The 56,443-nt window shown below is 72.1% G+C and carries 50 protein-coding genes (2 of these 50 cut by a window edge); 34 read left to right on the forward strand and 16 right to left on the reverse strand.

Annotated elements, in window-relative coordinates; all coding sequences use genetic code 11:
- Positions 1-483 carry the 5' portion of a hypothetical protein gene (locus CNQ36_RS09765; RefSeq protein ID WP_004932063.1) on the reverse strand. Its footprint begins 267 nt before the window's first position, so only the first 483 of its 750 coding nucleotides appear in the window; it begins with the start codon at positions 481-483; its stop codon lies off the left edge, out of view.
- Between the two features lie 60 nt (positions 484-543).
- Between CNQ36_RS09765 and CNQ36_RS09770 the strand changes: the two genes are divergently transcribed.
- A complete protein-coding gene (locus CNQ36_RS09770) occupies positions 544-1,344 on the forward strand; it encodes an adenosylcobinamide-GDP ribazoletransferase (protein WP_121545688.1) in 801 nt (266 codons plus the stop codon).
- 83 nt (positions 1,345-1,427) lie between these two features.
- Positions 1,428-2,033, forward strand: coding sequence for an RDD family protein (locus CNQ36_RS09775; protein WP_121545689.1), 606 nt, complete (start codon positions 1,428-1,430; stop codon positions 2,031-2,033).
- On the opposite strand, the gene CNQ36_RS09780 is transcribed toward CNQ36_RS09775, so the two are convergent.
- Positions 1,993-2,802 carry an endo alpha-1,4 polygalactosaminidase gene (locus tag CNQ36_RS09780; RefSeq protein ID WP_121545690.1) on the reverse strand — a complete coding sequence of 270 codons (810 nt, stop codon included), beginning with the start codon at positions 2,800-2,802 and terminating at the stop codon, positions 1,993-1,995. The two genes, CNQ36_RS09775 and CNQ36_RS09780, sit on opposite strands and share 41 nt — an antisense overlap.
- Positions 2,803-3,114: 312 nt before the next feature.
- Here CNQ36_RS09780 and CNQ36_RS09785 point away from each other — a divergent pair, with 312 nt between their 5' ends.
- From CNQ36_RS09785 to CNQ36_RS09815, 7 genes are all read left to right on the forward strand, one after another.
- Positions 3,115-4,656, forward strand: a complete 1,542-nt coding sequence (locus CNQ36_RS09785; RefSeq protein ID WP_121545691.1) for a leucyl aminopeptidase — start codon at positions 3,115-3,117, stop codon at positions 4,654-4,656.
- Between the two features lie 510 nt (positions 4,657-5,166).
- Entirely contained in the window at positions 5,167-6,555 is a 1,389-nt protein-coding gene (lpdA, locus tag CNQ36_RS09790; RefSeq protein ID WP_040907396.1) for a dihydrolipoyl dehydrogenase, read from the forward strand.
- Between the two features lie 83 nt (positions 6,556-6,638).
- The gene (gene sucB / locus CNQ36_RS09795) at positions 6,639-8,435 is read left to right on the forward strand and encodes a 2-oxoglutarate dehydrogenase, E2 component, dihydrolipoamide succinyltransferase (RefSeq protein ID WP_121545692.1); all 1,797 of its coding nucleotides are present in this window, start codon (positions 6,639-6,641) and stop codon (positions 8,433-8,435) included.
- A gap of 223 nt (positions 8,436-8,658) precedes the next feature.
- Complete coding sequence (locus CNQ36_RS09800) at positions 8,659-9,282, forward strand: GntR family transcriptional regulator (protein WP_004932052.1); 624 nt, start codon at positions 8,659-8,661, stop codon at positions 9,280-9,282.
- A gap of 369 nt (positions 9,283-9,651) precedes the next feature.
- The gene (gene aceE, locus CNQ36_RS09805) at positions 9,652-12,354 is read left to right on the forward strand and encodes a pyruvate dehydrogenase (acetyl-transferring), homodimeric type (RefSeq protein WP_121545693.1); all 2,703 of its coding nucleotides are present in this window, start codon (positions 9,652-9,654) and stop codon (positions 12,352-12,354) included.
- Positions 12,355-12,411: 57 nt separating this feature from the next.
- Complete coding sequence (locus CNQ36_RS09810; RefSeq protein WP_121545694.1) at positions 12,412-13,407, forward strand: helix-turn-helix transcriptional regulator; 996 nt, start codon at positions 12,412-12,414, stop codon at positions 13,405-13,407.
- Between the two features lie 219 nt (positions 13,408-13,626).
- Positions 13,627-14,145 carry a DUF4240 domain-containing protein gene (locus CNQ36_RS09815; protein WP_040907394.1) on the forward strand — a complete coding sequence of 173 codons (519 nt, stop codon included), beginning with the start codon at positions 13,627-13,629 and terminating at the stop codon, positions 14,143-14,145.
- Between the two features lie 19 nt (positions 14,146-14,164).
- Here the strand turns inward: CNQ36_RS09815 and CNQ36_RS34635 are convergent, their stop codons facing one another.
- On the reverse strand, positions 14,165-14,341 hold the full coding sequence (locus CNQ36_RS34635; protein WP_163013226.1) for a hypothetical protein: 177 nt from the start codon (positions 14,339-14,341) through the stop codon (positions 14,165-14,167).
- Positions 14,338-15,240 carry a peptidoglycan recognition protein family protein gene (locus tag CNQ36_RS09820; RefSeq protein ID WP_410177117.1) on the reverse strand — a complete coding sequence of 301 codons (903 nt, stop codon included), beginning with the start codon at positions 15,238-15,240 and terminating at the stop codon, positions 14,338-14,340. The genes CNQ36_RS34635 and CNQ36_RS09820 overlap by 4 nt, the downstream gene beginning before the upstream one ends.
- 199 nt (positions 15,241-15,439) lie before the next feature.
- Here CNQ36_RS09820 and CNQ36_RS09825 point away from each other — a divergent pair, with 199 nt between their 5' ends.
- Positions 15,440-16,624, forward strand: a complete 1,185-nt coding sequence (locus CNQ36_RS09825) for a MarP family serine protease (RefSeq protein ID WP_121545696.1) — start codon at positions 15,440-15,442, stop codon at positions 16,622-16,624.
- Positions 16,625-16,631: 7 nt separating this feature from the next.
- Here CNQ36_RS09825 and CNQ36_RS09830 read toward each other — a convergent pair whose 3' ends face one another.
- The gene (locus tag CNQ36_RS09830; protein ID WP_121548410.1) at positions 16,632-17,123 is read right to left on the reverse strand and encodes a GNAT family N-acetyltransferase; all 492 of its coding nucleotides are present in this window, start codon (positions 17,121-17,123) and stop codon (positions 16,632-16,634) included.
- A 72-nt stretch (positions 17,124-17,195) separates the two neighbouring features.
- Here CNQ36_RS09830 and CNQ36_RS09835 point away from each other — a divergent pair, with 72 nt between their 5' ends.
- Positions 17,196-18,095 (forward strand): TIGR01777 family oxidoreductase, encoded by a 900-nt coding sequence (locus tag CNQ36_RS09835; protein WP_040907388.1) that lies wholly within the window; start codon positions 17,196-17,198, stop codon positions 18,093-18,095.
- Positions 18,096-18,298: 203 nt separating this feature from the next.
- Entirely contained in the window at positions 18,299-19,702 is a 1,404-nt protein-coding gene (locus CNQ36_RS09840; protein ID WP_121545697.1) for an NAD(P)/FAD-dependent oxidoreductase, read from the forward strand.
- Between the two features lie 467 nt (positions 19,703-20,169).
- On the opposite strand, the gene CNQ36_RS09845 is transcribed toward CNQ36_RS09840, so the two are convergent.
- On the reverse strand, positions 20,170-21,660 hold the full coding sequence (locus CNQ36_RS09845) for an NsdA family TPR-like regulatory protein (RefSeq protein ID WP_121545698.1): 1,491 nt from the start codon (positions 21,658-21,660) through the stop codon (positions 20,170-20,172).
- Between the two features lie 324 nt (positions 21,661-21,984).
- On the opposite strand from CNQ36_RS09845, the gene lipB reads away from it, so the two are divergent.
- The 4 genes from lipB (at position 21,985) to CNQ36_RS09865 (ending at position 25,117) form a co-directional block, all read left to right on the forward strand.
- A complete protein-coding gene (gene lipB / locus CNQ36_RS09850) occupies positions 21,985-22,782 on the forward strand; it encodes a lipoyl(octanoyl) transferase LipB (RefSeq protein WP_121545699.1) in 798 nt (265 codons plus the stop codon).
- Between the two features lie 90 nt (positions 22,783-22,872).
- Positions 22,873-23,838, forward strand: a complete 966-nt coding sequence (lipA, locus tag CNQ36_RS09855; protein ID WP_121545700.1) for a lipoyl synthase — start codon at positions 22,873-22,875, stop codon at positions 23,836-23,838.
- A gap of 267 nt (positions 23,839-24,105) precedes the next feature.
- Positions 24,106-24,321: an SCO2195 family GlnR-regulated protein gene (locus tag CNQ36_RS09860; RefSeq protein WP_121545701.1), complete on the forward strand. Its 216-nt coding sequence runs from the start codon at positions 24,106-24,108 to the stop codon at positions 24,319-24,321.
- A 91-nt stretch (positions 24,322-24,412) separates the two neighbouring features.
- Positions 24,413-25,117, forward strand: coding sequence for a DUF4191 domain-containing protein (locus CNQ36_RS09865; RefSeq protein ID WP_004932040.1), 705 nt, complete (start codon positions 24,413-24,415; stop codon positions 25,115-25,117).
- A 99-nt stretch (positions 25,118-25,216) separates the two neighbouring features.
- Here CNQ36_RS09865 and CNQ36_RS09870 read toward each other — a convergent pair whose 3' ends face one another.
- Complete coding sequence (locus tag CNQ36_RS09870) at positions 25,217-25,687, reverse strand: RDD family protein (RefSeq protein ID WP_121545702.1); 471 nt, start codon at positions 25,685-25,687, stop codon at positions 25,217-25,219.
- A 211-nt stretch (positions 25,688-25,898) separates the two neighbouring features.
- Between CNQ36_RS09870 and glnA the strand changes: the two genes are divergently transcribed.
- The 4 genes from glnA (at position 25,899) to pspAB (ending at position 29,292) form a co-directional block, all read left to right on the forward strand.
- Positions 25,899-27,308 carry a type I glutamate--ammonia ligase gene (gene glnA, locus CNQ36_RS09875; protein WP_004932038.1) on the forward strand — a complete coding sequence of 470 codons (1,410 nt, stop codon included), beginning with the start codon at positions 25,899-25,901 and terminating at the stop codon, positions 27,306-27,308.
- A 130-nt stretch (positions 27,309-27,438) separates the two neighbouring features.
- A complete protein-coding gene (locus tag CNQ36_RS09880; RefSeq protein WP_121545703.1) occupies positions 27,439-27,723 on the forward strand; it encodes an SCO2583/SCO2584 N-terminal domain-containing protein in 285 nt (94 codons plus the stop codon).
- A 66-nt stretch (positions 27,724-27,789) separates the two neighbouring features.
- Positions 27,790-28,707 (forward strand): zinc metalloprotease HtpX, encoded by a 918-nt coding sequence (htpX, locus tag CNQ36_RS09885; protein ID WP_004932036.1) that lies wholly within the window; start codon positions 27,790-27,792, stop codon positions 28,705-28,707.
- A gap of 6 nt (positions 28,708-28,713) precedes the next feature.
- On the forward strand, positions 28,714-29,292 hold the full coding sequence (pspAB, locus tag CNQ36_RS09890; RefSeq protein WP_121545704.1) for a PspA-associated protein PspAB: 579 nt from the start codon (positions 28,714-28,716) through the stop codon (positions 29,290-29,292).
- A gap of 96 nt (positions 29,293-29,388) precedes the next feature.
- Here pspAB and CNQ36_RS09895 read toward each other — a convergent pair whose 3' ends face one another.
- The gene (locus CNQ36_RS09895) at positions 29,389-29,703 is read right to left on the reverse strand and encodes a hypothetical protein (RefSeq protein WP_004932034.1); all 315 of its coding nucleotides are present in this window, start codon (positions 29,701-29,703) and stop codon (positions 29,389-29,391) included.
- Between the two features lie 230 nt (positions 29,704-29,933).
- Here CNQ36_RS09895 and CNQ36_RS09900 point away from each other — a divergent pair, with 230 nt between their 5' ends.
- The 9 genes from CNQ36_RS09900 (at position 29,934) to CNQ36_RS09940 (ending at position 38,072) form a co-directional block, all read left to right on the forward strand.
- Positions 29,934-30,293 carry an arsenate reductase family protein gene (locus CNQ36_RS09900; protein ID WP_040907382.1) on the forward strand — a complete coding sequence of 120 codons (360 nt, stop codon included), beginning with the start codon at positions 29,934-29,936 and terminating at the stop codon, positions 30,291-30,293.
- 111 nt (positions 30,294-30,404) lie between these two features.
- The gene (locus CNQ36_RS09905) at positions 30,405-31,067 is read left to right on the forward strand and encodes an RlpA-like double-psi beta-barrel domain-containing protein (RefSeq protein ID WP_121545705.1); all 663 of its coding nucleotides are present in this window, start codon (positions 30,405-30,407) and stop codon (positions 31,065-31,067) included.
- 276 nt (positions 31,068-31,343) lie between these two features.
- The gene (gene glnII, locus CNQ36_RS09910) at positions 31,344-32,372 is read left to right on the forward strand and encodes a glutamine synthetase (protein WP_121545706.1); all 1,029 of its coding nucleotides are present in this window, start codon (positions 31,344-31,346) and stop codon (positions 32,370-32,372) included.
- 40 nt (positions 32,373-32,412) lie between these two features.
- Entirely contained in the window at positions 32,413-32,610 is a 198-nt protein-coding gene (locus tag CNQ36_RS35830; protein WP_004932030.1) for a hypothetical protein, read from the forward strand.
- 83 nt (positions 32,611-32,693) lie between these two features.
- Positions 32,694-33,269 carry a winged helix-turn-helix domain-containing protein gene (locus CNQ36_RS09920; protein ID WP_121545707.1) on the forward strand — a complete coding sequence of 192 codons (576 nt, stop codon included), beginning with the start codon at positions 32,694-32,696 and terminating at the stop codon, positions 33,267-33,269.
- A gap of 75 nt (positions 33,270-33,344) precedes the next feature.
- Positions 33,345-34,355, forward strand: coding sequence for an NAD-dependent epimerase/dehydratase family protein (locus tag CNQ36_RS09925; RefSeq protein ID WP_121545708.1), 1,011 nt, complete (start codon positions 33,345-33,347; stop codon positions 34,353-34,355).
- Between the two features lie 68 nt (positions 34,356-34,423).
- Positions 34,424-35,689: a sensor histidine kinase gene (locus CNQ36_RS09930; protein ID WP_121545709.1), complete on the forward strand. Its 1,266-nt coding sequence runs from the start codon at positions 34,424-34,426 to the stop codon at positions 35,687-35,689.
- Entirely contained in the window at positions 35,674-36,327 is a 654-nt protein-coding gene (locus CNQ36_RS09935; protein WP_121545710.1) for a LuxR C-terminal-related transcriptional regulator, read from the forward strand. The genes CNQ36_RS09930 and CNQ36_RS09935 overlap by 16 nt, the downstream gene beginning before the upstream one ends.
- 218 nt (positions 36,328-36,545) lie before the next feature.
- The gene (locus CNQ36_RS09940) at positions 36,546-38,072 is read left to right on the forward strand and encodes a DUF1996 domain-containing protein (protein WP_121545711.1); all 1,527 of its coding nucleotides are present in this window, start codon (positions 36,546-36,548) and stop codon (positions 38,070-38,072) included.
- Between the two features lie 77 nt (positions 38,073-38,149).
- Here the strand turns inward: CNQ36_RS09940 and CNQ36_RS09945 are convergent, their stop codons facing one another.
- On the reverse strand, positions 38,150-38,581 hold the full coding sequence (locus tag CNQ36_RS09945; protein WP_121545712.1) for a hypothetical protein: 432 nt from the start codon (positions 38,579-38,581) through the stop codon (positions 38,150-38,152).
- A 148-nt stretch (positions 38,582-38,729) separates the two neighbouring features.
- On the opposite strand from CNQ36_RS09945, the gene CNQ36_RS09950 reads away from it, so the two are divergent.
- The 4 genes from CNQ36_RS09950 (at position 38,730) to CNQ36_RS09965 (ending at position 42,415) form a co-directional block, all read left to right on the forward strand.
- Positions 38,730-39,242: a tetratricopeptide repeat protein gene (locus tag CNQ36_RS09950; protein ID WP_121545713.1), complete on the forward strand. Its 513-nt coding sequence runs from the start codon at positions 38,730-38,732 to the stop codon at positions 39,240-39,242.
- 53 nt (positions 39,243-39,295) lie between these two features.
- Positions 39,296-41,206, forward strand: a complete 1,911-nt coding sequence (locus CNQ36_RS09955) for a hypothetical protein (protein WP_121545714.1) — start codon at positions 39,296-39,298, stop codon at positions 41,204-41,206.
- A gap of 64 nt (positions 41,207-41,270) precedes the next feature.
- Positions 41,271-41,966 (forward strand): TetR/AcrR family transcriptional regulator, encoded by a 696-nt coding sequence (locus CNQ36_RS09960; protein ID WP_004932021.1) that lies wholly within the window; start codon positions 41,271-41,273, stop codon positions 41,964-41,966.
- Positions 41,963-42,415 carry a hypothetical protein gene (locus CNQ36_RS09965; protein WP_121545715.1) on the forward strand — a complete coding sequence of 151 codons (453 nt, stop codon included), beginning with the start codon at positions 41,963-41,965 and terminating at the stop codon, positions 42,413-42,415. Before CNQ36_RS09960 ends, CNQ36_RS09965 begins: the two co-directional genes overlap by 4 nt.
- 27 nt (positions 42,416-42,442) lie before the next feature.
- On the opposite strand, the gene CNQ36_RS09970 is transcribed toward CNQ36_RS09965, so the two are convergent.
- The 7 genes from CNQ36_RS09970 to CNQ36_RS10000 all read right to left on the reverse strand — a co-directional run bounded on the left by CNQ36_RS09970 (position 42,443) and on the right by CNQ36_RS10000 (position 55,159).
- Positions 42,443-42,802 carry a 5-carboxymethyl-2-hydroxymuconate Delta-isomerase gene (locus CNQ36_RS09970; protein ID WP_121545716.1) on the reverse strand — a complete coding sequence of 120 codons (360 nt, stop codon included), beginning with the start codon at positions 42,800-42,802 and terminating at the stop codon, positions 42,443-42,445.
- Between the two features lie 55 nt (positions 42,803-42,857).
- Entirely contained in the window at positions 42,858-48,269 is a 5,412-nt protein-coding gene (gene pulA / locus CNQ36_RS09975; RefSeq protein WP_121545717.1) for a pullulanase-type alpha-1,6-glucosidase, read from the reverse strand.
- Positions 48,270-48,474: 205 nt separating this feature from the next.
- Positions 48,475-49,848, reverse strand: a complete 1,374-nt coding sequence (locus tag CNQ36_RS09980; protein WP_121545718.1) for an alpha-amylase — start codon at positions 49,846-49,848, stop codon at positions 48,475-48,477.
- Between the two features lie 168 nt (positions 49,849-50,016).
- Positions 50,017-51,711, reverse strand: a complete 1,695-nt coding sequence (locus CNQ36_RS09985; protein WP_121545719.1) for a glycoside hydrolase family 13 protein — start codon at positions 51,709-51,711, stop codon at positions 50,017-50,019.
- A gap of 149 nt (positions 51,712-51,860) precedes the next feature.
- Positions 51,861-52,772, reverse strand: coding sequence for a sugar ABC transporter permease (locus CNQ36_RS09990; protein WP_121545720.1), 912 nt, complete (start codon positions 52,770-52,772; stop codon positions 51,861-51,863).
- A 13-nt stretch (positions 52,773-52,785) separates the two neighbouring features.
- The gene (locus CNQ36_RS09995) at positions 52,786-53,790 is read right to left on the reverse strand and encodes a carbohydrate ABC transporter permease (protein ID WP_004932015.1); all 1,005 of its coding nucleotides are present in this window, start codon (positions 53,788-53,790) and stop codon (positions 52,786-52,788) included.
- Positions 53,791-53,887: 97 nt separating this feature from the next.
- Positions 53,888-55,159: an extracellular solute-binding protein gene (locus tag CNQ36_RS10000; protein WP_004932013.1), complete on the reverse strand. Its 1,272-nt coding sequence runs from the start codon at positions 55,157-55,159 to the stop codon at positions 53,888-53,890.
- 418 nt (positions 55,160-55,577) lie between these two features.
- Here CNQ36_RS10000 and CNQ36_RS10005 point away from each other — a divergent pair, with 418 nt between their 5' ends.
- Positions 55,578-56,443 carry the 5' portion of a LacI family DNA-binding transcriptional regulator gene (locus CNQ36_RS10005; protein WP_004932011.1) on the forward strand. The gene runs 169 nt beyond the window's last position, so only the first 866 of its 1,035 coding nucleotides appear in the window; the start codon lies at positions 55,578-55,580; the stop codon falls past the right edge of the window.

A 56,443-nucleotide genomic window follows, 5' to 3' on the forward strand; every position in this document is an offset into this window, starting at 1 on the left:
CGCGCCGATGCTCGCCGCGGCGCCCGCTCGGTTCTGCAGCTCGTCCTGCGAGAGGTCGTTGACGCCGAACGGCGCGAACCCGGCGAGCAGCAGGCCGACCAGCGCCGCGGTGAGGACGACCGCCTCGACGCTCTTGCGGCCGGCCTCGGTCCAGTACACGTCGTCGAGGTGCAGGACGAGCGCGAACTCGTCCAGCACCAGCCCCGCGCCCACGCCGAACACCACCGCGGCGATGGCCGGCCACGCCCCTTCCTCGCCGCTCGCCACCGCGCCGAAGCCGCCGACGACCGTGAGGACGACGCCGGGCACCACGTGGTGGATGTGCAGTTCGCCCGACGTGACGTTGCCGAAGGGTCCCTTGCCGGCCCGGATCAGACGGGTGATGGCCCGGGTGACCAGGAAGGTGAGGACGAAGGCGGCGAGCGCGAGGAGCAGCGGCAGTTTGCCCGGCTCGATGATGTTCCGGTCCAGCCAATGTCCCATATGCGCACTTTATCCACGGTGGCCGCGGGCGCCCCGGTGACCGCCGGGTAATCTGCGCCGGTGCCCGCACCCTCCCCCGGCTCCGCCGCCTCCCCCTCCGACGGCCTCCGCTTCGCCTTCGGCACGCTCACCGCGCTCCCGGTCCGGGTCGCCCGCTGGGACCGTCCGGCCGCGCGCGCGGGGATGCTGTGCGCCCCGGTGGCCGGGCTGGCGGTCGGCGCCCTGGCCGCCGCCGTGGGCCTCCTGCTGCTGCTCCTCGGCGCGGGCGCGCTCCTCGCCGCCGTCGCCACGGTCGCCGTGCCGGCCGCGCTGACCCGGGGGCTGCATCTCGACGGGCTCGCCGACACCGCGGACGGGCTCGGCAGCGCCAAGCCCGCCGGGGACGCGCTGCGGATCATGAAGCAGTCGGACATCGGGCCCTTCGGGGTGCTCACGCTCGTCCTGGTGCTGCTCGCCCAGACCGCCGCGCTGGCACAGGCGTACGGCGGCTCCTGGGCCAGGGGCGCGCTCGCCGCCGTCGTGGCGGCGGTCGTGGCGCGGCTGGCGCTCACCCTGGCCGCCCGCGCCGGTGTGCCGCCCGCCCGCCCTGAGGGGCTGGGCGCGGCGGTCGCGGGAGTGGTGCCGGCGGCGGGCGCGACGGTCGCCGCGCTCGTGGTCGCCGGGCTCGCGGCGGCCGGGGCCGCGCCCCTGGGGGCGTACGACGCCGTGCGTGCCGTCGTCGCGGTGGCGCTGGCCCTGGCCGTCGCCGAACTGCTGCTGCGGCACTGTGTCCGCCGCTTCGGCGGGGTCACCGGCGACGTGTTCGGCGGGCTCGCGGAGACGGCGGCGACGACCGCGCTCGTCGTCATGTCACTGAGCTGAAACGATCACCGGGCGGCCCTGCGGCCGCACCGCCCCCACCGCTAGCCTGAGGCGCCGAACGGACGACACAACGGGGGACGTTGATGCAGGCTTTCCGTCGGGCCACGGCCTGGTTCATCGATTTCGCACTGGTGCTGGCGCTCGCCTCGGCGCTCGCGGTGCTCACCTTCAACCGGATATCCGCACTCGTCACGGACGTGCCCGAACTCGCCACCCGCGGCGGCTTCGACCTGCTGACCTCGCGCGGTGACGTGCTCGGGGCCTCCGGGGACTTCGGCACGTCGCTCTGGAACAAGTCGGTGCTCTACGTCGAGCAGGCCTTCGTGCTGCTGGTCGTCGTCACCTTCCTCTACCAGTGGGCGTGCCTGACCCTGCTCGGGCGGACCATCGGCAAGGGACTGACCGGCCTGCGGATCACCCCGCGCGGGCCCGGCGCGGCGGCGCGCCGGGCGGCGGTCACCACGGCCGCGGACGTCGCCGTCTACGCCGTGGCCTGCGTCCTGCTGGTGGAGGGGGAGTTCGCGCTGTCCGTGCTGGTGTGGGCGGCGGCGGTGACCCTGTTCCTGGTCAACGCGCTGCCCGTGCTGGGGCCCCGCCGCCGGTCCCTCGCCGACCGGCTCTCGGGTACCGCGGTGACCGGTCTGGGCCTCAGCACGCCCGACGCCACGCGTCCAGCTCGTACTTCTTGAGCAGCGAACTCAGCTCCAGCCGCCGGGAGTCGGCGCAGAAGCGGTCGGTGGACAGCTCGTACTCGACGTGGAAGACGGCCTTGTCCGCCTCGACGAACGGCGTCAGCTCCGCGCACTCGCCGTACTGGGCGCACTGTTCGTTGACCGCGAAGTCGAAGTCGTCGACCAGTTCCGGGATCTGGTCGAGGTCGTTCTTCAGTCCGACGGACATGCCGCGCTCGTGGGCGAGCCGGGCGACCAGCCGGTTGTAGCGCAGCTGGTCGTCGGCGGTGAGCGGGAACCCGGTGCGGTTGCGGTAGCCGTCCATGTTGTCCGGCTCGACCGCGTCGAAGCCCTTGTCCCGGCACATGTCGAGGCGCTCGGCCATCAGCGGTTCCAGTACGTCGGTGCGGCGGATGTCGAGCCAGCGCTCGCCCTCCCAGCCGTTGCCGCGGCCGATCACCGACTTCGGGAAGTCGTCCGCGTCCGGGCGGAAGTCCTCCCAGGCGCCGGTGGACAGATAGCAGATGACCTTCCGGCCGTCCCGGTGCAGCTTCGCGACCGTCTCCTTCGAGTGGTCGAAGCCGTCGATGTCGTACACGGGAACGTCGACCGAGGTGTCCAGCCGGCCGCTGAGCTGCCACTGCCAGTCCGTGCCCGGCCGGGGCCGCCAGCGGTCGCCGGACGGCGTTCTCGCGTCGTCCGCGCCGGAGTCGGGGGCGGCCGTGCAGGCCGTCAGCAGGACGGCGAACAGGGCGGTCAGCAGGACGGGCAGGGACGGTCTTCTCACCGGGCGGTCTCCAGAACGGGGGGCGGTGCGGTCGGCACCGCCTGCGGAACACAGGAACCTCAAGGATGATCGTCGCCGCCGCGGGGCCCGGGAGCGGGGTCGGGAAGAAGACGGGGACGTCACCGGGAGATGAACACCCGCGGGAATGAGCGAACGCTCACACGCGCGTAGTCTCGTGCCGAGTGTTCGCCGCACCGGAGAAGGCCCCGACGGGACCGCACCCTCATGTCGCAATTAGGGTCGGCTCCGGGCCCGGTCGACCCACACCCTTCGGCCACAGCAACTTCACATCGGAAGCGAGATTTCACCACCGTGACTGCTCTCACTCTCAGCACCGCCGCGGTCCCCGGCCTGCGGGCCGACGCGATCGTGATCGGTGTCGCCAAGGGCACTGCGTCAAAGGCCGGGGGTCCGGTCGTCGCGCCGGGCGCCGAGGCCGTGGACCAGGCGTACGACGGCGGGCTCGCCGGGGTCCTGGAGACCCTCGGCGCGTCCGGCGCCGAGGGCGAGGTGACGAAGCTCCCCGCGCCGTCCGGCTTCAAGGCGCCGCTCGTGGTGGCGGTGGGCCTCGGCGCCCGGCCCGGCAAGGACTCCGGCTACGACGGCGAGGCACTGCGCCGCGCCGCCGGTGTCGCCGCCCGCACCCTCGCCGGCTCCAAGAAGGCCGTCTTCGCCCTCCCCGTGACGGACGCCGCCGGCGCCGGCGCGGTCGCCGAGGGCGTGCTGCTCGGCGCGTACTCCTTCGACGCCTACAAGGACAACGGCAAGAACTCCGGGAACGGCAGGAACGGCAAGGCGCCGCTCGCCGAGGGCGTGCTGCTCGGCGGCAAGCCCCGCGACAAGGCGTTCAAGGCCGCCGTGGAGCGGGCCACCGCCGTCGCCGAGGAGCTCAACCGCGCCCGCGACCTGATCAACACCCCGCCGAACGACCTCGACCCCGAGGCGTTCGCGGCCGTCGCCCAGGCGGCGGCCAAGGAGCACGGCATCAAGGTGCAGGTGCTCGACGAGAAGGCCCTCACCAAGGGCGGCTACGGCGGCATCCTCGGCGTCGGCGCCGGGTCGGCGGCGGGACCGCGCCTGGTGAAGCTGTCCTACACCTCGTCGAAGGCGAAGAAGCACCTCGCGCTGGTCGGCAAGGGCATCACCTACGACTCGGGCGGCATCTCGCTGAAGCCGGCCGGGCACAACGAGACGATGAAGTGCGACATGAGCGGCGCCGCCGCCGTGTTCGCCGCGGTGGTCGCCGCCGCGCGTCTCGGCCTGGAGGTCAACGTCACCGGCTGGCTGGCGCTGGCCGAGAACATGCCGTCCGGCTCCGCGACCCGCCCGGGTGACGTGCTGCGCATGTACAGCGGCAAGACCGTGGAGGTGCTCAACACCGACGCCGAGGGCCGGCTGGTCCTCGCGGACGCGCTGTGGGCGGCCTCCGCGGAGAAGCCGGACGCGATCGTGGACGTCGCCACGCTGACCGGGGCGATGGTGCTCGCGCTGGGCAACCGCACGTTCGGGATCATGGCGAACGACGACGCGTTCCGCTCCGCGGTGCACGAGGCGGCCGAGGAGGTCGGCGAGCCGGCGTGGCAGATGCCGCTGCCGGAGCACCTGCGCAAGGGCATGGACTCGGCGACCGCCGACATCGCCAACATGGGCGAGCGGATGGGCGGCGGGCTGGTCGCCGGGCTGTTCCTGCGCGAGTTCGTGGGCGAGGGGATCACCTGGGCGCACCTCGACATCGCCGGGCCGGCGTTCAACGAGGGCGGGCCGTTCGGGTACACGCCCAAGGGCGGGACGGGGTCCGCGGTGCGGACGCTGGTCCGGATCGCCGAGCTGGCGGCCGCGGGGGAGATCGGCTGAGGCGCCTTGGCTGAGGGCGCCTGAGGTTTGGGGGCGCGGGGAGGTGTGCGGCCGCGGGTTGGTTGTGGCTGGTCGCGCAGTTCCCCGCGCCCCTTTGGGTTGGCTGACGCCGCGCCTGCTTGTAGGTGCGGCGGGCTTCGGGGCGTGTGCGGCCGCGGGTTGGTTGTGGCTGGTCGCGCAGTTCCCCGCGCCCCTTTGGGTCGGATGGCGCCGCGCCTGCTTGTAGGTGCGGCGGGCTTCGGGGCGTGTGCGGCCGCGGGTTGGTTGTGGCTGGTCGCGCAGTTCCCCGCGCCCCTTTGGGTTGGCTGACGCCGCGCTTGCTTATAGGTGCGGGTGGGGACGTGGGGTGTCTCACACCACGGCCCGGCGTCTCGTTCGGGTCCTACAAGTGCGAAGATGGGGCACGGCAGGACAGGGCCCCACCAAGGGCCGAGAACATAGAGCGGCCGGACACCAGCCGCCGACCGGTCACTGGAGACCGGCGTGGCGCACATGCATGGAGGACGTGACGTGGCGAACGACGCCAGCACCGTTTTCGACCTAGTGATCCTCGGCGGTGGCAGTGGCGGTTACGCCGCGGCCCTGCGCGGGGCGCAGCTGGGCCTGGACGTCGCCCTGATCGAGAAGGACAAGGTCGGCGGTACCTGCCTGCACCGGGGATGCATCCCCACCAAAGCCCTGCTGCACGCGGGCGAGGTCGCCGACCAGGCCCGCGAGAGCGCGGCGGTCGGCGTCAAGGCGACCTTCGAGGGCATCGACATCGCGGGTGTCCACAAGTACAAGGACGGGGTCATCTCCGGCCTGTACAAGGGCCTCCAGGGCCTCGTGGCCTCCCGCAAGGTGACCTACATCGAGGGTGAGGGCCGGCTGTCCTCCCCCACCTCCGTCGACGTGAACGGCCAGCGGATCCAGGGCCGGCACATCCTGCTGGCGACGGGCTCCGTGCCGAAGTCGCTGCCCGGCCTGAACATCGACGGCGACCGGATCATCTCCTCCGACCACGCCCTCGTCCTGGACCGCGTGCCGAAGTCCGCGGTCATCCTGGGCGGCGGCGTCATCGGCGTCGAGTTCGCCTCCGCGTGGAAGTCCTTCGGCACCGAGGTGACCGTCGTCGAGGGTCTGAAGCACCTCGTCCCGGTCGAGGACGAGAACTCCTCCAAGCTGCTGGAGCGCGCCTTCCGCAAGCGCGGCATCAAGTTCAACCTGGGCACCTTCTTCGAGAAGGCCGAGTACACCCAGGACGGCGTCAAGGTCACCCTCGCCGACGGCAAGGAGTTCGAGGCCGAGATCCTGCTCGTCGCCATCGGCCGCGGCCCGGTCTCCCAGGGCCTGGGCTACGAGGAGGCCGGGGTCGCCATGGACCGCGGCTACGTGCTCGTCGACGAGTACATGCGCACCAACGTTCCGACGATCTCCGCCGTCGGTGACCTGGTCCCGACCCTCCAGCTGGCGCACGTCGGCTTCGCCGAGGGCATCCTCGTGGCGGAGCGGCTGGCCGGTCTGAAGACCGTCCCGATCGACTACGACGGCGTGCCGCGGGTGACGTACTGCCACCCCGAGGTCGCCTCCGTCGGCATCACCGAGGCCAAGGCCAAGGAGATCTACGGTGCGGACAAGGTCGTCGCCCTGAAGTACAACCTTGCGGGCAACGGCCGGAGCAAGATCCTCCAGACCGCGGGCGAGATCAAGCTCGTCCAGGTCAAGGACGGTGCGGTGGTCGGCGTCCACATGGTCGGCGACCGCATGGGCGAGCAGGTCGGCGAGGCCCAGCTGATCTACAACTGGGAGGCGCTGCCCGCCGAGGTGGCCCAGCTGATCCACGCCCACCCGACCCAGAGCGAGGCGCTCGGCGAGGCCCACCTGGCCCTGGCCGGCAAGCCCCTGCACGCGCACGACTGACCCTCGGTCGGGCACTTCGACGAGTCCCGTACGACTCGCGACGACACAGACTTCCGCACTTTCCGTAAGGAGCAACCGAAACCATGGCGGTTTCCGTAACCCTTCCGGCGCTCGGCGAGAGCGTCACCGAGGGCACTGTCACCCGCTGGCTGAAGGCCGAGGGTGAGCGCGTCGAGGCCGACGAGCCGCTGCTCGAGGTCTCCACCGACAAGGTCGACACCGAGATCCCCGCGCCCGCCTCCGGCGTGCTGTCCTCCATCAAGGTCGCCGAGGACGAGACGGTCGAGGTCGGCGCCGAGCTGGCGCTGATCGACGACGGCAGCGGCACCCCCGCGGCCGAGCAGGCACCCGCCGCCGAGCAGGCCGCCCCGCCGGCTCCCGCCCCGGAGCCGCAGGCCCAGCCGTCCGCCGAGCAGCCCGCCCCAGCCCCGGCGCCCACCGCCGAGGCCGCCGCCGGCGGCGGCGGCTCCGCGCAGGGCACGGACGTGGTCCTGCCCGCGCTGGGCGAGTCCGTCACCGAGGGCACCGTCACCCGCTGGCTGAAGTCGGTCGGTGACAGCGTCGAGGCCGACGAGCCGCTGCTGGAGGTGTCGACGGACAAGGTCGACACCGAGATCCCCGCGCCCGCCTCCGGCACCCTGCTGGAGATCGTGGTCGGCGAGGACGAGACGGCCGAGGTCGGCGCCAAGCTCGCCGTCATCGGCGAGGCGGGTGCCGCTCCGGCGGCCGCCCCCGCCCCGGCCGCCCCCGAGGCCCCGGCGCAGCCCGAGCCCACCCCGGCCCCGGCCGCCCCGGCTGCGGCCCCGGCTCCGGCTCCGCAGCAGGCCGCTCCGGCGCCCGCTCCGGCCGCTCCGGCTCCGGCCCCGCAGGCGCCCGCCGCCCCGGCCCCGGCCGCCGCCCCGGCTCCCGCTGCCGCTCCGGCCGCCCCCGCCGCCGCGCAGGCCACGGACGACGGCGCCTACGTGACCCCGCTGGTGCGCAAGCTCGCCGCCGAGAACGGCGTCGACCTGTCCACCGTCAAGGGCACCGGCGTCGGCGGCCGTATCCGCAAGCAGGACGTCACCGCCGCCGCCGAGGCCGCGAAGGCCGCGGCTCCGGCTCCGGCGCCCGCCGCCGCAGCGCCCGCCGCGAAGAAGGCCCCCGCCCTGGAGGCCTCCCCGCTGCGCGGCCAGACCGTGAAGATGCCGCGGATCCGCAAGGTCATCGGCGACAACATGGTCAAGGCGCTGCACGAGCAGGCCCAGCTGTCCTCGGTCGTCGAGGTCGACGTCACCCGCCTGATGAAGCTGCGCGCCCGCGCCAAGGACGCGTTCGCGGCCCGTGAGGGCGTCAAGCTCTCCCCGATGCCGTTCTTCGTCAAGGCCGCGGCCCAGGCGCTGAAGGCCCACGCGCCGATCAACGCCAAGATCAACGAGGCCGAGGGGACCATCACCTACTTCGACTCCGAGAACATCGGTATCGCGGTGGACTCCGAGAAGGGCCTGATGACCCCGGTCATCAAGAACGCCGGCGACCTCAACATCGCCGGCATCGCCAAGGCCACGGCGGAGCTGGCGGGCAAGGTCCGCGGCAACAAGATCACCCCGGACGAGCTGTCCGGCGCGACCTTCACCATCAGCAACACCGGTTCGCGCGGCGCGCTGTTCGACACGATCATCGTGCCCCCGGGCCAGGTCGCGATCCTCGGCATCGGCGCCACGGTCAAGCGTCCGGCCGTCATCGAGACCGAGGAGGGTACGGTCATCGGCGTCCGCGACATGACCTACCTGACGCTCTCCTACGACCACCGCCTGGTGGACGGCGCCGACGCGGCCCGTTACCTGACGGCGGTCAAGGCGATCCTCGAGGCCGGCGAGTTCGAGGTCGAGCTCGGCCTGTGACCGCGTGATCGCGTGATCCGCGGCCGCCGACACGGTCGTACCGGTGCCCCCGTCCGGAAGCTTTCCACTGCTTCCGGGCGGGGGCACCGGCGTATGGGACGTGTAAGTCTCGTCTCACCTGGGCGAAAGCGACCCCGTGCGCCCTTCCGGGGTGGGTGTACAGCCGTATTGTCTAAGCGTCAAAGCCCCCCGGGGGCCCGCGGGCCCCGCTAAGGAGCCCCTCATGACCGCGCCCGTCGTCCACTCGCTGCGCGAACAGATCCGCGAGCACATCCTGGAAGGGATCATCAGCGGACGCTGGCAGCCGGGCGAGCGGATCGTGGAGCGGCGGATCGCGACGGAACTCGAGGTCAGCCAGACCCCCGTGCGGGAGGCGCTGCGTGAGCTGGAGTCGCTGCGGCTGATCGAGTCGGCGCCCAACAAGGGCGTGCGGGTCCGGAACCTGACGGCGGCCGACCTGGAGGAGAGCTACCCGGTCCGGGCGGGGCTGGAGGCGATCGCGGCGGAGCTGGCCGCCGGGCGGCTGGCGGAGGACTGCTCGGCGCTGGAGCCGCACGTGGCCGCGCTGTACGAGGCGGACCGGCTGTCCGACGGGACGGGGCAGGTGCGGCACACCGTGGCGTTCCACCGGGAGCTGGTGCGGGCCGCGGGGAACTCGGTGCTGCTGCACACCTGGGAGGGGCTGGGGATCGAGGTGTTCACGGCGCTGTCGATACGGTGGCTGGGCACCGTGCAGCAGTCGTACGCGGAGGAGCACGAGGAGCTGGTCGCCGCGTTCCGGCGGCGGGATCCGCTGATCGCCGAGCTGGTCAAGGCGCATGTGCTGGGGTGTGCGCCGCGGGCGTAGTCGCCGCGGGGGTTTCTTCGCCCCCGCCGCCCCTTCCCGTCCCGTCCCCGGGGGCTTCGCCCCCGGACCCCCTCGCGCCCACGCGGCGGAGCCGCATGACGACACAGCCCCGCGCCCCTGGGAGGGGCGTGAGCTCTTTTGCGTCCAGTGCCTCTCACCTGCGCAAACAGCCTCATACAGCAGTCACCGGGTGCCTTCGCCGGTGGCACGCGGTGCCTACTTTCTTGAGATCGAGAGATTTTGCCGTTCAGCCTTTGATCGATCATCGATCAGGGGGTTACAGTCGCCTGCGGGCTTGCACCCGAGCCCTCCGCCCTGTCCTGCCAAAGACACAAAGGGCACCCCCCTTCGACTGAGGAAGGCGGCGACATGACCGACCCCAACGCCATCCAGCCGAGCGAGCTCGATCAGCTCCCGGACCGCGACCCCGAGGAGACCGCCGAGTGGCAGGCCTCCCTGGACGCCGTCACCGAGGCGGCCGGGCCGCACCGTGCCGCGTACCTGATGCGCCGCACGCTGGAGCGTGCCGAGGGCGCCGGCCTCGCGCTGCCCAAGCTGCTCGAGACCGACTACGTCAACACCATCCCCACCGCCGCCGAGCCCGCCGTGGACGGCGACGAGGCGATGGAGCAGCGGATCACCGCGTGGAACCGCTGGAACGCGGCGGCGATGGTGACCCGCGGCAGCAAGTACGGCGTCGGCGGCCACATCGCCACCTTCGCCTCCGCGGCCTGGCTCTACGAGACCGGCTTCAACCACTTCTTCCGCGGCAAGGAAGGCGACGGCTCGGGCGACCAGCTCTACATCCAGGGCCACGCCTCCCCCGGCATCTACGCCCGCGCCTTCCTCGACGGCCGGATCGACGAGGCGCAGCTCGACAACTTCCGCCGCGAGGCCGGGGGCAACGGACTGCCGTCGTACCCGCACCCGCGGCGTCTGCCCTGGCTGTGGGAGTTCCCCACCGTGTCGATGGGCCTCGGCCCGATCTCCGCGATCTACCAGGCGCGGTTCAACCGCTATCTGACCAGCCGCGGCATCAAGGACGTCTCCGACTCGCACGTCTGGGCGTTCCTCGGCGACGGCGAGATGGACGAGCCCGAGTCGACGACCGCGCTCACCCTCGCCTCCCGCGAGCAGCTGGACAACCTCACCTTCGTCATCAACTGCAACCTGCAGCGCCTCGACGGACCGGTCCGCGCCAACTTCAAGATCGTGCAGGAGCTGGAGGCCCAGTTCCGCGGCGCCGGCTGGAACGTCATCAAGACCCTGTGGGGCACGGCCTGGGACGAGCTGTTCCGGCTCGACACCACCGGCGCCCTGGTACGCCGGCTCCGCGAGGTGCCCGACGCGCAGGTGCAGACGTACCAGACGCGCGACGCCGCCTACATCCGCCAGGACTTCTTCGGCAAGGACCCGGCGCTCGCCGAGATGGCGAAGCTGCTCAGCGACGACAAGATCCTCGAGTGCTTCCACCTCTCCCGCGGCGGCCACGAGTCCCGCAAGGTGTACGCCGCCTACAAGGCCGCGCTCGCCCACAAGGGCGCGCCGACCGTGATCCTCGCGCAGACCGTCAAGGGCCACACCCTCGGTGAGGGCTTCGCCTCCAAGAACGCCAACCACCAGATGAAGAAGCTGACGGTGGACGAGTTCAAGGCGATGCGCGACCGGCTGGAACTGCCGGTCTCCGACGCGCAGTTCGTCGACGGCGTGGTGCCCTACGTGCACCCGGGCGCCGACTCCCCCGAGGTCCGCTACCTCCAGGAGCGCCGCGCCGCCCTCGGCGGTCCGGCCCCGGCCCGCCGCGTGCACCCGGTCGCGCCGCTGCCGCAGCCCGCCGACAAGGCGTTCGCCGCCTTCGACAAGGGCTCCGGCTCGCAGAACGTCGCCACCACCATGGCCTTCGTCCGCCTGGTCAAGGACCTCGTCCGCGACAAGGAGACCGGCAAGCGCTGGGTGCCGATCGTCCCCGACGAGGCGCGCACCTTCGGCATGGAGAGCCTCTTCCCGTCCCTCGGCATCTACTCGCCGATGGGCCAGACGTACGAGCCGGTCGACCGCGACCAGCTGATGTACTACAAGGAAGCCAAGAACGGCCAGATCTTCAACGAGGGCATCACCGAAGCCGGTGCCATGGCCGAGTTCGTCGCCGCCTCCACGTCGTACTCGACGCACGGCGAGACGATGATCCCGTTCTACATCTACTACTCGATGTTCGGCTGGCAGCGCACCGGCGACCAGATGTGGCAGCTCGGCGACCAGCTCGGCCGCGGCTTCCTGGTCGGCGCCACCGCCGGCCGCACCACGCTGACGGGCGAGGGCCTGCAGCACGCCGACGGCCACTCCCCGGTCATCGCGGCGACCAACCCGGCGGCACTGACGTACGACCCGGCGTTCGCGTACGAGATCGGCGTCATCGTCAAGGAGGGTCTGCGCCGGATGTTCGGCGAGGCCGGGCCGGACGAGGACCAGAACGTCTTCTACTACCTGACGGTCTACAACGAGCCGCTGCCGCAGCCCGCCAAGCCGTCGGCGGCCGGCATCGACGAGGGCATCGTCAAGGGCCTGTACCGCTTCAACACGGCGGAGTCCGCGGGCGTCTCCCCGGCCGCGAACGCGCCGCGGATCCAGCTGCTGGGCTCCGGCACGGCGATCCACTGGGCCCTGAAGGCGCAGCGGCTGCTCGCCGAGGAGTGGGGCGTGGCCGCCGACGTGTGGTCCGCCACCTCGTGGACCGAGCTGCGCCGCGACGCCATGGAGGCCGACGAGGCGCTGCTGCGGGGCGAGGAGCGGGTGCCGTTCGTCCAGCAGGCGCTGCAGGGCGCCGAGGGCCCGGTGCTGGCGGTCTCGGACTACATGCGCCAGGTCCCGGACCAGATCGCGCAGTGGGTCGAGCAGGACTACTCGTCGCTGGGCGCCGACGGCTTCGGTCTGTCGGACACCCGTGACGCCGCCCGCCGCCACTTCGGCGTGGACGCCGAGTCCATCGTCGTCGCGGCCCTGGCCCAGCTCGCCCGGCGCGGCGAGGTGCAGGCGGCGGCCGTGAAGGAAGCCCGCGAGAAGTACGGCCTGTAAGGCTTGATCACGACAGGAGGCCCCCGCCACGGCGGGGGCTTCTTGCATGATGGGCGCATGCGTGCCGCCCGGTTGATCAAGATGGTGCTGCTGCTGCAGTCCCGGCCCTCCATGACCGCCGCCGAGCTGGCGAGTGAGCTGGAGGTGTCGGAGCGTACGGTCACCCGGGACGCTCAAGCGCTGTCGGAGGCCGGGGTGCCGGTGTACGCGGACCGGGGACGGATCGGCGGCTACCGGCTGATCGGCGGCTACCGGACCCGGCTCACGGGGCTGGCGCGCGGCGAGGCGGAGGCGCTTTTCCTGTCCGGGGTGCCGGGGGCGCTGCGCGAGATGGGGCTGGAGGACGCCGCGTCGGCGGCCCGGCTGAAGGTGTCGGCGGCGCTGCTGCCGTCCCTGCGCGACGCGTCGCGCACGGCGGCCCAACGCTTCCACCTGGACGCCCCGAACTGGTTCCGCGAGCCGACGACGCCGGAGCTGCTGCCGGCCGTCGCGGAGGCGGTGTGGGACGACCGGCGGATCACCGCCCGCTACCGGCGCGGCGAGGACCTCGTGGAGCGGGAGCTGGAGCCGTACGGGCTGGTGCTCAAGGCGGGGGTCTGGTACCTGTGCGCGCGGGTTTCCGGGCAGGGGGCCTTCCGGGTGTACCGGATCGACCGGTTCGCGGCGGTGGGGGCGGGCGGGGAGCGCTTCGAGCGCTCGGCGGACTTCGATCTGCCGGCGTTCTGGGGGGAGCGGGCGGAGGAGTTCGCGCGGTCGCTGCTGCGGGCGGAGGTCGTGGTGCGGTTGTCGGAGGAGGGGGTGCGGCGGCTTCCGCATGTCGTGGATCCGCGGGCCGCGCGGGAGGCGCTGGCGCGGGCGGGGGTGCTGGAAGGTGCGGGTGCGGGTGCGGGTGCGGGTGAGTGGGTGAGGGTGACTCTGCCGGTGGAGTCGGAGGAGGTCGCCCACGAGCAGCTTTCGGCGCTGGGGGCGGAGGTGGAGGTGCTGGCGCCTGCGTCCCTGCGGGAGCGGTTCGCGGTGGGGGCCGCTCGGCTGGCGGGGTTGTACGGGGTGTGAACCGGGGTGTGGTCGTTGGGTTTTTCGCCCCCGCCGCCCCTTCCCGTCCCGTCCCCGGGGGCTTCGCCCCCGGACCCCCTTCGCGCAGTTCCCCGCGCCCCTGACGGGCGCAATTCCCGGCGCCCCTGACGGACGCGGTTCCGCGGCCCTGTCGCGCATCGTTCCCCGCGTCTCTATCGGGTGCGGCTTTGCGGTGCAGGGTTGATGCTGGAGGGCGTGATGGACGAGGTGGAGTTCTGGGAGCTGGTCGACGCCGCGCGTGAGGATGCCGAGGGGGATCCGGAGGAGCAGGCCGATCTGCTGGTGGAGCGGCTGGTACGGCTGGACCCGGAGGCGGTCCTGGACTTCGCCCGTCACTTCGAGTCCCGCTACCACCGCGCCTACCACTGGGATCTGTGGGGCGCCGCCTGGGTGCTGCTGGACGGGGCGAGCGACGACGCCTTCGACTTCTTCCGCTGCTGGCTGATCGGCCAGGGCCGGGAGGTGTTCGAGGGCGCCGTGCACGACCCGGACGCCCTGGCCGAGCTGCTGGACGACTTCGACGAGGAGATCGACGGCGACGCCGAGGACCTCGGCTACGCGGCGGACGAGGCGTACGAGCAGCTCACCGGCACGGTGGCGCCCGACCTCGACCTGCCCCCGGCCCCGGCGGAGCCGGAGGGCACGCCGATCGACTTCGAGAACGAGGCGCTGCTCGCGGACCGCTATCCGCGGCTCTGGTCGCGGTTCCGGATCTGAGCCCGCGCGCCCGGCCCGTTCACAGACGCCGGTGGGGGTTCGGCGTCTGGCGCAGCGGCGCGGCGTTGGCCTGCATGAGGGCGGCGGCGGTGTGGGCCGCCGGGCCCAGGACCACGGCCGCGGCGGCGCACAGGGCCGTCCAGGGACGACGCAGGGCGTCCGCCCAGCCGGTACTTCGCTCGGGTGTGTCGTTCATGGTTCCTGCTCTTCGTTCCGTGTGTCGTCGTTCCGTACTGCGGTCTGGGTGGCGTCGGGCACGGTGTCCCCGGTGGCGCGTCCCTGGAGGCGGGCCGCCTCGGCCCTGATCTGGGGGAGGCGGGCCTTGAGGGCGGCGCCTGGGCAGTCGGTCATGTAGCCGTCGCTGTGGCCCGCGATCGCGGGGAAGGTGGCGGCGCTGCCGGCCGCGTAGCGGCTGCCGCCGTTGCTGGAGACCAGCCGTACGTCGGCGAGCGGGTCGGTGCCCGACGTGCCGAGCTTCCAGGCGGCGACGGCGGCGATCGCGTGCAGCATCCTCGGCGGCACCTCCGTCCCCTCGGTGAAGGTGCCGAGGGCGGCGATCCCGGTGGTGCGGTGGTTGAAGCCCTGGGTGTGGGCGCCGGTGACGGGCTGGTCGGTGCCGCCCGCGCGGCCCTCGTAGACGGTGCCGCAGCGGTCGACGACGAAGTTGTAGCCGAGGTCGTCCCAGTCGCGGCCGTCGGTCTGGCCCTCGTACAGGGACCGGATGATGGCGGGCGCGTCCGCGCAGTCGTAGCCGTTGGGCGAGTCGGTGTGGTGGACGAAGACGGCGACGACCTCGTCGTCGTAACGCGGGGGCGGCTGGTCGCGGGCGGCGTCGCCGATCCAGGCGGAGCGGGGCACGACGGCCGGCCGGGGCGCCTGGTGGGCGGGGGTGGCCCGCGCGGCGGAGCCGGTGTCGTTCTCCGCGGCGTGCTCGACGCCGTAGGCGCACAGCACCAGGGCGACGGCGGCGGCCACGCCCGGCACACAGCCCAGCGGCACCGTGACGGCCCGTGGCAGGCGCGGGACGCCCGGCCCCCCGGGTATCCGGGGGGAGCGGCGTCTCCACGCTCCGCGCGGTCTCCAGAGGGCACGCATGAACTCACTGTGGGGCCCTCGCGCCCGGTCCGCGATATGTGGTGTGCCACCCGGTGGAACCATCGTCCCGGTCCGGGGCGTTTTCCCGAGTGCACGCGCGTATGGTCGCTTCCCGGCGGCCGTCCGCGCGTGCGGCTGATCACCGGGCCCCTCCCCCACGTACTGATGGGCCGGTGATCCCGAGAGAAAGGCGGCGTGCGTGGACCTGCTCGACATCCTGCTGTTGCTGGTCGTCCTGGCCTACGCGGCCTCCGGTTACCGGCGCGGGCTGCTGGCCGGCTGTGTCTCGCTGGCCGGTTTCGTGGGGGGCGCGGTGGTCGGCGTGTGGATCCTGCCGTGGGTGATGGACCTGGTGACGCCGGGGTCCACCCGGGCGACGGTGGCGGCCGTGTTCACGGTGCTGCTGCCGGCCGTGGCGGGCCACGAGCTGGCGGGGCGGCTGGCGCTGCGGCTGCGGCGGGAGCTGGACCGGGGCCCGCTGCGGGTGGCGGACGGGATCGGCGGTGCGGTGGCCAACTCGGTGGCCGTGCTGATCGTGGCCTGGGTGGCGGCGAGCGTGCTGGGCGCGTCCTCCTCGCCGCTGGTGACGTCGGCGATCCGCGACTCGCGGCTGCTGGGCGCGGTGCAGGACGCGATGCCGGACACCACTCCCAGCTGGTTCTCCCGGGCCACGTCGGCGCTGACCGAGGCGGGTTTCCCGCAGGTCTTCAACCCGTTCGAGAACGAATCGACCGCCGAGGTCGCCGCGCCCACCGGCGACAGCGTCACTGCGGCCGCCACCCGCGCCGCCCAGCGCAGCACGGTGAAGGTGGAGGGCGTCGCGGGCACCCAGGGCCGCGAGGGCAGCGGCTTCGTGTACGCGGCGGAGCACGTGATGACCAACGCCCATGTGGTGGCCGGCATCGACGAGCCGACGGTGCGCGTCGGCGGGGTCGGGCGGACGTACGAGGCGCGGGTGGTGCTCTTCGACCCGCGGAAGGACGTGGCCGTGCTGTACGTGCCGGATCTCCGGGCGCCCGTCCTGGACTTCGACGACGACGCGGACCGCGGCGACTCGGCGGTCGTGGCCGGCTATCCGCAGGACGGCGACCTGAACCTGCAGGCGGCGACGGTGGCCAACCGGGTGCAGGCCCGGGGCCAGAACATCTACAACGACACGATCGTCACCCGCGAGATCTACTCGATCCGCTCCACCGTCCGCCCCGGCAACTCCGGCGGCCCGCTGCTGACCACCGACGGCCGGGTGTACGGCGTGGTGTTCGCGCGCTCCACCTCGGACGCCGAGACCGGGTACGTGCTGACGGCGGACGAGGTGGCGGAGGACGCCGAACGCGCGGCGGGGGCGACGGCGCCGGTGGACACGGGCGAGCCGGTGACCTCGTAGGGCGGCGTCAGCGCAGCGACCGCCCCATCAGCACGTCGTCGACGTACGCGCCCCCGACGAAGAACTCCTCCGGCTGGACGCCCTCCACCACGAAGCCCTCGGACTCGTACAGCTTGCGGGCGGCGGTGTTGTGGCCGAGGACGCGCAGCGTGATCCGGCGGGCGCCGCGCTCCCGCGCCTCCGCGACGGCGGCCCGCACCAGGGCCCGGCCCACGCCCAGCCCGCGCGCCCCCTCGGCGACGGCGAGGCCGCGGATCTGCCGTACGTGCGTGTTGGAGGCGAGCTCGGTGGGGAAGCCGAGGCGGACGTACCCCACGATCCGGCCCCCGTGCTCGGCGACCCGGTGGTCCCGGGGCCCGGAGCGCTCGCTGAAGAAGGAGTCGTACGGCGGGCGCGGCGGCGGGGTGACGGCGTGCAGGGTGGACCAGGTCTCGCGGTCGAGGAGGGCCAGCTCCCCCTCGTCGTCGGGACGGGCGACGCGTATGGACGGCTCGGGCATGTGGGCCACTGTACGGCGGGGCCGGGACGCGGCGGCCGTGAATTTCCGGCCGCCGGGGGCAGGATGGTCGCCATGGAACGATCCCGAATCGCGGTGGCCGGTGCGTCCGGGCTGATCGGCGGCGCGCTCGCGCGGTCCCTGACGTCCGACGGGCACGAGGTGGTCCGGCTGGTCCGGCGTGCGCCCCGGGCCGGGGAGGTGCGGTGGGACCCGGAGCGGCGGTCCGTGGACGCGGCGGGGCTGGCCGGCTGCGACGCGGTGGTCAATCTGGCGGGGGCCGGGGTCGGCAGCCGGCGCTGGACGGACGAGTACAAGGCCCGCATCCGGTCCAGCCGGGTCGACGGCACGGCCGCGCTCGCCGAGGCCCTGGCCGGGCTGCCCGAGGACGTACGGCCCCGGGTGTTCGTCAACGGCAGCGCGATCGGCTACTACGGCGAGACCGGCGACCGGTCCGTGGACGAGAGCGCGCCGCCCGGCGAGGGCTTCCTGCCGGAGGTGTGCGTCGCATGGGAGGCGGCCGCCGACCCGGCGCGCGAGGCGGGCGTACGGACGGTGTTCGCGCGCACCGGGCTGGTGGTGGCGCGCGGGGGCGGGGCGTGGGGAAGGCTCTTCCCGCTGTTCCGCGCCGGTCTCGGCGGGCGGATGGGCGACGGGCGCCAGTACTGGTCTTTCGTCGCCCTGCACGACGAGGTGGCCGCGCTGCGCCATCTCCTCGACACCGACGGCCTTTCCGGACCCTTCAACCTGACCGCCCCCCACCCGGTGACCAACCGGGAGGTCACCGAGGCCATGTCACGCGTACTGCGCCGTCCGGCCGTGTTCCCGGTACCGGCGCCGGTGCTGCGCACGGTCCTCGGCGAAATGGCCGGCGACGTGCTCGGCAGCGCCCGGGTACTGCCCGCCCGGCTCCAGGAGTCCGGCTTCCGCTTCGCCTTCCCCCGGATCGAGGGAGCGATCAGGGCGGCCCTGTGACCGGGCACCGCCCCCTCTGATCCCCCTCCGACCACATCGTGCCCATCCGATGTGCGTATGCGACCGTCGTGCGCCCGTGCTCTGTCCATGCGCGACTGACCCGGCGACCGGACACGGCCCTAACCTCGACCCGAACTCGGGAATCCCTGGGGCCTGTTGAGGGCATGACGTTTCCAGCGCCGCGCAACCTCGAGGAGGGGCACGTGCTTGAGCCCACGTACCAGGCGGACGTCGTCGTCGTGGGAGCCGGGGTCGCCGGTCTCTCCGCGGCACGACGGCTGACCAGCGCAGGAGTCACCACCCTGGTCCTGGAGGCCGCCCATGAGGTGGGCGGCCGGATGACGACGGAGAAGGTCGACGGCTTCCGGCTCGACCGGATCGGACAGCTGCTGTCCACCGCGTACCCCGAACTGCGGGCCGGCACGGGCCTCGAGGGGCCGGTGCTGCGGCCCTTCGCGCCCGGTGTCCTGCTGCACAGCGACGGACGGCACCATCGTGCGGGCGTGCAGCCCGGCGCGAGAGGAGCACGGAGCGCGAGGGGCGCACTCCATGCGGTGCGCGCCCTGGCGAGCGCCCCACGGCCCGGTGGCGGCCCCAGGAGGCCGGTGGCGGTACCCGGACGGCAGGTGTCCGCGCCCCGCAGCCGTACGGGCGCCCCGCTGGGCACGGCGGTCGACCAGGCCCGGCTGGGCGCCGCGTTCAGCAAGCTCGCGGGCACGCCGGTGGAACGGCTGCTGGCGCGGCCCGAGACGACGGCGGCCGAGGCGCTGGTGGCCCGGGGCCTGCCGGCCCGGACCATCGACGGCTTTCTGCGCCCCCTCCTCTCCGCGCTGCTGTGCGACCCGGAGCTCACCACCTCCAGCCGGTGCGCGGATCTGGCGCTGCGGGCGTTCGCGCGGGGGCGGCTGTGCCTGCCGGAGGGCGGCGCCGAGGCGCTGCCGCGGCAGCTGGCGCGGGCGCTGCCGCCGGGCACGGTGCACACGGGTGTGCGGGTCACGTCCGTGTCGACGACCTCGGTGACCACCGTGGAGCACGGCGTGTTCCGGTGCGGCGCGGTGCTGGTCGCGACGGGCGCGCGGGCCGCGGCCGAGTTGCTGCCCGGGCTGCGGGTGCCAGACTTCCACCCGGTGACGGTGGTGCACCACACGACCGACGAGGCCCCGGCGACGGGTGCGTCGCTGCTGCTCGACGCCGACCGGGGCGGGCCGGTGGCGCACACGGCGGTCGTCAGCCGGGTCGACCCGTCGCGGGCCCCGGCGGGGCGCACGCTGGTCAGCTCGACGGTGCTGGGGCCGCCCGGGCCGGACGTCGACACCGCGGTGCGGATGCACCTGGGGCGGCTGTACGGCGTGCCGACGGAGCGCTGGGAGACGCTGGGGGTGCGTCACACTGCCGAGGCGGTGCCGGCGATGCGGCCGCCGCACGATCTGCGGCGGGCGGTGCGGCTGCTGGCGGGGCTGTATGTGTGCGGGGATCACCGGGACAGTGGGTCCGTGCAGGGGGCGTTGCACTCGGGGCGGCGGGCTGCGGCGGCGATACTCGCGGATCTGGGGGTGGATCGGTCGCTGCATTCGGCGGAGCCGGTGCCTACGGCGCGGGCCGCTTGAGCGGGGCGGGTCGCGGCACCGGGGTGGTGTGACCCGGCCCCGGCGCCGCCGCACCGTACCCGGCGTGGGTGTGGGCCGGGGGTGGCTTGCGCAGCCCGGCGCTTGCATAGTGCCCCTCGCGGGTGCGGGCCGGGGCGGGGTGTGCGCAGCCCGGCGCCAACGGGGTGCCGTCGCGCCCACCCGTGCCGCCCTGCGGCACGACTGCCCGCGGAGAGCGCGGGGGCGGCACGACTGCCCGCGGAGAGCGCGGGGGCGGCACGACTGCCCGCGGAGAGCGCGGGGGCGGCACGACTGCCCGCGGAGTGCGCGGGGGCGGCGGGTGGTCGCCTACGGCGGGGAGGGGGCGGGGCGGGGGTGGTCGCCCGCAGTGGCTGGCGCGTCCGCGCCGGGCCACCTCTTCCAGCCGGGGCAGTCGCGCCAGTCCGAGGACGGCCACCCCCGACCCGGCCCCGCCCCACCCACCGGCGTCAGGCGAAGGCCGCGACCCTGTCGCGGTAGGTGCGAACAGGCCCCGCGTCCCGGTAAGGCTCCAGCTTCCGCTCGAAGTCCCGCACGTACTCCACCGCCCGCACGGACCGCATCTCCGCCGCCTGCCCAGCCGCCTCCGCGGCGTGCTGGCACGCCTGGTCCAGCTCCCCCAGCCCCAGCCGCGCGGTCGCCAGCACCATCCGGGAGAACAGCCGGCTCCGCGCATACCCCGGCGCACGCAACCGCAGCGACCGCTCCGCGTGCTGCGCCGCGGCCCGGAACTGCTGAAGATCCCGGTGACAGTGCCCGAACTCGTCCGCCAGCTGCGCCTCGTCGAAGGACCGCGCCCAGTACGGCACCTCGTCCCCCGCCCGGCCACCTCCACCGCCACCGCCACCCGCACCGCCACCGCTCCCCTCCAGCGCCCGCTCCGCGCGCACCAGCGCCGCCGTACAGGCCCGCACCTCCCCCAGCACCCCGTGCCCGCGCGCCTCCGCCGCGTGCAGCAGCGCCTGCACCACCGGCGGAGCGGACCCGCCCGCCCCCTGCTGCGCGACCCGCGCGAGCTGCACCGCCTCCCGCCCGTGCCCGAGATAGACGGCCTGCCGGCTCATGGTGACCAGGACGTACGCCCCGTACGGCCGGTCCCCCGCCGCCTGCGCGAGCCGCAGCGCCTGCACGAAGTACCGCTGGGCCAGCCCGTGCGCGCCGATGTCGTACGACGTCCACCCCGCCAGCCGGGTCAGGTCCGCGGCGGCCGCGAACAGCCGCCGCCCCGTCTGCTCGCCGTACGTGCCGCGCAGCATCGGCTCGCACTCGTGCTCCAGGTACCGCACCAGCGCCTGCCGCGCGTGCCCGCCGCCGTACGCGTCGTCGAGCGTGCGGAACAGCTCGCCGACCGACCGCAGCGCCGCGATGTCCCCGCTGCCCACCCGGTGGGCCGGGCCGCGCTCGGCGGCACCGCGCCGCCGAGCGAGCAGCTCCGCGGGCCGGACCGACAGCCGTCCCTGCGCCGGCACCCGCACCGGCGCCTCCGCCCGGGCCACCTTGTCGTCGGCCCGCCCGATCAGCCAGTCCCGGCTCGGCACCACCAGCCCCGCCGAGGTGAAGGCGATCTTCCGCAGCTCGGCATGGCTGCCGGAGTCCTTGCGCCACAGCCCGCTGACGATGTCGACGGCCTCCTCCGGGGTGCCGGCGTACTCCAGCCCCGCGTAGACCGGGGCGCAGGCGTCCAGCCCCAGGTCCTGCGCGGTGAGCCTGCGGCCCAGGCGCCGGGTGAAGACCTCGGCGATCAGTGCCGGTGTGGTGCCCCTCGGCTGCTGTCCGCGCAGCCAGCGGGTGACGGACGTCTTGTCGTATCTCAGGTCGAGCCCGTGTTCGAGACCGAGCTGGTCCACGCGACGGGCGAGCCCCGCGTTGGAGAATCCCGCTTCTGCGATGAGCGCGGCGAGCTGTCGGTTGGGCGTGCGCTGCGCGGGTCGTTCCGTCATCTGCGGTGCGGTCTCCTGCCTTCCGGCTGAGCAAGGTGCGCGGATTGCCTGTGAGCAGCCCTTACGTCTTCTTGGACGGCGCGAATGTAGCGGAGAGTAAGCAACCGATCGCACACTTCCAGGGCCATTCATCCGATCGTGTGAGGATTGCCCGAAAAGCTGACGCCCCCCGCACCCACCCCCAGCCCCCTCCCAGCTCCCTCCCAGCTCCCGTACGACCCCCGCACACCCCCCGCTCGAACGGTCGTACAGTGGCGTGGGCGCGTTTCATGCCTGACGGCGTACCGGACGACGTGCCCGACAACCTTGAGGGAGGCGCTTGCCGTGAGTGAGCTGCGGTTCGTGCGGATGGGCTTCGGAGCCGAGGCGGTCGACTACCAACTGGCCTGGGACGAACAGCGCCGGGTGCACGCGGCACGGTTCACCGACGAGGTGCCGGACACCGTGATCCTCCTGGAGCACCCCCCGGTCTACACGGCGGGCCGGCGCACCGAGGCGAGCGAGCGCCCCCTCGACGGCACCCCCGTCATCGACGTGGACCGCGGCGGCAAGATCACCTGGCACGGCCCCGGCCAGCTGGTGGGCTACCCCATCCAGAAGCTGCCCCGCCCGGTGGACGTGGTCGCGCACGTCCGGCGCCTGGAGGAGGCCCTGATCCGCACCTGCGCGGAGTTCGGTCTGGAGACCACCCGGGTCGAGGGCCGCAGCGGGGTGTGGGTGCTGGGCGACCCGGTGGAGCAGCGCCCCGGGCTCGGCGGGCTCTCCCTGGACTTCGACCCCCGGATCGGCGACGACGAGTTCGACCCCCGCCTCAACGGCCCGGAGTACGCGCCCTCCAACGCCGGCCAGCGCCGCGAGGACCGCAAGATCGCCGCGATCGGCATCCGCGTGGCCAAGGGCGTCACGATGCACGGCTTCGCGCTGAACGTGAACCCCGACAACAAGTGGTTCGACAAGATCATCCCGTGCGGCATCCGCGACGCCGGCGTCGCCTCCCTGGCGAACGAACTGGGCCGTGACGTCACGATCGCCGAGGTGCTCCCCGTCGTGGAACGCCATCTGCGGGACGTCCTGGAGAACGCGGAGCTCAGGCCCCGGGCCGTCGAGAACGCACCGGCATAGGCCTCCACCAGGTCCGACACCCACGCCGGGTTTCAAATCAACGGGCGTACCCTAGAGGACGCCGAAGAATCAATCGCTAGGGAGCCGGTCGTGTCCGCAGTCGCACCCGACGGACGCAAGATGCTGCGCCTGGAGGTCCGCAACAGCCAGACCCCCATCGAGCGCAAGCCCGAGTGGATCAAGACCCGGGCGAAAATGGGCCCCGAGTACTCCAAGATGCAGAACCTCGTGAAGAGCGAGGGGCTGCACACGGTCTGCCAGGAAGCCGGCTGTCCGAACATCTACGAGTGCTGGGAGGACCGCGAGGCGACCTTCCTCATCGGCGGCGACCAGTGCACGCGGCGCTGCGACTTCTGCCAGATCGACACCGGCAAGCCCGAGGCCCTCGACCGTGACGAGCCGCGCCGCGTCGGCGAGTCGGTCGTCACCATGGACCTGAACTACGCCACCATCACCGGCGTCGCCCGCGACGACCTGGAGGACGGCGGCGCCTGGCTGTACGCGGAGACCGTGCGCCAGATCCACGCGCAGACGGCCGAGCGCGCCGAGGGCCGCACCAAGGTCGAGCTGCTGGCCCCCGACTTCAACGCGGTGCCCGAGCAGCTGGCGGAGGTCTTCTCCTCCCGCCCCGAGGTCTTCGCGCACAACGTCGAGACGGTCCCGCGGATCTTCAAGCGGATCCGCCCCGGCTTCCGCTACGACCGCTCCCTGAAGGTCATCACCGACGCCCGCGACTACGGCCTGGTCACCAAGTCGAACCTGATCCTCGGCATGGGCGAGACCCGCGAGGAGGTCAGCGAGGCGCTTCGGCAGCTGCACGACGCCGGCTGCGAGCTGGTCACCATCACGCAGTACCTGCGCCCCTCCGTGCGCCACCACCCCGTGGAGCGCTGGGTGAAGCCGCACGAGTTCGTGGAGCTGAAGGAGGAGGCCGAGCAGATCGGCTTCTCCGGAGTGATGTCCGGCCCGCTGGTCCGCTCCTCGTACCGCGCCGGCCGGCTGTACCAAATGGCGATCGAGAAGCGCGGAGCGTACGGGGCGTCCCAGGCCGTCTGACCGGCTCCACGTCACCCCCTCGGGCTTCACCCGAGAACGTGTGAATTCACGCACAAGGCTCTACCGGCCGGTAACGGCTGGGGGAACGCGGTCCCGGCCGTCCTCGCAGATGAGGGCACACGCCGGGACCGCGTCGGCGTTCCAGGACTCTCCCACCAGGTTTCATGCCTGTTTGACCGGTCGGTCACGTCCTGGTAACACCAGTCAGTGAGCCTGGAATCGCAGCACGTACCTTCCCACCCGCCGGCACCGAGGGAGACCTCCACCATGCAGGCCGCGCCCGTCCGCGCCACCGCCATCCCGTCCTTCACCACCGCTCTGCGCGCCGTCGAGTCGCTGCTGATGAGCAGCGGCCAGCGCACCGCCCGGCGCAACGCCTGGACCTCGGTGCTGGAGGACCGCCGTCGCGCCAAGGACCGGGTCGAGGCACAGCGTGTCCTCGACCAGACCCCGACCCTCCCGTCCCTGACCACCCGTCCCTGACGACCCGTCCCTGAACGTCCGCACCCTTCCCGGTTCCCGGCCACCCGCCCCTGGCCGTCGGCCCCCCGCGGGGGCACGTAGACTTCATGGCATGGCGAGGAAGGAAACCGCAGCGGACGCTGCGAACCCCGGGCGACTGAAGCAGATCGCCCTGACCTACAAGATGACCCGCAGGGCCGACAAGAAGATCGGTCTTGTACTCGCGGCAGTCGGAATCGTCACCTTCGGTGTCTTCCTCGCGATCGGTTTCTTGATCGGTCACCCCATCTATCTCGGCATCCTGGGCCTCCTGCTCGCCTTCCTCGCGACGGCGATCGTGTTCGGGCGCCGGGCCGAGCGGGCCGCCTTCGGGCAGATGGAGGGACAGCCGGGCGCCGCCGCGGCCGTGCTCGACAACATCGGCCGGGGCTGGACGACCACCCCCGCGGTGGCGATGAACCGCAGCCAGGACGTGGTGCACCGCGCGGTCGGCAAGGCCGGCATCGTGCTGGTCGCCGAGGGCAACCCGAACCGGGTGAAGAGCCTGCTGGCCGCCGAGAAGAAGAAGATGAACCGCATCGTCGCGGACGTCCCGGTGCACGACCTGATCGTGGGCACCGGCGAGGGCCAGGTCGAGCTGAAGAAGGTGCGCACGACCATGCTCAAGCTGCCGCGCGTGCTCAGCGGTCCGCAGGTCACCGCGACCAACGACCGGCTGCGCGCCCTGGGCGACCTGATGAGCAACATGCCGCTGCCGAAGGGCCCGATGCCCAAGGGCATGCGGCTGCCGAAGGGCGGCAACCCGAGGGGGCGCTGACCGCCTCTCCTCCACGACGTTCTCCCACCACTTCCTCAACGACGACGGGGCGCCGGAATCCAATTCCGGCGCCCCGTCGTCGTGGCCGTGTCCGTGCGGTCAGATCCGCACCTCGACCGTGCGGGCCAGCCGGTCGTGGAGTCCGCGGCCGTCGCGGTCCCAGATCAGCGCGGGGACGGCGAGGCAGAGCAGCGCCGAGCGCAGCAGGCCGCGCAGCGGCTGGACCCGGCCGGTGTCGAGGGCGACCACCCGCAGGCCGAACAGACGCTTGCCGGGGGTGAAGCCGACCGAGCCGACGGTGAGCACGCTCAGCACCAGGAACACCAGCAGCGCCCAGTTGCTGGTCGTCTGCCCGTCGTAGCCGTCGGTGATGAGGCCGTATGCGATCAGGACGCACAGGCCCCAGTCCACGGCGAGGGCGCCGAGCCTGCGGCCGGGGCGGGCGATCGAGCCCGGCCCGCTCTCCGGCAGCCCCAGCTGCTCACCGCGGTGACCGAACTCCGCACCGGCGTCCTCCAGGGCCGCGCGGGGCCCGGAGAGCCATGATCCGATTGCTTGCCTGTTGTCCACCCGTCCACGGTACTGCGCCCGTATATGACCGGGGGACGGCGGGGTGCCGCCGGGGCTACCGTGGGAGATGCGCTGGTTAACTTGTGCGAAACAAATGGGTCACGCCCGAGAAATGACCCGTCCCTAGGGTCGAGGCGAGCGTGTGCCGCCCACACCGGGCACACGAACGGTCTACCACCCCGGCGGGACGGTCGGGAGTAGGAGGAGCTGGATGTTCCAGAACGCCGACGACGCCAAGAAGTACCTCGCGGACGAGGACGTCAAGTTCATCGACGTCCGGTTCTGCGACCTGCCGGGTGTGATGCAGCACGTCACGATCCCCGCCGAGGCGTTCGACCCGGACGAGGAGCTGGCGTTCGACGGATCGTCGATCCGTGGCTTCCAGGCCATCCACGAGTCGGACATGTCGCTGCGCGCCGACCTGTCGACCGCCCGGGTCGACCCGTTCCGCCGCGACAAGACGGTGAACATCAACTTCTTCATCCACGACCCGATCACGGGCGAGCAGTACTCCCGCGACCCGCGCAACGTGGCGAAGAAGGCCGAGGCGTACCTGGCCTCCACGGGGATCGCGGACACCGCGTACTTCGGCCCCGAGGCCGAGTTCTACGTCTTCGACAGCGTGCGCTTCAAGACCTCCGAGAACGAGTCCTTCTACCACATCGACTCCGAGGCTGGCGCCTGGAACACCGGTGCGCTGGAGGACAACCGCGGTTACAAGGTCCGCTACAAGGGCGGTTACTTCCCGGTCCCGCCGGTCGACCACTTCGCCGACCTGCGCGCCGAGATGTCCCTGGAGCTGGCCAAGTCCGGTCTGCAGGTCGAGCGCCAGCACCACGAGGTGGGCACCGCCGGCCAGGCCGAGATCAACTACAAGTTCAACACCCTGCTCGCCGCCGCCGACGACCTGCAGCTCTTCAAGTACATCGTGAAGAACGTCGCCTGGCGCAACGGCAAGACCGCGACCTTCATGCCCAAGCCGATCTTCGGTGACAACGGCTCCGGCATGCACGTCCACCAGTCCCTGTGGGCGGGCGGCGACCCGCTCTTCTACGACGAGCAGGGCTACGCGGGCCTGTCGGACACCGCCCGCTACTACATCGGCGGCATCCTCCGGCACGCCCCGTCGCTGCTGGCGTTCACCAACCCGACGGTGAACTCGTACCACCGCCTGGTGCCGGGCTTCGAGGCCCCGGTGAACCTGGTGTACTCGCAGCGCAACCGCTCCGCCGCGATGCGCATCCCGATCACCGGTTCGAACCCGAAGGCAAAGCGCGTCGAGTTCCGCGCCCCGGACGCCTCCGGCAACCCGTACCTGGCCTTCTCGGCGCTGCTCCTGGCCGGCCTGGACGGCATCAAGAACAAGATCGAGCCGGCCGAGCCGATCGACAAGGACCTCTACGAGCTGGCTCCCGAGGAGCACGCCAACGTGGCCCAGGTCCCGACCTCCCTCGGCGCCGTCCTCGACCGCCTCGAGGCCGACCACGAGTTCCTCCTCCAGGGTGACGTCTTCACGCCGGACCTGATCGAGACGTGGATCGACTTCAAGCGCACCAACGAGATCGCCCCGCTGCAGCTGCGTCCGCACCCGCACGAGTTCGAGCTCTACTTCGACGTGTGATCCGTCCGCGGCGCCCCCGTCCCCGGTTCTCCGGGGGCGGGGGCGCCGTCGTGTGTCCGGAAAGCTTCCCTCTGCGCGCCCGGGGAGGGATCCTTGGTATGACACGGTTGTTCGAGAGAAGGTCACGGGGATGTCCGAGAGGCACGACGAGGAGCGGGAGTTCGACCTCAAGTGGGCGGACGGAGCCGAGCACAAGGAGCCGTCGGCCCGGGCCCGGATGCTCGCCGCCCGCTGGAAGGACAACCCGCCCGGGCCGGTCCCGTTCCGGGCCGACCCGGAGCCCCGGCGTGCGCGGCGCCGCTCGCCCGGCCGCTCTCCCGGCCGCTCGTCCTGGGTCTCCACCGCCCTGGTGTTCGGATGCGTGGCCGCGGTCATCGTGCTGCTGGGGTACATCAACTTCCGGGGGTCCGCCTAGCCCCAAGAGGCCCCGGCGGGTGCACACTGGACATCGGGACGAGTGCCCGACTGCGAGGTGATGCAGATGCGCAGCCGCTTCCGGAGCGACCGGGGACTGACCGTGCGGATGGGGATCACGCTGTTCCTGCTCGGTCTGCTGTATGTGGGCTTCGTCGCCGCGCTGATCGCGCTGCTGAAGTCCTGGGTGCTGGTCGTGGTGATCGTGGCGCTGCTGTTCGGGGCGCAGTACTGGTTCTCCGACCGGATCGCGCTGTTCGCGATGCGCGGACGGGTGGTGGAGCGGGACGACTATCCGGAGCTGCACGGAGTGGTCGACCGGCTGTCGGCGCTGGCCGACATGCCGAAGCCGGTGGTCGCCGTGTCGTCGATGGACATGCCGAACGCGTTCGCGACCGGCAGGAATCCGGACAACGCCGTGGTCTGCGTCACCACGGGGCTGCTGCGACGGCTGGAGCCCGCCGAACTGGAGGGCGTGCTGGCGCACGAGCTGTCGCACGTGGCCCACAAGGACGTCGCCGTGGTCACGGTCGCCTCCTTCCTGGGCGTGATCGCGGGGCTGATCGTGCGTTTCGCCTTCTACTCGCAGCTCTTCGGCGGCGGCCGGCGGGACCAGAACACCATGGCCGTCCTGGCGGTCGTCATGGGCGTCTCCGCGGCCGTGTACGCGATCAGCTTCCTGCTGATCCGGGCGCTGTCCCGGTACCGGGAGCTGGCGGCGGACCGGGCCGCCGCCCTGCTCACCGGGCGCCCCTCGGCGCTGGCGTCCGCGCTCACCAAGGTCACCGGCGACATCGCCCGGATCCCGACCAAGGACCTGCGGACGGCCCAGGCCTTCAACGCGTTCTACTTCACGCCGGCCTTCGGCGCCGAACCCGGTCTCGGGCGGTTCTTCGCCACCCATCCGAGCCTGGAGCAGCGGCTCGACCAGCTGGGCCGCATCTCCGCCGAGCTGGGCGAGGCGGCGCTGCCCGGGAAGTCCTGAGCGGCCATGGGGCTGCTGGACGTCCTGCTCGGCCGGTCCAGGGCCGTGCGGCCGGACCTCGACCGGCTCTTCGCGCTGCCGTCGGCGGCGGTGGGCCTGGAGGCCGCGGCCGGCTTCAGGCCGACCGGGCAGGGCGCGGTGTGCTTCGCGACGGTCGAGGGGGCGGCCTTCGAGCAGACGCACCGCGAGATCCGCGCCCTGCTGGACGCGGACGCCGGACGGACCCCGGTGGAGCTCAGCCGGGACTCCTACGGCTACTCGTGGCTCGTCTCGCACCGCTCCCCCGACGAGCTGCCGCTCCTGGTGAACGACGTGCACGCGGTGAACAGCGTCATGGAGGCCAACGGCTTCGGGCCGCAGCTGCTCTGCTCGCTGGCCGGTTTCCGCGACGACGAGGACCGGCGGCTCGCGCTGGTCTACCTCTACAAGCGCGGCACGTTCTACCCCTTCGCCCCGCTGCCCGGCGACCGGGAGCAGCGGGACAACGCGCTGGAGCTGCGGATACGGGCGGTGCTCGCCGGCGAGCTGCCCGTCGAGGGGGACCTGGGGCGCTGGTTCCCCGTGTGGGGAGCGCCCGGGCTGTAGGGCCCGTCGCGGGGTCCGCCCGTCACTCCGGTCACTCCGGTCGCTTCCGGGCCGCGCCGGGCACCCGCGAAGGCCCGCGGGAGCCCGGCGCCGTGTTCACCGCGAGTACCGCATGAACGCGCGCACCATGTGGCACGTCATGTCCGACGGCGGGTGCACGCCGATCAGCAGCGCCGTGGTGCGGATCTTCGCGTCGCGCGCCTGGCTGGGCAGGTAGACGCCGGAGTCGAGCAGGGCGATGGCGAGCCGCATCGCCTTGAGCCGGCGGTTGTGCGTGACGTACCACTCGCGGGGGCGGCCCGCCGGGAGCGGACGCTTCTCCACCGGGGCGCAGGGCGTCTCCAGCGGCACGGGACGCTTCGCGGTGGACTGGGTGGGCAGGGGCTTCGGCTTGAGTGCGGCAGCGGGCACGGGCATCCTCCTGTCGCGGTCGGGGCGGCCACCGGGATCCCCGACGGCCCCGGCGCCACCCTCGAACACTGCTTCCATTCTACTGCCCGCCACTGACAATCAGCAGACCCGATGAAGCCACCGAATGCCCTGGTGGGGAAGGATTTTGGCGGGGCGTCACATCGGTCCCGCACGACACACGCGGGGGCCAAAAAAATCGAACAGAGGGGTGGCGGCGTACCGTGTGCGGCATGGAGATCTGGATCAATCCCGCCTGTTCCAAATGCCGCAGCGCGCTCAGCCTGCTGGACGCCGAGGGGGCCGAGTACACCGTCCGCCGCTATCTGGAGGACGTGCCCGGCGAGGACGAGATCCGGGCGGTGCTGGAGCGGCTCGGGCTGGAGCCGTGGGACATCACCCGGACCCAGGAGGCCGTGGCGACGGAGCTGGGGATCAAGGAGTGGGCGCGGGACGCCGGGACGCGGGACCGCTGGATCGCGGCGCTCGCCTCGCACCCCGGGCTGATCCAGCGGCCGATCATCACGGCGGACGACGGCACGGCGGTGGTGGGCCGCACCGAGGAGGCGGTGCGGGACGCCCTCTCCCGCTGACTCGCTTGTGACGCAGGCCACTTGGGCGACCTGATCCGGCCGCTGAGCAACTTCGTTCGGTATCTCGTACATAGCGGCGTACGCTCCCCCCTACCTCTTCAGGAGGCGCGCATGTCGCGCAGGAGAACGCTCGGCCCGAAGAAGAAGCTCGCGCTGCTGCTGAGCGCCGCCACGGTGGCGGGAGGCGGCGCCTTCGTCATGGCGACCACGTCGAACGCCACCCCGGCGGCGGCCACCACCAAGTCGGCGGCGGACTCCACGGTCTGCCAGGGGCTGGCCACCGCGCTCGGCAACAACGAGAAGTTCATCGAGGGCCAGCGGACCGCACCCGACGCGCAGTCCGGGGCGCGGATCGCCAACCGCGAGGCGGTCATCGCCCAGATCCGGCGCCAGCAGGAGGCGTCCGGCTGCACGGTGGGGGAGTCGGCTCAGGACTCCCAGGCCGCGCGGCCGGAGCAGCCGGCCCCCTCCCAGCCCGCCGCGGGCGAGCAGGACGGACAGGGGAACCAGGGCGGCCAGGCCTCCGGTGAACAGGTCTGCAACGGCTCCACCGTCACCCTCTCCGGCGAGGGCGGCGCCCCGGCCGCGTCCAGCAACCAGTTCCCGGCGGGCACCAGGCTGAAGGTCACCAACCTGGACAACGACAAGTCCACGACGGTCGAGGTCACCTCTGTGTCGGGCAGCTGCGTGCTGCTCAACGACGCCGCCTTCGAGCAGGTCCGCGAGGCCGGGAAGTTCCTGATCCGCCGGGCCGTCATCGAGAAGGTGGGGTGACGCCGGAGCCGTGGCGCGCTCCCGGGGCCCGCCGCTCCCGTCCGGGGGCGGCGGGCCCCGCCGCGTCCGGTCCCCTCGCATACAGGCCGCCCCCGCACGCGCGTGCTCACCCGGTGGGACGGACCGCGGCAACGTCAGGTAACACGGGGTTCACATTCGGGCAATGGACGGGAAATCGCCTGTTGACAGGCTGCGTGGCAGGAACGGCGGCGCCCCAGTGCCGCAGCGCCGCAGCACCCGCGCAAGCGCCCAGACCCACCCCGAAGGATGTGGACCGTGAGCTTCAAGGCCGAGTACATCTGGATCGACGGCACCGAGCCGACCGCCAAGCTGCGGTCCAAGACGAAGATCCTGGGCGACGACGCCAAGGGCGCGGACCTGCCGGTCTGGGGCTTCGACGGGTCCTCCACCAACCAGGCCAAGGGGCACGCCTCCGACCGCGTCCTCAAGCCGGTGTTCGTCTGCCCGGACCCCATCCGCGGCGGTGACGACGTCCTGGTGCTGTGCGAGGTCCTGAACACGGACATGACGCCGCACGAGTCCAACACCCGTGCCGCGCTGGCCGAGGTCGCCGGGAAGTTCGCCGCCCAGGAGCCGATCTTCGGCATCGAGCAGGAGTACACCTTCTTCAAGGGCTCCCGGCCACTCGGCTTCCCCGAGGGCGGTTTCCCGGCCGCGCAGGGCGGCTACTACTGCGGTGTCGGCTCGGACGAGATCTTCGGCCGGGACGTCGTCGAGGCGCACCTGGAGAACTGCCTGAAGGCGGGTCTGGGCCTCTCCGGCATCAACGCCGAGGTCATGCCCGGCCAGTGGGAGTTCCAGGTCGGCCCGCTGGCCCCGCTGGAGGTCTCCGACCAGCTGTGGGTGGCCCGCTGGCTGCTCTACCGCACGGCCGAGGACTTCGAGGTCTCCGCCACCCTGGACCCCAAGCCGGTCAAGGGCGACTGGAACGGCGCGGGCGCGCACACCAACTTCTCCACCAAGGCCATGCGCGAGGGCTACGAGGCGATCATCACCGCGTGCGAGTCGCTCGGTGAGGGCTCCAAGCCGCTGGACCACGTGAAGAACTACGGCGCCGGCATCGACGACCGCCTCACTGGTCTGCACGAGACCGCCCCGTGGAACGAGTACTCCTACGGCGTCTCCGACCGCGGCGCCTCCGTCCGCATCCCGTGGCAGGTCGAGAAGGACGGCAAGGGCTACATCGAGGACCGCCGCCCGAACGCCAACGTCGACCCGTACGTGGTGACCCGTCTGCTGGTCGACACGTGCTGCACCGCGCTGGAGAAGGCCAGCCAGGTCTGACCTCCGGCTCAGCCGGACCGAAGGGGCGCCCACCGCCGAGGTGGGCGCCCCTTCGCGTGGTCCGAGCGGTGAGAGGGGACTCCTGCGGGGCACGGGTGTCTGCTTCAATGGGGACATGGCCGGCTTCCGTAAGTACGACGCGACGGGTCGCCGTGACCTGGAACCGTTCTGGCCTTCCCGTCAGCACCACGACTTCGACCGGGTGTGTTGTCGCGCGACGAACGCGCCGGCCCTCTAACGCCCGGATCTCCTCCCGGCCTTCGGCCGGCGCGAACCGCGTACGTCCTCGACGAACCCTTCGCGCGAAAGAGCTGACGTCTCATGGCGACCACCCGTTCCCTGCCCTCCGTCTCCCCCGCCCCCTCTTCTCTCGCCCCCGCCCATCCCCGGCTGCGCGCCGTCGACCGGGACGAGGTGGTGACGGTCGCGGACCTGCTGCCGCCCGGCGCCACCTGGCTGCCCGCGCCGCAGAACACCCTGCCGGTCCTGCCCGGCCGGCCCCCGATGGTCGGCTATCTGGTGCTGGTCCCCGCCGACCAGCGGCCGCCGTTCCCGGTCGCGGCACCCGGCGCGGCCGGCGGCGCCGAGGGCGGCACCGACGGCGACCCGCTGATCCGGGTCGACACCGCGCAGCGCACCGCCCAGGTCGATGGACGGCAACTCGACCTGACGTACCTGGAGTTCGAGCTGCTCGCCCATCTGGTGGCGCACCCCGGCCGGGTGCACACCCGGGACCATCTGGTCGGCACGGTGTGGGGCTACGGCCATGTCGGCGACGGCCGTACCGTCGACGTCCACATCGCCCGGCTGCGCCGCAAACTGGGCGCCGGGCACCGCGACGCGATCCGCACGGTGCGCCGCGTCGGCTACAAGTACGTCCCGCCGGCCGGCCGCTGACCCCGGCCGGGGCGGCGGTCTGCCGACAGCAGATTCCCGTTCCCCCGCGCCGCCCGGCCGGGCAGAGTCACCGGTATGAGACTTCTGATGCTGGGTGGTACCGAGTTCGCGGGCCGGGCCGTCGTCGAGGCGGCCCTCGGCCGGGGCTGGGAGGTGACCGTCTTCCACCGGGGCCTGCACGAGGCGCCGAAGGGAGCGCGGACGCTGCTGGGCGACCGCACCGCGGTGGACGGTCTGGCCGCGCTCGACGAGGACCCCGGGGAGTGGGACGTCGTCGTCGACACCTGGTCGGCCGCGCCGCGCGCCGTCAGGGACTCGGCGCGGCTGCTGCGGGGCCGCGCCGGGCGGTACGTGTACGTGTCGAGCTGCTCGGTGTACGCGTGGGCGCCGCCCGCGGGGTACACCGAGCGGGCCCGGGTGGTGGAGGGCGCCTCCCCGGACGCGGACCGCACCGAGTACGCGCAGGACAAGCTGGGCGGTGAGCTGGCCGCCGTGGACGCCTTCGGCGCGGACCGGTCGCTGCTGGTGCGGGCGGGGCTGCTCCTCGGACCGTACGAGAACGTGGGCCGGCTGCCCTGGTGGCTGACCCGGATGGCGCGCGGCGGCCCGGTCCTCGCCCCGGGCCCGCGTGACCTGCCGCTCCAGTACGCCGACGTCCGGGACCTCGCGGAGTGGATCCTCGGGGCGGCGGAGCGGGAGCTGAGCGGGCCGTACAACCTGATGTCCCCGCAGGGGCACACCACGACGGGCGAGCTGCTCGAGGCGTGCGCCGCCGTGACCGGGGGCGCGGCCGAGCTGCGCTGGACGGCGCCGGAGGTGATCCTCGACGCGGGCATCGAGCCGTGGACCCAGCTGCCGGTGTGGGTGCCGCCGGGCAGCGACCTGCACGACGCGCTGCACTCCGCGGACGTCTCCCGGGCGGTCGCGGCGGGACTGCGCTGCCGCCCGGCCGCCGAGACCGTGGCCGACACCTGGGCCTGGCTGCGGGAGATCGGCGGCACCGCCCCGCAGCGCCCGGACCGGCCCTTCAAGGGGCTGGACCCGGAGGTGGAGGCGAACGTGCTGGGCGCCGGCGGCGGGGTGTAGGCAGCACCACCCCGGGTCCGGGTGCCCGGCCCAGTGTCCCGGCCGGGCCGCTCGGCCAGACTGCTGCCATGACCACCGAGACGAAGAACGACAGCGGGCGGACCGGAGTGCGGGGCATCGGGCTCGCCGCGCTACGGGGGCTGGCACTGGCCCTGGTGTCACTGCCGGGGGCGGTGCTGTGCTTCGTGCTGTCCGCGGTGTCCATCGCGCTGATCCCGATCGGGGTCGGCATCGTCACCACCCCGTACGTCCTCACCGGCGTGCGGGCGTACGCGAACTGGCGGCGGGTGCTGGCGGCCGAGTGGGGCGGGGTGCGGATACCGCCGTCGTACCGGCCGCTGCCGAAGGACGCCAACCCGTGGGGGCGGACGTTCGGGATGCTGGGCGACCCGGCGACCTGGCGGGACCTGCGGTGGCTGCCGGCCGACATGACGGCCGGCTTCGTCACCGCGCTGCTGCCGCCCGTGCTGCTGCTCTACCCGCTGGAGGGGTTCGCGCTGGCGGTCGGGCTGTGGCGGGTGATGCCCGACGGGTACTGGTACGGCTTCGTGCCGGTCTCCGACCAGACGTCCGCGCTCGGCGCGGGTGTGCTCGCCCTCGCCGTGCTGTTCTGCGCGCACTTCTTCACGCCCCGCCTGCTGGACCTCCATTTCCGGCTCACCCGGGCCGTGCTCGGCTCGCACCAGGGCGAACTGACCGAGCGGGTGCGGGTGCTGACCGAGACCCGGCGGGACGCCGTGGACACCTCCGCAGCCGAACTGCGGCGCATCGAACGGGATCTGCACGACGGGGCGCAGGCGCGGCTGGTCGCCATGGGCATGGACCTGGGGACGATCGAGGCGCTGATCGAGAGGGACCCGGCGAAGGCGCGTGAGCTGCTGGCGCAGACCCGGCGGTCGTCCGCCGAGGCGCTGACCGAGTTGCGGGAGCTGGTGCGCGGCATCCATCCGCCGGTGCTGGCCGAGCGCGGGCTGGGGGACGCGGTGCGGGCGCTGGCGCTGCGGCTGCCGGTGTCCGGCGAGGTGAACGTGGAGCTGCCGGGGCGGGCGGAGGCGCCGGTGGAGTCGGCCGCGTACTTCGCGGTGAGCGAGGTGCTCACCAACGCGGTGAAGCACTCCGGGGCGGACCGGATCTGGGTCGACCTGCATCACGCCGGGGGCCATCTGCGGGTGACGGTCACCGACAACGGCCGGGGCGGCGCGGTGATCGGGGCCGGCTCGGGGCTGACGGGGGTGGAGCGGCGACTGGGTACATTCGACGGCGTCCTGGCCGTCAGCAGTCCCGCGGGCGGTCCCACCATGGTCACCATGGAGATCCCTTGCGCGTTGTCCTAGCCGAAGACCTGTTCCTGCTGCGTGACGGACTCGTCCGGCTGCTCGAGGCCCACGACTTCGAGATCGCGGCGGCCGTGGAGTCGGGGCCCGAACTGGCGCGGGCGCTGGCCGAGCTGGAGCCCGACGTCGCCGTGGTCGACGTACGGCTGCCGCCGACGCACACCGACGAGGGGCTGCAGTGCGCGCTGGACGCCCGCCGGGAGCGGCCGGGGCTGCCGGTGCTGGTGCTCTCGCAGCACGTGGAGCAGTTGTACGCACGGGAGCTGCTGGCCGACGGCAGCGGCGGTGTGGGCTATCTGCTGAAGGACCGGGTGTTCGACGCGGAGCAGTTCGTGGACGCGGTACGGCGGGTGGCGCAGGGGGGTACGGCGATGGACCCGCAGGTGATCCAGCAGCTGCTGGCGCGGCGGTCGGGCGACGACCGCCCGCTGGCCCGGCTGACGCCCCGGGAGCTGGAGGTGCTGGAGCTGATGGCGCAGGGGCGGACCAACGCGGCGATCGCGGCCCGGCTGGTGGTGACGGAACGGGCGATCGCGAAGCACACCGCGAACATCTTCGCCAAATTGGGACTGGAGGTCTCGGACGACGACAACCGGCGCGTGCTGGCGGTTCTCGCCTATCTCGACCACGGCCGGTGAAACCGCACCCGCCCCCTCACCACGGGTGGCTGATCCACAACTGCCGGTGTAGCAGGGGCTGTTGAAACTCATGTGGCCGTACTGACTTTCCCTCGATTCACGGGACGGCTGAACACCCGTGGGGCGACTTGCGTACTCAAGGGAGCCGCTTCACTCCTGTCGGGCCGCTCGATGCCCCGCAATGGGATGCCCCCGTAAGGAAGGTCAAGAGGAGTTCCATGGGACGCAACACAAGAAAACGCCGTATGCCGTTGGCGACCAAGGTGACAGCCGGGGCGGCGGCCCTGGCGCTCGGTGGGGGCGGGCTGGTCTGGGCCAACTTCTACGCCTCGGCTCATGAGGACGGAGGCCAGCACAACCGGACGAAGTCGAGAAACGCGCAGGTCGCGACGATCAACTGCCCCGACGTCGGTCAGAAGCTGACGAAGGTGCCGCGCAGCGCCCGCAAGGGCGTGGCGAAGGAACTGGCGCTGCTGGACCGGCAGATCACGGACGCCTACACACGTCTCGCGGACACGCGCCAGGCCCAGGCGGGCGACGCGTCCTACGTCGACAACGCCATCCTCGGGCCGCTGAAGTCCAAGCGGACCGCCACCCTGGACCGGATCGGCATCAACATCAACCGGGCGGGCGGCAAGGCGCCGCGCGACCTCGGCCGGTTCGCCCGGTGCCAGGGCGTTCCCGTCGAACAGCCGGGCGGGAACGGCGGCGACGGCGGTGGCGGCCAGGGCGACGGCGGTCAGAACGACGGCGGCCAGGACCAGGGCGGCGGAGGCCAGGACGGCGGCCAGGGCAACGGCAACGGCGGTCAGGCCGGCAACGGGCCCGTGGCGGACGACTTCATCAACATCGAGGACGTCCAGCCGAACTCCCGCAACCTGCCCAACGGACTGGCCGCGAACGGCGGCGGCGGTTCCACGGGCACCTTCACCACCGAGTGCGGCACCAACGAGAACGCGCTGCGCAACTCGGACAACGTGATCGTCGCCCCCGGTGTCAGCAACGGCGCGCAGCACCAGCACGACTACGTCGGCAACCAGGCCAACACCGCCTTCGCGAGCGACGAGGACCTGGCCAACGGCGAGACCACGTGCCAGAACCAGGGCGACAGGTCGACTTACTTCTGGCCGGTCCTGCGGATCCAGGACGGCACGCAGGACATCGACCAGGGCCAGCCGGGCGGCGGTCAGGACGGCAACGTAGGAAAGATCGTCGCGCCCACCGCCGCGGAGCTGAAGTTCGTCGGCAACCGGACCGGCGACGTCGTCGCGATGCCGAGGGCGCTGCGCATCATCACCGGTGACGCCAAGTCCCTCACCAACGGGCTGAACAACGCCAACACCGCCTGGAGCTGCACCGGCTTCGAGGACCGGCAGGTGACGGACAAGTACCCGATCTGCCCCGAGGGCAGCGGGGTGGTCCGGACCACGGCCTTCCAGAGCTGCTGGGACGGGCAGAACGCCGACAGCGCCAACCACCGCACGCACGTGGACTTCGTCGAGGCGGACGGCACCTGCTCGAACGGTTTCCAGGCCATCCCGCAGCTCCAGGTCCGCCTGGTCTACGACAACATCCCGGCCCCGCGGATCGAGAACGGGCAAGTCGTGAACCCGTTCGCGCTGGACTCCTTCCCGGAGCAGCTGCACAAGCCGATCACCGACCACAACGACTTCATCAACTTCTTCGACGAGAACCTGATGAACGAGATGGTCGACTGCATCAACAGCGGCCAGGACTGCCAGTAGTCACCCAGCGGCACAAGGAAGAGGCCGGCGGCGGGATCTCCCGCCGCCGGCCTCTTCGCCGTCCCCGCCCGGCGGGGTCAGCCGTGGTGGCCGCCACGGTTGTGGCTGCCGCCGGGGTTCATGTGCTCGGACCCCTCCTCCATGGTCCCGCCGAGCGTGCCGCGCAGGGCCGTCACGGTCCGCTCCTCCCCCACGGCCACCCACTTGCGGCCGACGAGGTAGTAACCGCCGTAGTCCTTGGCGGAGTTGAGCCATTCACGCTGTCCACGGTCAGTGGCGAAGGTGGCGAGCACGTACTTCTCCCCGCCCTTCTTGCACAGCGCCTGCCGGATGGTGTCGGCGTCGGTCTGCATGTCCGGCTCGCACTTCGCCTCGGCGGCCAGGTGCTCCAGACTGCCGGTCGCGGTGGCCGGCACCCGGTCCTCACCGTCGCCGCCGGATCCGCAGCCCGCCAGCGCCAGGGCCGCCACCGCGCCGGTCAGCGCGAGCATCGGTCGGGTCACCCTCATGTGTTCCTCCGGTCCTTGACGGCCGCATCGTGACGGCGACACGCCGCACGGAGCCCCGGCGGGGGGCTCTCGGCCTTCGATACGGACGGGACACCCGCGGTGCTCAAATTCCGCTGCGCCGGCGGGGACGGCGTGCGACGGTGGCGTGATGAACAGCGACTGGGAAGACCGCGTGACCGCCGCCTGGGCCCGCTTCGACGACTTCGCGCAGGAGGACGCTCCGGCCTTCCGGGCCATGATCGACGCGCTCGTCGCCGAGCTGCCCGGGGACAGCCCGCTGGGCCCCTTCGAGCAGGCCTGCGCCTGGGACTCCACCGGGCACTCGGACCGGGCGGTGCCGCTGTACCGGCGGGCGCTGGACGGCGGGCTGGCCGACGTCAGCCGCTACAAGGCACGGCGGGCAAAAATCCAGCTGGCCAGCTCGCTGCGGAACACCGGCGAGGCGGAGCAGGGCGTGCGGCTGCTGACGCCGGAACTCCTCGCGCCGTCCGACGAGCTGGACGACGCCGTACGCGCCTGTCTGGCGCTGTGCCTGTCGAGTCTCGGGCGGGACCGCGAGGGACTGTCGCTGGTCCTCGGCGCGCTCGCCCCGCATCTGCCGCGCTACCAGCGCTCGATGGCGAACTACGCGCGGCTGCTGGTGGAGCCCCCCGCCGAGTGACGCCCCGGCCGCGGGGCAGGTGACCATCCACCCGTTCGCTCGTTCTGCTGGACGTGCAGTCACAGGATGCCGCCCAGTCCGCCGCGCCCCCTTCCCCGGCCGGTCCGGTCGTCGACGTCGAGCAGGCCGAGGCCGCGCTCGTCGAGCACTATCCGCGGCTCGTGCGGCTCGCCTATCTGATGCTGCCGTCCGGCCTGGGCCGCAGCGGGCGGGTGCTGACCGCCCACTCCCTGGTCCAGCGGGCGCTGCCCCGCAACCGCACCCCCGCACCGCTGATCCCCGCCCAGCAGGCCGGCCGGGACGGCGACCCCGGGTACGCGCTGGTCCGGCTCCAGGTGGTGCGCACGGCGCTGCGGCGCGCGGGACGGACGGGGTGGCGGGCCGCGCTGCCGCCGCTGCCGCTGCCCCGGGTGTGGGGGCTGAAGCTGTTCCCGCGTTCGGGCGGCGCCGACGCGCTCGCCCTGGACCAGCGGCTCGACGCGCTGTCCGGCCCGGCCCGCGCCGCCCACGTCCTGCGCGGTCTGGAACGGCTCCCGGACGGGGAGGTGCGCAAGGTGCTCGCGGCGGCGGGCGTCACCGGCGTGGACGCCGCGCTGGACGAGGCCGACCGGCTCCCCGACCCGTACCGGCTGCTCGGCTCGCCCGGGTTCGACCCCTGCTCGCTCCAGGCCAGGCCGACCGACCTGCTGCGCCGCCGCCGCCGGCTGAAGGCCGCGCTGGTCGCCGGGGCGGCGCTGGCGGTGTGCGGGACGCTGCTCGGGCTGCCGGGCGACGGCTGGGGGCCGGACGGCGCCGCCGCGCCCCCGTACGCGCGCAACCCGGCCGCGCAGGCCGCGCTGGACCCGGGGAAGCTGTCCCGGGTCTCCCCCGCCGCCTGGAAGACCTCCGCGCGCACCGACTTCTCCGTCTGGCCGGCGCGCGGCGGCCTCACCGGCGACAGGGCGCTGCTGCGCCGCGCCCTGGCCGTCTGGGCGCGGCCCGGCGGCGGCGTCCAGGTGTCGGCCACCCCGGGCACCCCCTCCGGCGGCCCCGCGGGTCCGCCCCAGCTGCTGTACGCGGGCACCGTCGACACCGCGCGGGTGGTGGTGCTGTACGACGGTCTGCGGCTCGCCAGGTACGCCGAGCCGGAGGACGGCGCACGGGGGGTCGTGCTCGACTTCGCCCGGGTCGACGACGCCGGCCGGGCCGGGTCGGGCGCGGTGGTGCTGAGCCGCGCCGACGGCAACGTCCGCTATCTGCTGGCGCCCTGGGTGCGCGCGGCGGGCGGGCGGGACCTGCGCCGGCCCGGAGCGGCCGCGACGGACCTCGCCCTCGCCGACGGGGTGACCTCCCCGCTGGCGAGTTCCGCCCTGCGGCCGGGGCCGTGCACCGCGTGGTACGTGCTGCAGCTGACCGACGGCACGGGCACCCGGCTGGTGACCGACCTCGGCGAGCTGGTCCCGGCCCGGCTGACCGCCGGACGTCCCGGCCGGACCCACGAGGTCTCGGGCGCCGGGGCGCTGCGCACCTGGGCGCCGTACGCCTGCTCGCTGAGCACGGTGCGCGCGGCGGGCGTACGGAGCGTGAACGCCTGGGCGTTCGCGGAGCAGCCGCTGCCCGACGCGAGCGGCGAGGCGGCGTGGGTGTGCACGCGGGCCGAGACGTGGCGGGGCGGCGGGGCGCGGGTGCTGGCGCAGTTCCACACGCCGGGCGGGCGGTTCGGGGCGGTGGCGGCGAAGGCGGAGGACGTGCCGGAGTGCGGGGAGCGTGCGCCGCGGGTGCTCGCCGGGGTGCTGTGGAAGTCCGCGGCGGGCGACTGGTACCTGCTCGCCGCCGGGAGCCGCGACACGGTGTCCGTCAGGGCGTCCGGCGGTGTCGAGGGCACCGCGCGCGGCCCTCTGCTGACCGTCCGCGCCGAGGAGGGCGCCCGCGCGGATCTCCGGGGCACGCTGGAGAACGGGCGGTCGGTCGACGGACTGCGCTAGCCGGATGAACACCGTCGGCCGGTCCGGACAGTTGAAGGCCGGAATCGATCGGTAAGGTGTTCGCATGACTACCGGGGTACGGCGCAGGATGGGAGTCGAGGAGCGGCGGCAGCAGTTGATCGGCGTGGCCCTCGAACTGTTCAGCCGGCGCTCCCCCGACGAGGTCTCCATCGACGAGATAGCGTCCCGGGCGGGCATCTCGCGCCCGCTGGTCTATCACTACTTCCCCGGCAAACTCAGCCTGTACGAGGCCGCGTTGAGACGTGCGGCGGAGGACCTGGCGTCCCGGTTCGAGGAGCCGCAGGAGGGTGCGCTGGGGTCGCGGCTGCGGCGGGTGATGGCCCGGTTCTTCGACTTCGTCGACGCGCACGGCCCCGGTTTCGCCGCCCTGATGCGCGGCGGCCCCGCGGTGGGCTCCTCGGCCACCAACCAGCTGATCGACTCCGTGCGGCAGGCCGCGTACGACCAGATGCTGTCGCACATGGGGGTCACGGACCCGGTTCCGGCGCGGCTGGAACTGGTCGTCCGCTCCTGGATCTCGCTCGTCGAGTCGACGGCGCTGATCTGGCTGGACGGGCGGCGGTTGCCGCGCGAGGAACTGGAGGCGCAGCTGGTGCAGGACTTCGCCGCGCTGGCCGCCGTCGCCGCCGCCCGGGACGGGGAGCTGGCCGCGCTGCTGCGCGAGATGCTCAGGAACGAGCCGGGCGACGGACCGTTCACCGACCTGACGGTCCGGCTGATCGCGCTGGCGGGTCCGTGAGCACCCGGACGACCTGGGCACTGGTCGTCGAGACGACGCAGGGCATCGGGCAGCGCAAGCACATGGCGGCGGAGGTCCTCGCCCATGTGGAAGGGTCCCGCGAGGAGGCGCTCGCGGAGCTGGAACGGCGGGCGCGCGGCCATGTGCCGGAGCATCCGTCGAGCCCCCGGCGCCGTCGGCTGGTGCGGACCGGTGACGGCTTCCTGCTGGTCGTCGACGGGGCGTGGCAGACGTTCGCCAGCCGCTTCACCGTGGGGGAACTGCTGGCGGACTCCGACGCGCCGCCGGCCCCGGAGCCGGTGGCCGCACGATCCGCACCGCCGCCGGACGTGCCGGACGAACCGGCGGCGCCGGCGGTCGCTCCGGGCGGGGCGGACGAGCCGGACGAGCTCGACGAGGACGGCATCCCGGTGCGTCCGGCCTGGCTGGGCCGCACCGGAAGGCCGTGATCCCCGGCCGTCACGGCCGGCGCGGGCCTACTCGCCCTCGAACTTCCGGTACGACGGGTCCAGGTCCCGCACCTCCGCCGAGGCGTGCAGCAGCAGGTCCCCGGACGGCTTCACGTACTGCCTCAGCAGCTCCAGCACGGTCTCGGTGAGCCGGGCCTTGGTCTCGTCCGTGCGGCCGGGCAGCATGGCGATGTGGACGTGCACGAGGGCGTGCCCGCCGGTCTCGGGGCCGACCGTGATGTCCTCGGTCCGCCGGAACCGTGTCTTGCACGCCGGCGCTTTGGCGGCCGCGATCTCCACGACGGCGGTGTGCAGGTCCCGCGCGAACGCGGGCCGGTCGAAGCCGTCCGCCAGCCCCTCGGAGTAGTCGACGGTGATCTGCGGCATGAGCCCTCCTGTTCCTGGTCAGGAGGGCTCACACTAGCCGCAGTGCCCTACCGGGTCAGCCGGCCGTGGTGAACACGGCGACCGTGCGCGCCGGAACGGCGAACGTGCCGGTGCCCTTCTCGTACGACGAGGTCTTCACGACCGCGTCCCCGCCCGCCGACTGCACCGGGTGCAGCCGGTGACCGGTGCCGGCCAGCGCGGCGACGCGCTGCTCCTGCCGCTCCGGTGTGGCGTTGAAGACGACGACCAGGTCGCCGAGCCTCATGGTGATCACACCGGGTGTCTCGTCCTTGCCGGACAGCGGGAAGGAGAGCCGGGACTGCACCTGCGCGGCCGTGTCGAGGGAGAAGGCCTTCTCCGTCGTACGGATGCGCAGCAGGTCCCGGTACGCGGCCGAGGCGCCCTCGATCTGCGGGCAGCCCACCTTCACCGTGCCCAGCAGGGGCTTGGCGTAGGGCCACTTGTCCTCGTTGTCGGCGGCCGGCGGCAGACCGCGGCCGAAGCCGTTGCCGTCCGCGCAGTTCCAGTGGATGGCGTTGAACCAGTCGCCGCTGTCGTAGGAGTTGCGGTCCAGAGACTTGGAGCGCAGCAGGTCGGTGCCCGCCTGCGAGAGGGCCGGGCCCTGCGAGAGGGCGGCCGTCGCCAGCGCGAGGACCTGCATACGGCCCCGGTCGCCGGCGGACGTGTCCTTCGGCAGCTTGAAGGCGAGCGCGTCGAACAGGGACTCGTTGTCGTGGGCGTCCGCGTAGGCGAGGGCGTCGCCGGGCGCGGCCGCGTATCCGGCGGGGGCGCCGTTGTAGTCGACCTGGGAGCCCTTGACCTCCTTGCCGCTGGTGTCGGTGAACGTGTAGCCGGCGAGGTTGCCGCTGAGGCCGACCTTGATCAGGTCCTGGTAGTGCAGCAGGCGGGCCTTCTGCTCGGCCTCCGTGCCGTTGTTCCGGGAGGAGTTGGGGTCGGTGTAGAGGCCGGAGGCGAAGCCCTGCACGCCCGGGTCCTCGTCGAAGGGGCCGCCGCCGCGCACGGCGTCGCGGGCCCGGTCGGAGAAGGTGGCGATGCCGGTGCCGGCCATGTTCTTCTGCGTGGCCTGCTCGAAGCGGGCGTCGTCGGCGATCTCGCCGAAGTTCCAGCCCTCCCCGTAGAGGATGATCTTCTTGCCGTCGACCCCGTCCTTCGCGGGGGTCAGCCCGTCGAGGGCCTTGCGGACGGCGAGGATGTTGGCCTTCGGGTGGTGGCCCATGAGGTCGAAGCGGAAGCCGTCGACCTTGTACTCCCTGGCCCAGGTGACGACCGAGTCGACGACGAGCTTGCCCATCATGGCGTTCTCGGTGGCCGTGTTGGCGCAGCAGGTGCTGTTGGCGACCGAGCCGTCGGCCAGCAGCCGCTGGTAGTAGCCGGGGACGATCCGGTCCAGGACGCTGGTCTTGGCCTGACCGCTCGCGGCGGTGTGGTTGTAGACGACGTCCATGACGACGCGGAGGCCGTCCTCGTTGAGCGCCTTGACCATCTCGCGGAACTCGACCGTGCGGGCGGTGCCGTCCGGGTCGGTGGCGTAGGAGCCCTCGGGGACCGTGTAGTGGTACGGGTCGTAGCCCCAGTTGTAGGCGTCCTTGGCGGCGGCCTCGGTCACGCACTTCTGCTGCTCGGCGGAGTCGGCCGGGTAGGAGGCGAGGTCGCAGTCGGCGCTCTCCCGGTCGGACTTCTTCTCGGGGATGGTGGCGATGTCGAACGCGGGCAGCAGGTGCACGTAGGAGGTGCCGGCCTTCGCCAGCTCACGCAGGTGCTTGCTGCCGTCGCTGTCCTTGTCGGTGAAGGCGCGGTAGGTGCCGGGGTCCTTCGCCGTGCGGTCCGCCACGGAGAAGTCGCGGATGTGCAGCTCCTGGATCTGGGCGTCCTTGAGCGGCACGGCCTTCGGCTTGCCGAGGGAGGACCAGCCCTCGGGGGCGAGGCTCCGGTCGGCGAGGTCGACGACGAGGCTGCGTTCGGAGTCGGTGGTCAGGGCGACCGAGTAGGGGTCGGTGACCTTGTTGGTGACGATCTCCCGGGTGCTGGGGGCCCACACCTGCACGGTGTACCGGTACTCCTTGCCCTTCCAGGAGGCCGGGCCGGTGACGGACCAGACGCCGGTGGCGTCGTCGCGCTCCATGCGGACGGTGCGGCCGGCGATCTCCAGGGAGACGTTCCGGGCGGTCGGCGCCCACAGGGAGAGGGTGGGCCGGCCGCGGCGGAACACCGGGCCGAGGTCGGCCTTGGTGGCGCCGGCGGCGTAGAGATCGTCGAGCACTCCCGCGATCTGCACCCCGGTCGCCGCGAGCACGGCGCCGTTGGCGGCGTGCTGGGCGGCGACGACCTGACCGCGCAGGGCCTCGCGCACCCGGTCCCGGTCACGCGGGTCGACGGTCCAGGCGGTGCCCTTCGCGAGGTGCGGGAACTTCGCCTTCTGGGCGTCGGTGAGGGTGGTCCTCGCCAGGCGGAGCCAGCGTGCGTCGCCGCTGTCCAGCGCCCCGTCCCGCACCGTGACCGAGCCGGTGCGGGAGGCGAGGAGCTGGGTGGAGGCGGCGGCCTCGGAGCCGTCCCAGACGAGGGTGTTCCGGTCGATCCAGACCGCCTTGGAGGTGGTGAGGTCGAGGGCGGCGGCCGAGCCGGCCGGCTGCGGCAGCAGGTACTTCTCCTGGCCGTTCAGCAGCCACACCTCGTGGCCGTCGGCCCTGAGGTCCAGCGACTGGTCGGTGGGGAGGTCCTTCTCGTCGCCCTTGTGGAGGATGTAGCTGAGGCTGGTGGCGCCCTCGGCGAGCGGCACCTCGAAGACGGCGCCGTAGGCGTCGGTCCTCACCGGCTTCAGGGGGTTCGACCAGTCGGTGGGGTTCGCGGCACCGGTCCAGGTGTGCAGGCCCCAGCCGTCGTAGTTCCCGTCCGCGCGCTGGTAGTGCAGGACCGCCTTGGTGGTGTCCTGCGCCGGGTACTCGGGCCGTTCGGTGGCGACGGGTTCCTTGCCCTGCTCGATCCAGATCTCGCCGGTCCTGGTGACGTCGATCGTGCGGTCGGCGGCGACGTCCTTGTTGCCCTCCTTGTCGACGACGACGAAGCCGACGTCGGACGCGCCCGGCTTGAGCTTGACGTGGGCGAAGGCGCCGTAGGCGTCGCGGCCGGTGAAGGGGTGGCCGGCCGGCCACTCGGTGGCCTCGCCCTCGGCGATGTCGCCCCAGGCGTACAGGCCCCAGTCGTCGTAGTCGCCGTCGGCGCGCTTGTAGTGGACGACCGCGTAGTCGCGGGAGGCGGCGGACGGCGGCTCCGTCACGGGCGGGGTGCCGGTGGTGGAGGCGGCCAGGGCGCTCGCGGTGCGGCCGGACGAGTCGATCACGACGGCCTTGTAGCGCAGGGCGGTGCCGGCGGGCACGTCCTCGCCGATGGTGTGGGTGACCTTGTAGGGGGCGTGGTCGGCGGAGCCGAGGGTCTGCCACTTCCCGTTGCCGGTCTGGGCGGCGAAGACGACCCGGTTGAGCTGCCCGCCCTCGACGCCGGCGGTGAGTTCGACGGTGCCGGTGGCGCCGGCCTCGGGGGCCTTCAGGGTGACCGCGGGCTTCGCGGCGGGCGCCGCGAGCGGGCCGGAGGCCTCGAGGACGATCGCCGAGCCCGCCGGGACGGTGACGGTGATCTTCTTGCCGGCGTCGCTGGTGACGGTGGCGTCGGTGCCGTACAGGCCCTTGTACGTCATGCGCGCGGAGCCGGTCGCGAAGGTGGCCTTCGCCGCCTCGCCCGCGTTGTTGAAGGCGACCACGTACTCGGTGGTGTCCTTGCCGGTGCCGGTGCGGGAGAAGGCGTAGACGCCCGCGCCGTCGGAGGCGTACCGCTCCTGCTGGATGCCGTCGGTGAGGGCGGGGTGGGCCTTGCGGAGTTCGGCCAGGGCGCTGATCTGCCGGTACAGCGGCGCCTTGGTGTCGTAGACGTCCTCGGCGTGGGTGCGGTCGGTGCCGATCAGGTCGTCGTCGAGGTAGTCGGCCGTGCGGGAGGCGAACAGGGTCTGGCGGGCGTCCTTGTCGCCGCCGGCGCCGGTGAAGCCCTGCTCGTCGCCGTAGTAGACGACCGGGTTGCCGCGGCTGAGGAACATCAGCTCGTTGGCGAGCATGTCCTTCTTCAGCAGTTCGGCGTCGGAGGCCTTCGGGTTGTCCTGCGTCAGGAACGTCCCGATGCGGCCCATGTCGTGGTTGCCGAGGAAGGTGACCTGCTCGTACGCGTTGGCCTTGTCGGTCGTGTACTTGTGGTCGTCGCCGAAGACCGAGGCCAGCTTGCGCGCGCTGCCGCCCTGGGAGGCGTACTGGCGGGCCGCCTCCTGGAACGGGAAGTCGAGGGTGGCGTCGAGGCGGCCCCGGGTGACGTACGGGGCGGTGATGTTGGTGTCAGAGGAGTAGACCTCGCCGAACATGAAGAAGTCGTCACGGCCCTTCTTGGCCGCGTAGGCGTCCAGGGCGGTGGCCCACTGGGTCCAGAACTCCATGTTGACGTGCTTCACGGTGTCGATCCGGAAGCCGTCGATGTCGAAGTCCCTGACCCACCGCTGGTAGATCTTCTCCATGCCGTCGACGACCTCGGGACGCTCGGTCCACAGGTCGTCGAGGCCGGAGAAGTCGCCGTACTCGCTGGACTCGCCGGCGAAGGTGGAGTCGCCCCGGTTGTGGTACATCGCCGGGTCGTTGAGCCAGGACGGGACCTTGACCCGCTTCTTCGCCCCGGGCACCACGGGGGTGCGCGGGAAGGAACCGGAGTCGACGCGGGGGAAGCCGGAGGAGCCGTCGGCGTAGTCGGCGTCGTCGAAGGGCTCGCCGTCCTTCGTCAGGTACGGGAAGGCGCCCTTGGAGAGGTACTCGTAGGACTTCTCCTGGTAGTCGACGACGTCGGCGGTGTGGTTGGTGATGACGTCGAAGAAGACCTTCATGCCCTTGGCGTGGGCCTTGTCGATCAGGTTCTCGAGGTCCTGGTTGGTGCCGAAGTGCGGGTCGACCTGGGTGAAGTCGGTGATCCAGTAGCCGTGGTAGCCGGCGGAGGCGTTGTCCCCCGTCCCCTGCACGGGCTGGTTCTTGAAGATGGGCGCCATCCAGATGGCGGTGGTGCCGAGCCCCTTGATGTAGTCGAGGTTCTTCGTCAGGCCCTTGAGGTCGCCGCCCTGGTAGAAGCCCTTGTCGGTGGGGTCGTAACCGTGGGTGAGGCGCGAACCGGTCAGTCCGCCGCGGTCGTTCCCGGTGTCGCCGTTGGCGAAGCGGTCCGGCAGGACGAAGTAGAACTGCTCGCGGGTCAGATCGTGCCGCGCGGGCGACTTGGCGAGCTTCGCGTCGGAGGGAGGCGCGGGCGGAGTGTCCGCGCGGGCGGCGAGCGGCTGCACGAGCGCCACGGCGAGCGCGGCCACGGTGACGGCGGCGAGGCGTCTGCCGCGTGCGGTGCGGCGCCCCGGGGGCGCGGGCCATCTGGGTATCAAGGCGTGAACTCCTTGCGCTTACGGCTCATTCGGGTCCGACCCCGTACGCCGCGGCGGGGCCTGTTTCGGCCACGTCACCGGGCGCCGGGCGTGACGCTATCGCCGTTGAAAGCTTTACAGCAAGGGTTGTGAAAGTAACGGTAAGGATTTGCACGCGGACGCCGGCCGCACCGTCCCCGTGAACGGCGGTGCGGCTGGCGCGGGTTCAGCAGCCCGACTTGCCCGCGTACACCGCGAGGGCGGTGTTGCCGCCCAGGGTGGCGGTCAGCTGGCCCGAACCGTTCACCGTCACCGTGGTGTTGTTCTGGACGTTGCAGTACGTGCCCGCGGCGAGGGAGGTCTGGTAGGTGCGGGTCAGGGAGCCGGACTCGTGGTTGATGGCCACGAAGCCCTTGCTGCCCCGGCCGAAGGCGATCGCGTCGCCTCCGTTGTCCCACCAGTTGGTGACCGACTGGCCCCGGGTCGCGTTGCGGAAGGCGACCATGGACTTGATCTCCCGCCAGGCGTGCTGGCACTTCCAGCCGTTCTGCCAGCAGGCGTCCACCCGGCCCCCGTTGGGTGGGCCGGCGTCCTGGTCGGAGAACTCGTAGCCGGAGTTGATGTCCGGGGCGCCGTAGGGCCAGGCCAGCATGAAGACGTTGGCCAGGGTGTAGTTGGCGTTGTCCTTGTAGCTGAGCGTGCTGCCGTTGCGCTCGGTGTCGTGGTTGTCGACGAAGACGCCGGAGACACCGCTGTTCAGGTAGCCCCAGCCCTCGCCGTAGTTCTTCAGATAGGCGAGGTTCTCGTTGTTGAAGACCCGCTTGAGGTCGTAGGCGTAGCGGAACTCCTGCACGTCGCCGTTGCCCGTGTACTCGGTGGGCTGGACGGCCTCGCCGGCGCCGTGGATGACCTCCTGCTTCCAGTACACGGACGGGTTGCTCAGGCGGGACTTGATGTTGGCCAGGTCGGCGGCCGGCATGTGCTTGGCGGCGTCGACGCGGAAGCCGTCCACGCCGAGGGAGAGCAGGTCGTTCATGTACCCGGCGATGGCGCCCCGGACGTAGTCCTCACCGGTGTCGAGGTCGGCGAGACCGACCAGCTCGCAGTTCTGGACGTTCCAGCGGTCGCCGTAGTTGTTGATCTGCGAGGTGCAGTTGTCGAAGTCGTACGAGGAGTACAGGCCCGGGTAGTTGTACTTGGTGTACGACGAGCCGCCGGTGCCGGTGCCGCTGCCCGCGGACATGTGGTTGATGACCGTGTCGGCGACGACCTTCACCCCGGCCGCGTGACAGGTGTTCACCATGTTCCTGAAGGCGGTCCGGTCGCCGAGGCGGCCGGCGATCTTGTAGCTGACGGGCTGGTACGACGTCCACCACTGCGAGCCCTGTATGTGCTCGGCGGGCGGGGAGACCTGGACGTAGCCGTATCCCGCGGGGCCGAGGGTGTTGGTGCACTCGCGGGCGACGGAGGCGAAGTTCCACTCGAAGAGGACGGCGGTGACGTCCTTGCTCCCCGGCGGGGAGGCCTGCGCCCCAGTCGGGGCCATGACAACCGAGGCGGCCGCGAGGGCGACGGCCACGGCGAGGGTTCTGCGTGCCATGTGGGGTTCCTTCTTCATCGAAGGGTGTGGGGATACCGCCTTGATGCGCTGAGTTTTCTTGCAGAAAACTTCAGCAACCTTGCGGCAACGCAGATGTTAGAGGCCCGCCACCCGAAAGGGCAGCGGGCCGTACCAACTTGAAGGAAAAAGTTGCGGGACGGACGAACGTCAGCCCGTGGTCCACCACACCGTGGTGTCCGCCGGGACCTTCGCCTCGCCGGCCGTCTCCTCCACCTCACCGCTGGCGATCAGCACCCGCCCGTACGCCGGGGTGCTCACCGACTCCCCCGTGGTGTTGGCGACGCACACGAACTCGCCGCGGCGGAAGGCCAGTACGCCCTCCGGCGCCCGCAGCCACTCCACCGCGTCGCCCGCGCCCAGCTCCGGGCGCTCCCGGCGGACGGCGAGCGCGGACCGGTACAGCTCCAGGGTGGAGCCGGGGTCGCCGGTCTGCGCCTCGACGCTCAGCTCGCCCCAGCCCGCCGGCTGCGGCAGCCAGCTGCCGCCGTCGCCGAAGCCGTACGACGAGCCCTCGCGGGTCCACGGGATCGGCACCCGGCAGCCGTCGCGGAAGCCGTCCTGTCCGGCGCCCCTGAAGTACGCCGGGTCCTGACGCACCTCGTCCGGCAGGTCCACGACGTCGGGCAGACCGAGCTCCTCGCCCTGGTAGACGTAGGCCGAACCGGGCAGCGCCAGCATCAGCAGCGTCGCCGCCCGGGCCCGGCGCAGGCCGAGTTCACGGTCGCCGGCCAGCCGGATCTGGGTGCCGAGGCCCGCCGGGTTGGCGAAGCGGGTGGCGTGCCGGGTGACGTCGTGGTTGGACAGCACCCAGGTGGCGGGGGCGCCGACCGGGCGCATGGCGTCCAGGGTGCGGTCGATGACCGCGCGCAGCTCCTCGGCGTCCCAGTGGGTGCCCAGGTACTGGAAGTTGAACGCCTGGTGCAGCTCGTCGGGGCGCACGTAGTTTGCGGTGCGCTCGACGGTCGGAGTCCATGCCTCGGCGACGAAGATGCGCTCGCCGGAGTACTCGTCCAGGATCAGGCGCCACTGCCGGTAGATGTCGTGGACGCCGTCCTGGTCGAAGAACGGCATGACATCGTTGCCCAGCAGCTTCAGCTGCTCGTGGCCGCCGAGGTCGGGCAGGCCCTCGGCCTTCACCATGCCGTGGGCGACGTCGATGCGGAAGCCGTCCACGCCCATGTCCAGCCAGAAGCGGAGGATGGAGCGGAACTCGTCGCCGACCGCCGGGTGCTCCCAGTTGAAGTCCGGCTGCTCGGGCGCGAAGAGGTGCAGGTACCACTCGCCGGGCGTGCCGTCGGGCTCGGTCACCCGGGTCCAGGCCGGGCCGCCGAAGATCGACTCCCAGTCGTTGGGCGGCAGTTCGCCGTCGGCGCCCTTGCCGGGCCGGAAGTGGTAGCGGTCCCGCGACGGGGAGCCGGGGCCCTCGGCGAGGGCGCGCTTGAACCACTCGTGCTGGTCGGAGGAGTGGTTGGGCACCAGGTCGACGATGATCCGCAGGCCCAGTCCGCGGGCGTCGCGGATCAGCGCGTCGGCGTCGAGCAGGGTGCCGAACATGGGGTCGACGGCGCGGTAGTCGGCGACGTCGTAGCCGGCGTCGGCCTGCGGCGAGGCGTAGAAGGGGCTGAGCCACACGGCGTCCACACCGAGGTCGCGCAGGTACGGCAGGCGGGAGCGGATGCCTTCCAGGTCGCCCATGCCGTCGCCGTTGCTGTCGGCGAAGCTGCGCGGGTACACCTGGTAGATCACCGCGTCCCGCCACCAGTCGGCGCGCCGTGCGACGGTGGCGACGGCCGCGTCGGTCGTGGGGGTCGGGGCCGGGGCGGCGGAGTGCTGCTGGCTCATGTCGTCCTTGTTACGAGTGCGGTCGGGGAGACGAGTGGGGGGCGGCGGTCGCCGGGAGAGGGGCGGCCGCGGTGTCGGCGGGGTCGGATGGACACCGCGGCCGCCCACCCGCGCGAGTCAGGCGCGCGGGAGTTCGGCCGGCGAGGGGGTCAGCCCTTCGTGCCGCCCGCGGTGAGGCCGGTGACCAGGTTCTTCTGCACGAGGTAGAAGAACGCGGAGACCGGTATGGCGATCAGGACCGCGGTGGCGGCCATGAGGTTGCGCTGTGCGTCGTGCTCGCTGACGAAGCTCTGCAGACCGACGGCGAGCGTGTACTTCTCGTCGTCGAGCATGAACGTCGTGGCGAAGGCGACCTCGCCGAACGCGGTGATGAAGCTGTAGAAGGCGGCGACCGCCAGGCCGGGCTTGGCGAGCGGGAGGATCAGCCGCGCGAAGGTGCCGAAGGGCGTCAGTCCGTCGACGCGTCCCGCCTCGTCGATCTCGAACGGGATGGTGTCGAAGTAGCCCTTCATCAGCCAGGCGCAGTACGGCACCGCCGTGGTGCAGTAGACGAGGATGAGGCCGAGGTAGCTGTCGACGAGCTGCAGGTCCGAGAGGATCTGGTACATCGGGACCATCAGGACGGCCACCGGGAACATCTGGGTGAGCAGGAGCACCCACATGAACTTCTTGTAGCCCGGGAAGCGCATGCGGGAGACCGCGTAGCCGGTGGTGGCGGCGACCATGACGCCGATGACGGTGGTGCCGAGCGAGACGATCAGCGAGCTCTTCAGCCAGTCGAAGAAGCTCGTGTTCTGCAGCACGAACGAGTAGTTGTCGAGCGTCATCTTGCCCCAGATGCCGCCGGGACGCAGATAGTCGTCCTTGTCGGGGCCGAGGGACAGGAAGACCAGCCAGGCGACCGGGAACAGCGCGATCAGACTGGCCACGGTCAGGATGCCGTGCGAGGCGAGGCGGGCCAGGGGGCCGCTCTCACCGCGCCGGGGCGTCCTGCGCGGCGGGGTGCTGTCGTCGGCAGGCCGGTCCGCCGGAGCAGTGGTGGTGACAGTAGGGGTGCTCATGGGGACTCCTGCCTCAGATCGCGAGCTGCTGCTCATTGCGGTTCAGCCAGCGGCGGTAGAAGGAGGTGAAGACGACCAGGATGGCCAGCAGCAGCATGCCGTAGGCCGCGGACTCGGCGAATTCGCGCGGCTGCTGTCCGAAGCCCAGCTGGTAGGCCCAGGTCACGAGGATCTGGGCGTCCGGGGCGGTGTTGCCGAACAGCAGGAAGATGACCGCGAACTGGTTGAAGGTCCAGATGATGCCGAGCAGGACCACGGTGGAGCTGACCGAGCGCAGGCCGGGCAGGGTGACGTGGCGGAACCGCTGCCAGGCGGTGGCGCCGTCCATCTCGGCCGCCTCGTACAGGCTGGCGTCGATGGACTGCAGTCCGCCGAGCAGGGAGATCATCATGAACGGCACACCGCACCAGGTGTTCACCATGATCGCGGCGAACCGCTGCCAGAAGCTGTCCTCCAGCCAGGCCGGCGTCGGCAGGCCGAGGAAGTCCAGGGCGGAGTTGATGATGCCGGCGTCGGCGAGCATGAAGCGCCAGCCGAAGACGGTGACGAAGGTGGGCACGGCCCACGGCAGGATGAGGACCAGCCGGTAGAGGGTGCGGCCGCGCAGCTTCTGGTTGAGCAGCAGGGCCAGGCCCAGGCCGATGCCGTAGTGCAGGGCGACACAGGCCGCCGTCCACACGATCGTCCAGATGAACTTGGACCAGAAGCGGTCGTAGGCCGTCTCGCCCCACAGGATGTCGGCGTAGTTGTCGATGCCGATGAACTTGTAGGTGGCCTCGATCTCGTTGACGCCGATGGTGCGGGCCGAGTTGAGGCTGTCGGCGTCGGTGAGCGTGAGGTAGAAGCCGTAGGCCAGGGGGTACAGCACGATGACGCCGAGCACGAGCGCCACCGGCGCGATCATGGCGTAGGCGTACCAGTACTTCTGGTATCCGCGCTTCAGGCGGCTGCCCGGCCCGGGGCGGGGCGCGCGGTCACCGCGGCGCTTGCCGGTCGCGCGGTCGATGGCGACTGTCATGGTTCGGCACCTTCTGGATGATCAAGGGGTACGGCACACAGGCCGCAGGCCGCCGGACCCTCCCCTCCTGGAAGCGGATCCGGCGGCCGTGCGGGGGTTACTTGCTGAAGTCCGGCACCAGCTTGGCGATCGCGGTCTCCGCGTCACCGAGGCCCTTGTCCAGGGACTCCTTGCCACCGGCGATCTGCGGCAGCTCGTCGTCCATCGGACCCCACAGCGAGCTGTACTCGGGCAGCGCCGGGCGCGGCTGGGCGGCCGAGAGGACCGTCTGGTAGCCCGCGATGCCCGGGTCGGCCTTGACCTTGTCGGTGTAGGCGTCGTCACGCGTGGGCAGCGTGGAGTTCTTCAGCGCGATGGTCTCCTGCGCCTTGGCGGAGGTCATGAAGTTCACGAACTTCAGCGCGGCCTCCTGCTTCTCCTTGGTGGAGCCGGCGTAGACCGAGAGGTTGTGGCCGCCGGTCGGGGCGCCCGCCTTGCCGGTCGAGCCGGCCGGGACGGTGGCGATGCCGAGGTTGTTCTTGTCCTTGAACGCGGAGCCCTTGTAGAAGTTCGTGATCTCCCACGGGCCCTGGATGATCGAGGCGACCTTGCCGTTGACGAACGCGTCCTGGATGTGGGCGTAGGCGTCGGCGGTGACGTCCGCCTTGTGCAGGCCCTTGCCCTTGAAGAGGGACAGCCAGGTGCCGTACGCCTTCTCGGCCTCGGGCGACTTGACGGTGACCTTCTTGGCGTCGGCGTCGACCATGTCGGTGCCTTCGCCGTACAGGAACGGCTGGGCGTAGTAACCCGCGGTGGAGCCCCAGTAGCCGTCGACGCCGGTCTTGTCCTTGACGGTGGCGGCGGCCTTCTTCAGGTCGTCCCAGGTCTTGGGGGCCTCGACGCCGGCCTTCTCGAACAGTTCCTTGTTGTACACGAAGGCGAGGGTGTCCGTGGTGAACGGGACGCCGTAGGTCTTGCCCTCGTACTTGGCCTGCTCGAGCAGGTTGGACTTGAACTTGTCCTGCTCGGCGAGGGCCTCGGTGCCGTCCAGCGGCAGGAAGAAGCCCTTCTTGGCGAAGGCGGGGGTCCAGCCGACCTCGGAGCGCAGCACGTCGGGGGCGCCCTTGGAACCGGCGGCGGTGTCGAACTTGTTCTGCGCCTGGTCGAAGGGGACGTTGACGAACTTGACCTTGATGTCCTTGTTGGCCGCCTCGAACTCCTTGACCAGCGCCTGGTACGTCGGCGCCTCGTTGGTCGCGTTGGAGGTGTCCCACCAGGTGATGGTGACCGGGCCGCCGGCCTTGTCGCCGCTGTCGCTGTCTCCGCCGCAGGCCGTCGCCGCGAGGGCGAGGGACGCCACCAGCGCGGTGGCCGCTATGCCACGCCGCATGAGGTTCTCCTTGAGGGTTAAGCCCGTAGGTGCAGGCCGGCCCCGTCTGCCGTCCTGCCAGGTGCCGACTGCGCCGTTGCGGCGGCCGGGCGACGTGAACGTAACAGCGATGGAACCGTTTCGAAAGACCTTGCAGAAAAGTTTTGCAAGCGACGCCGAGAGTTACTCCGCCGTGACCTGTTCTCGACCGTCGCGCGACCGGGGTTTCCGCCCGTACGGCAGGGGTTCGGACTGTTGTGCAAGACTCTGCAAGCACTTGCCATCCGTTTCCGGCGGGGGAATCATCCCTTGCGGACCGGACGCCGACCACGAGTTGAGGACAGCGATGACCCAGCAGCCCGCAGCGGGCCGTCCGACGGCGCGCACCAGGCGTCCGATCGGTGTGCAAGGCGCGAGGCGGCAGCTACAGTCCAGTCCTGTGACCACACGCCTTGCCGATATCGCTGCCCAGGCGGGGGTGAGCGAGGCGACCGTCAGCCGGGTCCTCAACGGCAAGCCTGGCGTCGCCGCCACCACCCGGCAGTCCGTGCTCGCCGCCCTCGACGTCCTCGGCTACGAGCGCCCGGTGCGGCTGCGGCAGCGCAGCGAGGGCCTGGTCGGGCTGATCACCCCGGAGCTGGAGAACCCGATCTTCCCGGCGCTGGCCCAGGTCATCGGGCAGGCGCTGACCCGCCAGGGCTACACGCCGGTGCTCGCCACCCAGACCCCGGGCGGGTCGACGGAGGACGAGCTCACCGAGATGCTCGTGGACCGCGGGGTGGCCGGCATCATCTACGTCTCCGGACTGCACGCGGACACCACCGCCGACATGCAGCGCTACGAGCGACTGCGGGCGCAGGGCGTGCCGTTCGTGCTCGTGGACGGTTTCTCGCCGAAGGTGCAGGCGCCGTTCATCTCCCCCGACGACCGGGCGGCGATGGCGCTCGCGGTGACCCACCTCGCCTCCCTCGGGCACACCCGCATCGGGCTGGCGCTCGGGCCGAAGCGGTTCGTGCCGGTGCAGCGGAAGATAGAGGGCTTCGTCCGCGCCGTGCAGGAGCAACTGGGCCTGAGCGCCGAGACGGCCGAGACCGAGCTGGTCCAGCACTCGCTGTACACGCTGGAGGGCGGCCAGGCCGCCGCCACCGCGCTCATGGACCGCGACTGCACGGCGGTGGTGTGCGCGAGCGACATGATGGCGCTGGGCGCGATACGCGCGGCCCGGCAGCGCGGTCTGGACGTGCCGAAGGACATCTCGGTGGTGGGCTTCGACGACTCCCCGCTGATCGCCTTCACCGACCCGCC

Source organism: Streptomyces fungicidicus, from assembly GCF_003665435.1.
Classification (GTDB): Bacteria; Actinomycetota; Actinomycetes; order Streptomycetales; family Streptomycetaceae; genus Streptomyces; species Streptomyces fungicidicus.

What these genes read in the sequence shown, in the direction of transcription:
- CNQ36_RS09775 (WP_121545689.1), top strand. Translation starts at nt 1,428, where the DNA reads ATGCAGGCTTTCCGTCGGGCCACGGCCTGGTTCATCGATTTCGCACTG.
- sucB (WP_121545692.1), top strand. Translation starts at nt 6,639, where the DNA reads ATGGCGGTTTCCGTAACCCTTCCGGCGCTCGGCGAGAGCGTCACCGAG.
- CNQ36_RS09800 (WP_004932052.1), top strand. Translation starts at nt 8,659, where the DNA reads ATGACCGCGCCCGTCGTCCACTCGCTGCGCGAACAGATCCGCGAGCAC.
- aceE (WP_121545693.1), top strand. Translation starts at nt 9,652, where the DNA reads ATGACCGACCCCAACGCCATCCAGCCGAGCGAGCTCGATCAGCTCCCG.
- CNQ36_RS09810 (WP_121545694.1), top strand. Translation starts at nt 12,412, where the DNA reads ATGCGTGCCGCCCGGTTGATCAAGATGGTGCTGCTGCTGCAGTCCCGG.
- CNQ36_RS09815 (WP_040907394.1), top strand. Translation starts at nt 13,627, where the DNA reads ATGGACGAGGTGGAGTTCTGGGAGCTGGTCGACGCCGCGCGTGAGGAT.
- CNQ36_RS34635 (WP_163013226.1), bottom strand. Translation starts at nt 14,341, where the DNA reads ATGAACGACACACCCGAGCGAAGTACCGGCTGGGCGGACGCCCTGCGT.
- CNQ36_RS09820 (WP_410177117.1), bottom strand. Translation starts at nt 15,240, where the DNA reads ATGCGTGCCCTCTGGAGACCGCGCGGAGCGTGGAGACGCCGCTCCCCC.
- CNQ36_RS09830 (WP_121548410.1), bottom strand. Translation starts at nt 17,123, where the DNA reads ATGCCCGAGCCGTCCATACGCGTCGCCCGTCCCGACGACGAGGGGGAG.
- CNQ36_RS09835 (WP_040907388.1), top strand. Translation starts at nt 17,196, where the DNA reads ATGGAACGATCCCGAATCGCGGTGGCCGGTGCGTCCGGGCTGATCGGC.
- CNQ36_RS09845 (WP_121545698.1), bottom strand. Translation starts at nt 21,660, where the DNA reads ATGACGGAACGACCCGCGCAGCGCACGCCCAACCGACAGCTCGCCGCG.
- CNQ36_RS09860 (WP_121545701.1), top strand. Translation starts at nt 24,106, where the DNA reads ATGCAGGCCGCGCCCGTCCGCGCCACCGCCATCCCGTCCTTCACCACC.
- CNQ36_RS09865 (WP_004932040.1), top strand. Translation starts at nt 24,413, where the DNA reads ATGGCGAGGAAGGAAACCGCAGCGGACGCTGCGAACCCCGGGCGACTG.
- glnA (WP_004932038.1), top strand. Translation starts at nt 25,899, where the DNA reads ATGTTCCAGAACGCCGACGACGCCAAGAAGTACCTCGCGGACGAGGAC.
- CNQ36_RS09880 (WP_121545703.1), top strand. Translation starts at nt 27,439, where the DNA reads ATGTCCGAGAGGCACGACGAGGAGCGGGAGTTCGACCTCAAGTGGGCG.
- htpX (WP_004932036.1), top strand. Translation starts at nt 27,790, where the DNA reads ATGCGCAGCCGCTTCCGGAGCGACCGGGGACTGACCGTGCGGATGGGG.
- pspAB (WP_121545704.1), top strand. Translation starts at nt 28,714, where the DNA reads ATGGGGCTGCTGGACGTCCTGCTCGGCCGGTCCAGGGCCGTGCGGCCG.
- CNQ36_RS09900 (WP_040907382.1), top strand. Translation starts at nt 29,934, where the DNA reads ATGGAGATCTGGATCAATCCCGCCTGTTCCAAATGCCGCAGCGCGCTC.
- CNQ36_RS09905 (WP_121545705.1), top strand. Translation starts at nt 30,405, where the DNA reads ATGTCGCGCAGGAGAACGCTCGGCCCGAAGAAGAAGCTCGCGCTGCTG.
- CNQ36_RS09920 (WP_121545707.1), top strand. Translation starts at nt 32,694, where the DNA reads ATGGCGACCACCCGTTCCCTGCCCTCCGTCTCCCCCGCCCCCTCTTCT.
- CNQ36_RS09925 (WP_121545708.1), top strand. Translation starts at nt 33,345, where the DNA reads ATGAGACTTCTGATGCTGGGTGGTACCGAGTTCGCGGGCCGGGCCGTC.
- CNQ36_RS09930 (WP_121545709.1), top strand. Translation starts at nt 34,424, where the DNA reads ATGACCACCGAGACGAAGAACGACAGCGGGCGGACCGGAGTGCGGGGC.
- CNQ36_RS09940 (WP_121545711.1), top strand. Translation starts at nt 36,546, where the DNA reads ATGGGACGCAACACAAGAAAACGCCGTATGCCGTTGGCGACCAAGGTG.
- CNQ36_RS09945 (WP_121545712.1), bottom strand. Translation starts at nt 38,581, where the DNA reads ATGAGGGTGACCCGACCGATGCTCGCGCTGACCGGCGCGGTGGCGGCC.
- CNQ36_RS09950 (WP_121545713.1), top strand. Translation starts at nt 38,730, where the DNA reads ATGAACAGCGACTGGGAAGACCGCGTGACCGCCGCCTGGGCCCGCTTC.
- CNQ36_RS09960 (WP_004932021.1), top strand. Translation starts at nt 41,271, where the DNA reads ATGACTACCGGGGTACGGCGCAGGATGGGAGTCGAGGAGCGGCGGCAG.
- CNQ36_RS09970 (WP_121545716.1), bottom strand. Translation starts at nt 42,802, where the DNA reads ATGCCGCAGATCACCGTCGACTACTCCGAGGGGCTGGCGGACGGCTTC.
- CNQ36_RS09980 (WP_121545718.1), bottom strand. Translation starts at nt 49,848, where the DNA reads ATGGCACGCAGAACCCTCGCCGTGGCCGTCGCCCTCGCGGCCGCCTCG.
- CNQ36_RS09985 (WP_121545719.1), bottom strand. Translation starts at nt 51,711, where the DNA reads ATGAGCCAGCAGCACTCCGCCGCCCCGGCCCCGACCCCCACGACCGAC.
- CNQ36_RS09990 (WP_121545720.1), bottom strand. Translation starts at nt 52,772, where the DNA reads ATGAGCACCCCTACTGTCACCACCACTGCTCCGGCGGACCGGCCTGCC.
- CNQ36_RS09995 (WP_004932015.1), bottom strand. Translation starts at nt 53,790, where the DNA reads ATGACAGTCGCCATCGACCGCGCGACCGGCAAGCGCCGCGGTGACCGC.
- CNQ36_RS10000 (WP_004932013.1), bottom strand. Translation starts at nt 55,159, where the DNA reads ATGCGGCGTGGCATAGCGGCCACCGCGCTGGTGGCGTCCCTCGCCCTC.